The sequence below is a fragment of the Providencia sp. wls1916 genome (genome assembly GCF_009706585.1).
GTDB lineage: Bacteria > Pseudomonadota > Gammaproteobacteria > Enterobacterales > Enterobacteriaceae > Providencia > Providencia lanzhouensis.
This window is the reverse complement of record NZ_WLUL01000002.1, coordinates 1-57,671: the sequence shown is the minus strand read 5'-3', so window position 1 is coordinate 57,671 and position 57,671 is coordinate 1. Positions and strand designations below refer to the sequence as shown.

At 42.5% G+C, this 57,671-nt stretch carries 50 protein-coding genes and 1 other annotated feature (1 of these 51 running past the window's edge); of the genes, 22 read left to right on the top strand and 28 right to left on the bottom strand.

The features are described from left to right. The 5 genes from gndA to GKR61_RS00300 form a co-directional block, all read left to right on the top strand. Window positions 1-1,379: the 3' portion of an NADP-dependent phosphogluconate dehydrogenase gene (gene gndA / locus GKR61_RS00320; protein WP_108478980.1), read on the top strand. It extends 28 nt beyond the left edge of the window; the window shows 1,379 of its 1,407 coding nt (coding positions 29-1,407); its start codon lies beyond the left edge, outside the window; it ends in the stop codon at window positions 1,377-1,379. Window positions 1,380-1,551: 172 nt separating this feature from the next. Next, entirely contained in the window at window positions 1,552-2,928 is a 1,377-nt protein-coding gene (locus tag GKR61_RS00315; protein ID WP_154609427.1) for a DKNYY domain-containing protein, read from the top strand. 87 nt (window positions 2,929-3,015) lie between these two features. Further along, window positions 3,016-4,209: a multidrug effflux MFS transporter gene (locus tag GKR61_RS00310; protein ID WP_036951940.1), complete on the top strand. Its 1,194-nt coding sequence runs from the start codon at window positions 3,016-3,018 to the stop codon at window positions 4,207-4,209. Window positions 4,210-4,337: 128 nt separating this feature from the next. Then, the gene (locus GKR61_RS00305) at window positions 4,338-4,973 is read left to right on the top strand and encodes a CatB-related O-acetyltransferase (RefSeq protein ID WP_154639469.1); all 636 of its coding nucleotides are present in this window, start codon (window positions 4,338-4,340) and stop codon (window positions 4,971-4,973) included. 199 nt (window positions 4,974-5,172) lie between these two features. Next, window positions 5,173-5,595 (top strand): FxLYD domain-containing protein, encoded by a 423-nt coding sequence (locus tag GKR61_RS00300; RefSeq protein ID WP_036951934.1) that lies wholly within the window; start codon window positions 5,173-5,175, stop codon window positions 5,593-5,595. Between the two features lie 55 nt (window positions 5,596-5,650). Here the strand turns inward: GKR61_RS00300 and GKR61_RS00295 are convergent, their stop codons facing one another. From GKR61_RS00295 to hisG, 9 genes are all read right to left on the bottom strand, one after another. Then, on the bottom strand, window positions 5,651-6,079 hold the full coding sequence (locus tag GKR61_RS00295; protein WP_230082515.1) for a YbaK/prolyl-tRNA synthetase associated domain-containing protein: 429 nt from the start codon (window positions 6,077-6,079) through the stop codon (window positions 5,651-5,653). Between the two features lie 188 nt (window positions 6,080-6,267). Then, window positions 6,268-6,879: a bifunctional phosphoribosyl-AMP cyclohydrolase/phosphoribosyl-ATP diphosphatase HisIE gene (gene hisIE / locus GKR61_RS00290; protein WP_154599916.1), complete on the bottom strand. Its 612-nt coding sequence runs from the start codon at window positions 6,877-6,879 to the stop codon at window positions 6,268-6,270. After that, window positions 6,873-7,649, bottom strand: coding sequence for an imidazole glycerol phosphate synthase subunit HisF (hisF, locus tag GKR61_RS00285; protein WP_036951926.1), 777 nt, complete (start codon window positions 7,647-7,649; stop codon window positions 6,873-6,875). Before hisF ends, hisIE begins: the two co-directional genes overlap by 7 nt. Further along, the gene (gene hisA, locus GKR61_RS00280) at window positions 7,631-8,368 is read right to left on the bottom strand and encodes a 1-(5-phosphoribosyl)-5-[(5-phosphoribosylamino)methylideneamino]imidazole-4-carboxamide isomerase (protein WP_036951923.1); all 738 of its coding nucleotides are present in this window, start codon (window positions 8,366-8,368) and stop codon (window positions 7,631-7,633) included. The genes hisF and hisA overlap by 19 nt, the downstream gene beginning before the upstream one ends. 5 nt (window positions 8,369-8,373) lie before the next feature. Next, the gene (gene hisH / locus GKR61_RS00275; RefSeq protein ID WP_036951920.1) at window positions 8,374-8,967 is read right to left on the bottom strand and encodes an imidazole glycerol phosphate synthase subunit HisH; all 594 of its coding nucleotides are present in this window, start codon (window positions 8,965-8,967) and stop codon (window positions 8,374-8,376) included. Further along, entirely contained in the window at window positions 8,967-10,034 is a 1,068-nt protein-coding gene (gene hisB, locus GKR61_RS00270; protein WP_036951917.1) for a bifunctional histidinol-phosphatase/imidazoleglycerol-phosphate dehydratase HisB, read from the bottom strand. The genes hisH and hisB overlap by 1 nt, the downstream gene beginning before the upstream one ends. A gap of 13 nt (window positions 10,035-10,047) precedes the next feature. Then, window positions 10,048-11,118 carry a histidinol-phosphate transaminase gene (gene hisC / locus GKR61_RS00265; protein ID WP_154639468.1) on the bottom strand — a complete coding sequence of 357 codons (1,071 nt, stop codon included), beginning with the start codon at window positions 11,116-11,118 and terminating at the stop codon, window positions 10,048-10,050. A 3-nt stretch (window positions 11,119-11,121) separates the two neighbouring features. Next, window positions 11,122-12,438, bottom strand: a complete 1,317-nt coding sequence (gene hisD / locus GKR61_RS00260; protein ID WP_036951911.1) for a histidinol dehydrogenase — start codon at window positions 12,436-12,438, stop codon at window positions 11,122-11,124. Window positions 12,439-12,444: 6 nt separating this feature from the next. Then, the gene (gene hisG, locus GKR61_RS00255; RefSeq protein WP_036952018.1) at window positions 12,445-13,344 is read right to left on the bottom strand and encodes an ATP phosphoribosyltransferase; all 900 of its coding nucleotides are present in this window, start codon (window positions 13,342-13,344) and stop codon (window positions 12,445-12,447) included. Between the two features lie 40 nt (window positions 13,345-13,384). Next, window positions 13,385-13,512 (bottom strand) — a sequence feature (His leader region). A gap of 252 nt (window positions 13,513-13,764) precedes the next feature. Between hisG and GKR61_RS00250 the strand changes: the two genes are divergently transcribed. Continuing rightward, window positions 13,765-14,589: an SDR family oxidoreductase gene (locus GKR61_RS00250; protein WP_154639467.1), complete on the top strand. Its 825-nt coding sequence runs from the start codon at window positions 13,765-13,767 to the stop codon at window positions 14,587-14,589. A 41-nt stretch (window positions 14,590-14,630) separates the two neighbouring features. Here GKR61_RS00250 and GKR61_RS00245 read toward each other — a convergent pair whose 3' ends face one another. After that, the gene (locus tag GKR61_RS00245) at window positions 14,631-15,254 is read right to left on the bottom strand and encodes a glutathione S-transferase family protein (protein WP_036951905.1); all 624 of its coding nucleotides are present in this window, start codon (window positions 15,252-15,254) and stop codon (window positions 14,631-14,633) included. Between the two features lie 283 nt (window positions 15,255-15,537). Between GKR61_RS00245 and GKR61_RS00240 the strand changes: the two genes are divergently transcribed. Next, window positions 15,538-16,743, top strand: a complete 1,206-nt coding sequence (locus GKR61_RS00240) for a serine hydrolase (RefSeq protein WP_154599918.1) — start codon at window positions 15,538-15,540, stop codon at window positions 16,741-16,743. A 257-nt stretch (window positions 16,744-17,000) separates the two neighbouring features. Next, entirely contained in the window at window positions 17,001-18,599 is a 1,599-nt protein-coding gene (locus tag GKR61_RS00235) for a hypothetical protein (protein ID WP_154639466.1), read from the top strand. Window positions 18,600-18,663: 64 nt separating this feature from the next. Here the strand turns inward: GKR61_RS00235 and GKR61_RS00230 are convergent, their stop codons facing one another. The 4 genes from GKR61_RS00230 to GKR61_RS00215 all read right to left on the bottom strand — a co-directional run bounded on the left by GKR61_RS00230 (window position 18,664) and on the right by GKR61_RS00215 (window position 23,699). Beyond that, on the bottom strand, window positions 18,664-20,031 hold the full coding sequence (locus GKR61_RS00230; RefSeq protein WP_036951897.1) for an L-serine ammonia-lyase: 1,368 nt from the start codon (window positions 20,029-20,031) through the stop codon (window positions 18,664-18,666). Window positions 20,032-20,185: 154 nt separating this feature from the next. After that, entirely contained in the window at window positions 20,186-21,502 is a 1,317-nt protein-coding gene (locus GKR61_RS00225; RefSeq protein ID WP_108478971.1) for a serine/threonine transporter, read from the bottom strand. A gap of 905 nt (window positions 21,503-22,407) precedes the next feature. After that, on the bottom strand, window positions 22,408-23,016 hold the full coding sequence (gene ybjG, locus GKR61_RS00220) for an undecaprenyl-diphosphate phosphatase (protein ID WP_108478970.1): 609 nt from the start codon (window positions 23,014-23,016) through the stop codon (window positions 22,408-22,410). A 419-nt stretch (window positions 23,017-23,435) separates the two neighbouring features. Next, window positions 23,436-23,699: a GrxA family glutaredoxin gene (locus GKR61_RS00215; RefSeq protein ID WP_006657693.1), complete on the bottom strand. Its 264-nt coding sequence runs from the start codon at window positions 23,697-23,699 to the stop codon at window positions 23,436-23,438. Between the two features lie 192 nt (window positions 23,700-23,891). Here GKR61_RS00215 and GKR61_RS00210 point away from each other — a divergent pair, with 192 nt between their 5' ends. From GKR61_RS00210 to rlmC, 3 genes are all read left to right on the top strand, one after another. After that, window positions 23,892-24,248 carry a YbjC family protein gene (locus GKR61_RS00210; RefSeq protein WP_154599921.1) on the top strand — a complete coding sequence of 119 codons (357 nt, stop codon included), beginning with the start codon at window positions 23,892-23,894 and terminating at the stop codon, window positions 24,246-24,248. Between the two features lie 159 nt (window positions 24,249-24,407). After that, window positions 24,408-24,926: a YbjN domain-containing protein gene (locus GKR61_RS00205; RefSeq protein ID WP_036951887.1), complete on the top strand. Its 519-nt coding sequence runs from the start codon at window positions 24,408-24,410 to the stop codon at window positions 24,924-24,926. A gap of 7 nt (window positions 24,927-24,933) precedes the next feature. Then, window positions 24,934-26,061, top strand: coding sequence for a 23S rRNA (uracil(747)-C(5))-methyltransferase RlmC (gene rlmC / locus GKR61_RS00200; protein ID WP_154599922.1), 1,128 nt, complete (start codon window positions 24,934-24,936; stop codon window positions 26,059-26,061). Window positions 26,062-26,085: 24 nt separating this feature from the next. On the opposite strand, the gene GKR61_RS00195 is transcribed toward rlmC, so the two are convergent. The 7 genes from GKR61_RS00195 to GKR61_RS00165 form a co-directional block, all read right to left on the bottom strand. After that, window positions 26,086-27,486: a hypothetical protein gene (locus GKR61_RS00195; protein ID WP_154639465.1), complete on the bottom strand. Its 1,401-nt coding sequence runs from the start codon at window positions 27,484-27,486 to the stop codon at window positions 26,086-26,088. Window positions 27,487-27,662: 176 nt separating this feature from the next. Further along, entirely contained in the window at window positions 27,663-28,331 is a 669-nt protein-coding gene (gene artM, locus GKR61_RS00190) for an arginine ABC transporter permease ArtM (RefSeq protein WP_036951879.1), read from the bottom strand. After that, window positions 28,328-29,068, bottom strand: a complete 741-nt coding sequence (artQ, locus tag GKR61_RS00185) for an arginine ABC transporter permease ArtQ (RefSeq protein WP_036951876.1) — start codon at window positions 29,066-29,068, stop codon at window positions 28,328-28,330. The genes artM and artQ overlap by 4 nt, the downstream gene beginning before the upstream one ends. 12 nt (window positions 29,069-29,080) lie before the next feature. Then, window positions 29,081-29,824, bottom strand: coding sequence for an arginine ABC transporter substrate-binding protein (gene artJ / locus GKR61_RS00180; RefSeq protein ID WP_036951873.1), 744 nt, complete (start codon window positions 29,822-29,824; stop codon window positions 29,081-29,083). Window positions 29,825-29,860: 36 nt separating this feature from the next. Continuing rightward, window positions 29,861-30,589 (bottom strand): arginine ABC transporter ATP-binding protein ArtP, encoded by a 729-nt coding sequence (gene artP / locus GKR61_RS00175; protein ID WP_154639464.1) that lies wholly within the window; start codon window positions 30,587-30,589, stop codon window positions 29,861-29,863. Window positions 30,590-30,688: 99 nt separating this feature from the next. Next, on the bottom strand, window positions 30,689-32,170 hold the full coding sequence (locus GKR61_RS00170; RefSeq protein ID WP_154599925.1) for a DUF2867 domain-containing protein: 1,482 nt from the start codon (window positions 32,168-32,170) through the stop codon (window positions 30,689-30,691). A gap of 51 nt (window positions 32,171-32,221) precedes the next feature. After that, entirely contained in the window at window positions 32,222-33,121 is a 900-nt protein-coding gene (locus GKR61_RS00165; protein WP_154639463.1) for a lysine exporter LysO family protein, read from the bottom strand. A gap of 412 nt (window positions 33,122-33,533) precedes the next feature. Between GKR61_RS00165 and GKR61_RS00160 the strand changes: the two genes are divergently transcribed. The 7 genes from GKR61_RS00160 (at window position 33,534) to GKR61_RS00130 (ending at window position 42,918) form a co-directional block, all read left to right on the top strand. Continuing rightward, window positions 33,534-35,198, top strand: coding sequence for an ATP-dependent nuclease (locus GKR61_RS00160; protein ID WP_036951861.1), 1,665 nt, complete (start codon window positions 33,534-33,536; stop codon window positions 35,196-35,198). Window positions 35,199-35,306: 108 nt separating this feature from the next. Then, a complete protein-coding gene (macA, locus tag GKR61_RS00155; protein WP_036951860.1) occupies window positions 35,307-36,416 on the top strand; it encodes a macrolide transporter subunit MacA in 1,110 nt (369 codons plus the stop codon). 2 nt (window positions 36,417-36,418) lie between these two features. After that, window positions 36,419-38,362: a macrolide ABC transporter ATP-binding protein/permease MacB gene (gene macB, locus GKR61_RS00150; RefSeq protein WP_154639477.1), complete on the top strand. Its 1,944-nt coding sequence runs from the start codon at window positions 36,419-36,421 to the stop codon at window positions 38,360-38,362. Window positions 38,363-38,826: 464 nt separating this feature from the next. Next, window positions 38,827-40,173, top strand: coding sequence for a purine-cytosine permease family protein (locus GKR61_RS00145; RefSeq protein ID WP_154639462.1), 1,347 nt, complete (start codon window positions 38,827-38,829; stop codon window positions 40,171-40,173). A 10-nt stretch (window positions 40,174-40,183) separates the two neighbouring features. After that, window positions 40,184-41,017: a nitrilase-related carbon-nitrogen hydrolase gene (locus GKR61_RS00140; protein WP_132494439.1), complete on the top strand. Its 834-nt coding sequence runs from the start codon at window positions 40,184-40,186 to the stop codon at window positions 41,015-41,017. After that, window positions 41,014-41,760: an IclR family transcriptional regulator gene (locus GKR61_RS00135; protein WP_036983690.1), complete on the top strand. Its 747-nt coding sequence runs from the start codon at window positions 41,014-41,016 to the stop codon at window positions 41,758-41,760. The genes GKR61_RS00140 and GKR61_RS00135 overlap by 4 nt, the downstream gene beginning before the upstream one ends. A gap of 222 nt (window positions 41,761-41,982) precedes the next feature. Continuing rightward, complete coding sequence (locus GKR61_RS00130) at window positions 41,983-42,918, top strand: DUF1177 domain-containing protein (RefSeq protein WP_154599928.1); 936 nt, start codon at window positions 41,983-41,985, stop codon at window positions 42,916-42,918. Window positions 42,919-43,021: 103 nt separating this feature from the next. Here the strand turns inward: GKR61_RS00130 and cspD are convergent, their stop codons facing one another. Continuing rightward, a complete protein-coding gene (gene cspD / locus GKR61_RS00125; protein WP_036951850.1) occupies window positions 43,022-43,255 on the bottom strand; it encodes a cold shock domain-containing protein CspD in 234 nt (77 codons plus the stop codon). Window positions 43,256-43,664: 409 nt separating this feature from the next. Here cspD and clpS point away from each other — a divergent pair, with 409 nt between their 5' ends. Further along, a complete protein-coding gene (clpS, locus tag GKR61_RS00120; RefSeq protein ID WP_036951847.1) occupies window positions 43,665-43,985 on the top strand; it encodes an ATP-dependent Clp protease adapter ClpS in 321 nt (106 codons plus the stop codon). A 31-nt stretch (window positions 43,986-44,016) separates the two neighbouring features. Beyond that, window positions 44,017-46,302, top strand: coding sequence for an ATP-dependent Clp protease ATP-binding subunit ClpA (gene clpA, locus GKR61_RS00115; RefSeq protein ID WP_036951845.1), 2,286 nt, complete (start codon window positions 44,017-44,019; stop codon window positions 46,300-46,302). Between the two features lie 67 nt (window positions 46,303-46,369). On the opposite strand, the gene infA is transcribed toward clpA, so the two are convergent. The 6 genes from infA to trxB form a co-directional block, all read right to left on the bottom strand. After that, window positions 46,370-46,588: a translation initiation factor IF-1 gene (infA, locus tag GKR61_RS00110; RefSeq protein ID WP_004244560.1), complete on the bottom strand. Its 219-nt coding sequence runs from the start codon at window positions 46,586-46,588 to the stop codon at window positions 46,370-46,372. A gap of 138 nt (window positions 46,589-46,726) precedes the next feature. Then, the gene (gene aat / locus GKR61_RS00105) at window positions 46,727-47,449 is read right to left on the bottom strand and encodes a leucyl/phenylalanyl-tRNA--protein transferase (RefSeq protein ID WP_036951842.1); all 723 of its coding nucleotides are present in this window, start codon (window positions 47,447-47,449) and stop codon (window positions 46,727-46,729) included. An 8-nt stretch (window positions 47,450-47,457) separates the two neighbouring features. Then, entirely contained in the window at window positions 47,458-49,200 is a 1,743-nt protein-coding gene (gene cydC / locus GKR61_RS00100) for a heme ABC transporter ATP-binding protein/permease CydC (protein WP_154599929.1), read from the bottom strand. 2 nt (window positions 49,201-49,202) lie between these two features. Beyond that, window positions 49,203-50,969 (bottom strand): heme ABC transporter permease/ATP-binding protein CydD, encoded by a 1,767-nt coding sequence (cydD, locus tag GKR61_RS00095; RefSeq protein ID WP_036951837.1) that lies wholly within the window; start codon window positions 50,967-50,969, stop codon window positions 49,203-49,205. A gap of 320 nt (window positions 50,970-51,289) precedes the next feature. Then, a complete protein-coding gene (locus GKR61_RS00090; protein WP_154639461.1) occupies window positions 51,290-52,978 on the bottom strand; it encodes a DUF7057 domain-containing protein in 1,689 nt (562 codons plus the stop codon). 202 nt (window positions 52,979-53,180) lie between these two features. Then, window positions 53,181-54,143, bottom strand: a complete 963-nt coding sequence (gene trxB, locus GKR61_RS00085) for a thioredoxin-disulfide reductase (protein ID WP_108478922.1) — start codon at window positions 54,141-54,143, stop codon at window positions 53,181-53,183. Window positions 54,144-54,696: 553 nt separating this feature from the next. Between trxB and lrp the strand changes: the two genes are divergently transcribed. Both lrp and GKR61_RS00075 read left to right on the top strand, forming a co-directional pair. Further along, complete coding sequence (gene lrp, locus GKR61_RS00080) at window positions 54,697-55,191, top strand: leucine-responsive transcriptional regulator Lrp (protein WP_154639460.1); 495 nt, start codon at window positions 54,697-54,699, stop codon at window positions 55,189-55,191. Between the two features lie 412 nt (window positions 55,192-55,603). Continuing rightward, on the top strand, window positions 55,604-57,671 hold a 2,068-nt coding region (locus GKR61_RS00075; protein WP_195848368.1), incomplete at its 3' end, for a DNA translocase FtsK 4TM domain-containing protein.

Here is a 57,671-nt window from a genome sequence, read left to right as displayed (position 1 = left end):
GAATGGCGGTCATGGGTCGCAACTTAGCCCTGAACATCGAAAGTCGCGGTTATTCAGTCTCTATTTTTAACCGTTCAAAAGATAAAACTGATGAAGTCATTGCCGAAAATCCAGGGAAAAAATTAGTTCCCAACTACACGATTGAAGAGTTTGTCGACTCTCTGGAAAAACCACGCCGCATCCTGTTGATGGTTAAAGCGGGTGAAGCAACAGACAAAACTATTGCTGCATTAACGCCACATTTAGACAAAGGCGACATTTTAATCGATGGTGGTAACACGCTGTACAAAGACACTATCCGTCGTAATCGCGAATTGTCAGAACAAGGATTCAACTTCATCGGTACAGGTGTTTCCGGTGGTGAAGAAGGCGCACTGAAAGGCCCTTCAATCATGCCTGGTGGGCAAAAAGAAGCGTACGAATTAGTTGCCCCAATCTTAAAAGAGATTGCAGCGAAAGCGGAAGGCGAACCGTGTGTGACTTACATTGGTCCAGACGGAGCCGGTCATTATGTGAAAATGGTTCACAACGGTATTGAATACGGTGACATGCAATTAATCGCTGAAGCTTACTCTTTATTAAAAGGTTCTCTGAACCTGAGCAATGAAGAGCTGGCGGAAACGTTCTCCGAGTGGAACCAAGGCGAACTGAGCAGCTACTTAATTGAAATTACAGCGGATATCTTCAAGAAAAAAGATGAAGAAGGTAAATATCTGGTTGATGTAATTTTAGATGAAGCGGCTAACAAAGGTACAGGTAAATGGACTAGCCAAAGCGCTTTAGATCTTGGCATCCCACTGACGTTGATCACTGAATCTGTCTTTGCGCGTTATATCTCTTTCCTGAAAGACCAACGTGTTGCCGCATCTAAAGTTTTAACTGGCCCAGTACTGAAAACGGTTGAAGGCGATAAAAAAGTCTTTATCGAGAAAGTACGCCGTGCACTTTACTTAGGTAAAATCGTTTCTTACGCTCAAGGCTTCCAGCAATTGAAAGCAGCGTCAGATGAGTACAACTGGGATCTGAACTACGGCGAAATCGCGAAAATCTTCCGTGCTGGCTGTATCATCCGTGCGCAGTTCCTGCAAAAAATCACTGATGCATACAATGATAATGCACAGATCGCAAACCTACTGTTAGCACCTTACTTCAAGCAAATCGCAGATGAGTACCAACAAGCTCTGCGTGATGTTGTCTGCTACGGTGTTCAAAACGGTATCCCAACACCAACATTCTCAGCGGCTATCTCTTACTACGATAGCTACCGATCAGCGGTGCTGCCTGCGAACTTAATTCAAGCGCAGCGTGACTACTTTGGTGCTCATACTTATAAACGTACTGATAAAGAAGGCGTTTTCCATACTGAGTGGATGGAATAAGAATAAACAGCAAGGTTATCTTCCGTAAGTGAAAAAAGGTGCTCAACTGAGCGCCTTTTTTATTTTTAACTTTTTATACACTTTCAGACTTCGAGTATTTCTTTTCTCACGCTTTTCCCGTTGAATACCCAGACAAAAATAGATTAAAAAAACAAAATAGGTATTTCACAGCATGAAATCCAAAACGATAAGTTTAATGGTAGTTGGTGTCACTCTTCTCGTCTCGATAGCGCTTATATCAGGGATGATATTATCAATGAATGACGAGCCATATCATGAAGTTGACAGTAAGGGCGAAAAAGTCGGTTACAGTATTTACGTTATTTATAATGATAAAGTTTATGCGAGTGTGCCGAGCAATGGCTTTTATCTGATGAAGGATGCCGATCCTGCAAGTTTTAAATTATTACCGGAAGGTACTTATTATGAACGTCAGTTTGCGATCGATAAAAACCATGCTTATTGTGGAAATTTGCTAATCCCTGCATTTAATCCGAACAGTGCAAAATCGCTGGGAAATAACTATTTTACCGATGGAAATCAGACCGTATATTGTTCAATGGGCTCAGTAAGGAATTATGAGCTTTCAACAATGGATGAATTATTTCAGTCTTGGTTATATGGTTGGGATTTAGGGGATAAACCACAAACCTATATTTACCCGATGAAACCACTTCCTGCATCATCGACACCATATCAATCATTATTGTCACGTTATTTGGCAACAGATGGACAGCGCGTTTTTTATCAAGGGGAATATATGCCAGATGCTGACCCTGCGACCCTACAAGATATTGGCTCCCTTCAGGATGATGGTTCCGTGAGAGATAGCCTTCATTTTTATCGTGATAATCTGAACGTCTATTATGACCAATATAGATTGCCAATAAAGAGTCATTCAGGTTTATACAGTTTGATACTGGATGGGTTATTTCAAGAGGGTTATTTGATTGATCCACAATCTGGCAATGTGGCAATGAATGACATTTTATTCCCTGAGGAACATGCGCCTTACCTACTAATAAGTCGTAATAGCCAGCATGTGAATCAAGCGTTATTTCTCTCTAAAGATGGCGTATTTTTCTACCATAGAGAAAAAGAAATTATTGTTCGAGCAGGAGCGAATCCATTTATTGATGGCGAATTAAAGGAAATAGCTCCCTTAGTATTCACTCATAATAACCAAACTTATTATCTACAGGATTCTGAGATTTGGGGAACGAATAAAAATCCGGGGTTAATTTCACGGAGTACAAAAATTTATCGTTTCAATGAGACGAATAGCGCACCTTGGGAAAAGGTGGGGGATTTAGATCATCACAGATTTGGTCAGGTATGGAAAAAAGGGAATGAATATTATTATTTTGATAATTTAGGCTCCACTCAACTAATTCGATATACCATTTATCGGATTGACAACCAGCGTACTGTGAATCGTTTGTTGAATGAACCGTTATTACCAAAAGATATTCGCATTTTGATTGATAATGATGATTTGCAACCGATAAGAGGCACTGAAGTGGTTCATGCAATTACCAAGTATCGATAAGATTCGATATCTATGCAGAAATTCTGATATTATCGATAGCCATTTTCAAAATCGCTATCGATAACTCACCTGTTCAGAATCGGTCATATGCATAAATTTCTCGCTTTATTATTACTTTTAGTCCTATTAGGGCCTCTTGGGATAGACCTGTATTTACCGACTATTCCGGCTATCGCTAAAGATTTAGGGAGTAGCGAGTCCATAATCCAATCCACAATTGGATTATTTATTTTAGTCTTAGGGATAGGGCAGCTAATTTCAGGACCTCTAGTCGATAGATTTGGTCGAAAGCCTATCGCTATCATTGGCTTAGCGATTTATTTGGCTGGATCCATTGTTGCGGCATTCTCAACGACGGCAGGGCTATTTATTGCTTCCCGATTGTTGCAAGGGGTGGCTGTGTGCTGCACCTCCGTGGTGGCATTTAGCTGTGTCCGCGACCGTATGAATGGGACTGAAGCCGCACGAGCATTTGGTTTTTTAAACGGAACACTTAATATTGTGCCAGCCTTGGCACCTTTATTAGGGGGATTACTGGCGGAGGCGTGGGGCTGGCGAGCGCCATTTTGGTTCTTAGCGATTTACGCTGTGGCAATTTTCTTGCTGATTCTATTTTTCCTACCAGAAACACGCCCATCCAGTTTACAACAGGTTAAAAAGCTTCAATTTAAGAGCTATTTTCGAATTTTAACCAGCGAGCATTTTTTGATTTTCGCGTTAGTCAATGCTGGCGCAATGGGCATGGCACTGACGTATGTCTCTTTAGCTCCTAGCGTATTAATGGGGGATGCTAAGCTATCGCCTCTCGAATTTTCCATTGTCTTTGGTGTCAATGGCTTCTGGATCATGCTGGCGAGTTATATCGCGAATTACTGCATTCGAAAAATGGGGCGTCCAGCGTGTTTATCTATTGGTAGTGTCATGATGGCACTCGGCTGCATCGGTTTATTATTCGGTTTGATGGTGCTTTCACCTGAAACACAAACCCATTGGTCAGTGTATATGCTGCCAGTAGCCTGCGCCTGTACTGGGCTTGCCTTTATGATGGGTACCGCGACCAGCTATGCATTGGAACCTTTTGGTAACGAAGCGGGAGCGGCTTCTGCATTAGTCGGGTTTGTGCAAATGGCGGGTGGCGCTGTATTAGGGTTATGTGCAATTGCGTTACCAATTGCGCCAAAATTGTCCCTTGCGTTGGTAATGCTAGCGGGATGTGTTTTCGGATTAGTTGCAAGAAAAACCAGTATAAAACGCGCTGCTGTAATAGAAAAAATAGAGTAACCGATATGATGAATAATCCACTGTTAAAGCAGCCGAGGATCGGTTAGTGGTGATGTAGTGTGAACGCAATTACATCACCATAGAATGCGTTCTATGGTAATTAAATACTGATTTGAAGGTTATTTACCATGAAAAATAAACATTGGTCGAAAACGCAGTTATTACATGAAGTTGTTCAAAACCCCAATATCCATATTAAAGGACGTCACAGTTATTATAGTGATTGCTGGGATGATGGTTTTGAACAGTCTGTCGTGCGTTATTTACAAGGCGATGAACAGAGCCGAGATTGGCAATTAGCTTGGGATGTAGACCAACTCTATATTGGTGATTATGTGTGTATTGGGGCTGAAGCCGTTATTTTGATGGGGGGAAATCATACCCATCGATTAGATTGGTTCTGTTTGTATCCTTTTCTTGAGCATATTGAAGAAGCCTATGTTGGTAAAGGCGATACCATTATTAGTGATGGCGTTTGGATTGGGATGCGGGCATTTGTCATGCCGGGCGTTCATATAGGCGAAGGTGCGGTGATTGCGGCGAACAGCGTTGTGGTTAAAGATGTAGCGCCTTACACTATTGTAGGCGGTAACCCTGCAAAGCCCATTAATACGCGCTTTTCCCCTGATGTAATCGAGCAATTATTAGTGCTGAATATTTATGAGTGGCATGAAGATAAATTCGAAGCATTGAAAGCGTTTATTTGCAGCTCAGATTTTCTGGCATTAAAAGAGGCTAGTGAGCAGTATGACCAAACTCATTAATCGGACATAGTACTTAAAATCTCTTTTTTCAACTTGAAGGGTTATCGCGAGATAGCCCTTTTTAGGATTAATTACCCATCATTTTGTGACTATTTCGGTTTTTTTATTATCATAATACGAGTACGTTAATTAAGCAGTTAGGTGTTAGGTTTGCTCATGCAGTATCAAACTCATGCAGTTTTAATTTGAGTCAACGCCTATGAAAAAATTAACTTGTCGTATTTTTCATTTACTGGCTTCTTATCGTTGTATTTTGTTGGTTTCCATTATTAGTAGCTATTTTTCTTCTTTTCTTTATGCATCCTCGGAAAAAGCGGTCGCATATCCCGCACCGATTAATATCAGTCAGATTGAAATTAAATATAATGATCAACTGGATTATCCTGAGATAATTGGCAACATTACGAATGTTTCAAATGTTGTTTTATATCAGACCTATATTCGATTTGAACTACTGAAAGATGGTGTGTTTATTGGGGAAACAAACTATAGAGTGACTAGCTCAATTAAACCAAAACAAACGGTAAATTTCATTGCTACCATTCCAGATTATGATGTTGTACCCAATGAGCAGATTATTGTTGAAACTATCGCTGCCTATTATTTGGATAAACCGCGTTGAGTGTCATTTAGGAGCCAGCTGATGATGGTGGCTCCTTATCAATCAGAGTGATGGGTTATTCATCATTTGTACGAATAAACTCGATTAAAGTGGGTGAAGCGATACGCTGGTAATCTTGGGTATTAAGAATAATTGAGCGCTCTAGGCTTCCCGCATTAAACGCGAGTTCATCAAAGCGGGTAAACAGGTAGGGGTCAGCGATAAGCTTCAGTGATGGATGAAAGCTAAATGGCGGGATAGCGCCGAAGACACAGTGAGTGAGTTCATCGACCTCTTTTGGGCTAGCTAATGAGGCACGAGTACCGCCAATGGCTTTGGCAATTTTACCTAAATCTGCTTGTTGATCAGCAGGTAAGATGGCTAAAACATGCTGGCGAATACCATTTCCTTTCACATGACAGACTAACCCTTTAGCGCCTTGACCTAGCTGTGTTCCGCGGATTTTTGCCACTTCTTCAGATTTTCCCGCCGTTGGGTGTTCCATCACGCGATACTTAGCATTTTTGCTATTCAGTAATTGGGTTAATTGTGTAAAAACGCCATTGTCAGACACAACGAGCTCCTTCTAAAATCCACATTAAATGAGGGGAATGATAACAAGTTCAGAGAGAGAAACAATGACGTGAGAAGAAAGTAAGGGCAGCTATCATAAAATAGTTACCCTTAAGCAAGTTACTGATGGCGCTCTTTCAAACGTTTGATAATGGCAGTTAAATCAAGGTCTTGATCTTGCAGTAAAACCATTAAGTGATACATCAAATCGGCGGCTTCGTTGGTTAGCTCTTCGCGGTCATTAACCGTGGCAGCGAGTGCAGTTTCAACGCCTTCTTCACCCACTTTTTGTGCAATACGCTTGGTGCCGCTAGCATACAGGCGGGCAGTATATGAACTTTCTGGGGAGGCATTTTTGCGCTCTTTCAGTAAGGTTTCTAATTCATATAAAAAGCCCCATTCGCTTTGAGCCGATGCAAAGCAGCTGGTGGTGCCGTTATGGCAGGTGGGACCATCAGGCAGAGCCATGGCAAGTAGCGTATCGTTATCGCAGTCAGCAACAATATCTACCAAATTCAGGAAGTTGTTGGAGGTTTCCCCTTTGGTCCACAAACGTTGTTTGGTGCGAGAGAAAAAGGTGACTTTACGACATTCTAAGGTGACTTGTAGCGCTTCTTGGTTCATATAACCTAACATCAGAACATCGCCAGAAATAGCGTGCTGAACGATGACGGGCATCAGGTTATCGACTTTTTGCCATGCAAGCTGATTACATTGTTCTGTGGTTAACATACTCTAATTTGAACTCCATTTTCTGCTAAGTACTGCTTTAAGTCACCGATGTTAATAATCTGCTTGTGGAACACCGAAGCGGCTAAAGCGCCATCGACACCTGCGTCAGTAAAGGCATCTAGGAAGTGGATTTTTTCCCCTGCGCCGCCGGAGGCGATCAGTGGAACTTGGCACACTTCACGAACTTTTTTCAGTTGTACCAGATCGTAACCTTGACGTACACCGTCTTGGTTCATCATATTGAGAACAATTTCTCCAGCGCCACGCTCCTGAACCTCTTTCACCCAATCAAGGGTTTTCCAGCGGGTTTGGGTTGTGCGTTTTTCATCGCCAGTGAATTGATAAACTAAGTATTCATTGGTCTGCGCATCAAACCAGGTGTCGATACCGACCACAATACACTGAACGCCAAAGCGCTCAGCCAGGCGGCTAATCAGTGTAGGGTCGGACAGCGCAGGGGAGTTGATAGAAATTTTATCCGCACCAAAAGAGAGGATTTGCGCGGCGTCTTCGACACTTTTGATCCCACCCGCAACGCAGAATGGAATATCAATCACTTCGGCCACTTTGGCGACCCAGCTTTTATCGACAACACGCCCGTCAGATGAGGCTGTGATATCATAGAAAACTAACTCGTCAGCACCTTCTTGGGCATAGCGTTGAGCCAGTGGAACGATATCACCGATGATTTCATGGTTGCGAAATTGCACCCCTTTAACCACTTGTCCGTCACGGACATCCAAACAAGGAATTATGCGTTTTGCCAGCATTGGATTGCCTCCGTTACGGTAAATTTACCTTCTAATAATGCGCGACCCACAATCACGCCTGCTGCGCCAGAAGCTGGTAGTGCGGCGATATCGTTTAAATTACCAATTCCGCCAGAGGCTTGCACCTCGATATCAGGGAATTTTTGGCTGATTTCGCGGTATAAATCCACATTGGAACCCGCCAGCGTGCCATCTTTTGAAATATCGGTGCATAGCACATGTTTTAAGCCATAAGGGCGATACATTTCAATAGCTTGTTCAAGGGATAAGTTTGAGTTTTCTTGCCAACCACTAATGGCAATCTCTTTGATGCCTTGGGCATTAATACGAACATCCAGCGCCAGTACGATAGCGTCGCCACCATAACGTTGGAACCACGTTTTGACTAACTCTGGTTGGGTCACTGCCGTCGAGCCAATCACCACGCGAGTCGCACCAGCATCTAACAGCGCTTTGACATCTTCTTCAGTACGAATTCCGCCCCCAACTTGCACCGGAACGGTCACGCCTGCCAATAGTTTTTTCAGCAGAGGAATTTGGCGTTTCTGTGGATCTTTAGCGCCCGTTAAATCCACTAAGTGCAGCAGTTTTGCCCCTTGCTTTTCATAATCTTGTAAGCGAGGGAGTGGATCTGTGCCATAGTCCGTTTGTTTGGCGTAATCCCCTTGATGTAAACGCACTACGGTGCCATCAATTAAGTCTAATGCTGGAATAATCATGGTTTTTACATCTCCAAGAAGTTTTGGATCAAGCGAGCACCCGCAGCACCCGAACGTTCTGGGTGGAACTGCACGCCATAGAAATTATCTTTATTCACGGCACTACTAAACAGGTTGCCGTATTGTGTTTGCGCGATGGTGTTGGCGGAAATAGGCATTGAATAGCTGTGTACGAAATAAAAATAGGCATCGTCGCTTATCCCCTTAAACAGGGGATTGCCCGCGAGTGCTTTCACTTGATTCCAGCCACTGTGAGGGACAGGTAAGCCGTTTGCATCCATTTTGCGAACGGGGCTGTCGATCAATCCTAACAGTGGAATTTCTGTTTGACCTTCTTCGCTGATACTGCCGAGTAATTGCATTCCAAGGCAGATACCCAAAACGGGTTGGGTTAGTGCTTTAATTAACGGAATGAGTTCACGCTCAGCCAGTTTTTCCATGGCTGCGCTGGCGGTGCCAACACCCGGTAGAAAGACTCTGTCTGCTTGTAAAATAGTGTTTGTGTCGCGGCTCACAATTGGGTCATAACCTAGGCGCTTAACGGCATAGGCGACGGACGCTAAGTTTGCACAGCCGGTATCGAGGATCACAACCTTCATTACAGAACTCCTTTCGAACTTGGCAAGGAATCCCCTTCAACGCGAATCGCTTGGCGTAAGGTACGACCAAAAACTTTAAACAGGCTTTCCGCTTTGTGGTGATCGTTTTTCCCTTTCGTTTTCAGGTGTAGCGTGCAGCCCATCGCATAGGATAACGAACTGAAGAAGTGCTCAATCATCTCGGTACTCAGGTCGCCAACTCGCTGATATTTAAATTCTGCTTTGTATTCAAGGTGCGGACGCCCAGAAATATCCAGTGCACAGCGTGCTTGGCATTCGTCCATCGGTAATACGAAACCAAAACGGGCGATGCCACGTTTGTCTCCGAGTGCGACGCGTAGTGCTTCGCCTAACGCCAAGCCGGTATCTTCGACGGTGTGGTGGTCGTCAATAAAGAGATCCCCATTAACTTCAATGCGCAAGCGGAAGCCGCCGTGGGTGGCGATTTGGTCCAACATGTGGTCAAAGAAGCCAACGCCAGTGTTGATTTTGCTACCGCCTTCTTGGTCAAGCCACACTTCCACTTGGATGTTGGTCTCTTTGGTTACGCGCTCAACTAAGGCGTAGCGGTTACGCTTAGTGAGTTGGTTGGTGATGGTATTCCAATTCAGCTCTTTGGCACTGTAACGTAGCCCTTTAATCCCCATATTTTGGGCAAGCTGAATATCTGTCTCGCGGTCGCCAATGACATAGCTGTTTTCGATATCGAGAACACCGTCATTGAGGTAGCTTTCTACCAGCTTAGTTTTTGGTTTACGACAGCTGCAATTGTCTGCAGGCATGTGTGGGCAAATCAGCACATCATCAAAACGGATACCTTGAGATTCAAACACCTGCATCATTAAATTGTGTGGTGGATTGAAATCTTCCGTGGGGAAGCTCTTGGTGCCTAAACCGTCTTGGTTGGTGATCATTACTAAGCGATAATTGGCTTTTTGCAGTGCTAATAGGCTTGGAATGACATCATTTTCAAAGGCGAGCTTACTGAGGCTATCCACTTGATAATCTGTCGGTGGTTCGGTAATTAATGTTCCATCACGGTCGATAAAAAGAATTTTCTGGCTCATGACTATTTCCTAATTAGCAAAGTGCTTTAATTGCTTCAATAACGCGGACGTTTTCAATTTCGGTACCAATGGTGATACGCAGGCAGTTGACCAACCCAGGTTGCTTGCTTTGGTCGCGTAAAATAATGCCTTGATCCCACAGGGCTTTAAACACTTTAGCGCCATTGGTAAAACGCACCAGAATATAGTTGGTTTCACTTGGGTAGACGGTTTCAACGACAGACAATTCACGCAATGCCTCTGAAAGCGCAATGCGATTCTCGCGAATTTCTAACACGCGCTTTTTCATGGTGGCGATGCCATCAGCATTCAGGGCTTTTTCTGCTATCAGCGCCACAGGGGTAGAGAGCGGATAGGGGGCGATGACTTTCAGTAAAACTTCAATTACTTCAGGGGATGCTAAGGTAAATCCACAGCGTAAGCCCGCCAGTGCAAAAGCCTTTGATAAGGTTCTTAAAATTACTAAATTTGGGTATTTGGCAAGCCAGCTAGCGACGCTGAACTCAGGGCAAAACTCAATATAAGCTTCATCGACGACCACCAGCGCACGGTCAGCCGCCATTTCTAATACTTCCAGCAGCGCTTTATTATCGATGATATTGCCTGTCGGGTTATTTGGGCTACAGATGTAAATCAGCTTGGTATTCGATAAGTTTTCGCGGATAGCGGCGACATTCAGTGACCAATCTGGCAACGCCAGAATTTTTTTCTGTTCTACACCAAAGGTTTCCGCGCTGACGCTGTACATACCGTATGTTGGTGGGCAGAACATCACCGCATCTTTACCGGGTTCGCAAAATGCACGGATCAATAGTTCGATAGATTCATCCGCGCCACGGCACACTAATACTTGCTCAGGAGATAACCCTGCATAGGCGGCATAATTGTTAATCACACCAGCAGGTTGTGCCTCTGGGTAACGGTTAAGATTGCGTTCAATAAACTGATAATCTGGCGCCGTTGGGTATTCGTTGGCGTTGAGCCATACATCTCCATTTCCCCCAAGACGACGGGCGGACATATACGGGGTCATTACTTTTACATTTTCGCGTGCAAGGCTGGCTGCGTTAAACGTCTGGCTCATAGTTCACTCCTGATTTTGTTTTTTTAGTTCGGTGACTCGTAAGGTAACGGCGTTTTTGTGGGCAGTCAGCTGTTCCGCTTGTGCCAAAGTTTCTATGGTGTTGGCTAATCCTAGTAACCCTTGAGCCGACAGTTTTTGGACTGTCATTCGCTTCATAAAATCGGCTAAACCAAGGCTTGAATAGGTTGATGTGTAACCATAAGTTGGTAATACGTGGTTGGTGCCGGAAGCGTAATCCCCAGCGGATTCAGGGGACCAATCTCCCACAAATACCGATCCTGCACTGGTGATAGACTCAACCAAATCATCGGCATTGCGAGTTTGCAAAATCAAGTGTTCAGGTCCGTAGCGGTTACTGATTTCAACACATTGGTTGATAGAGTCCGCGATGATCACTCGGCTTGCGCTGAGCGCTTCACGCGCAATAGATGCACGAGATAACGCCGTCAGTTGTTTTTCAGTCTCTTCAATAACGCGCTGTGCAAAATCCGCGTCGTCGGTGAGCAAAATGACTTGAGAATCTGGCCCGTGTTCTGCTTGGGAGAGTAAATCCGATGCCGTAAATGCAGGGTTAGCTTGGCTATCGGCAATCACTAGTACTTCGGATGGCCCCGCTGGCATATCAATAGCCGCACCTTGGTAGCTTTGGCTAACTTGTCGTTTGGCTTCCGTTACATAGGCATTACCCGGTCCAAAAATTTTATCAACGCTCGGAATACTTTGGGTACCAAATGCCATTGCAGCAATAGCTTGGGCGCCACCAACTTGGAAAATATCAGTAATGCCACATAGTTTGGCTGCATATAAAATTTCGTCTGCAATCGGTGGAGGTGAGCAGAGAATAATGTTGCGGCATCCGGCGATATTTGCAGGCGTTCCCAGCATCATGACAGTGGAGAGCAACGGTGCGGAGCCGCCTGGAATATACAGCCCAACAGAATCAATCGGGCGGGTCACTTGTTGGCAAATCACACCTGCTTGAGTTTCAACAGTGATCGGCGCAGGTTTTTGGGCTTCATGGAAGCGGCGAATATTACCAATCGCCGTGTTCATTGCCGCTTTAATGTCATCGCCAAGGCGAGCTTGGGCTTCATCAACGGCTTCTTGTGAAACACGAACAGAGGTAATGTCTGTTTTATCAAAACGTTGGCTCAGGGCGATGAGGGCTGCATCTCCCTCTGTACGCACTTGGTCAATAATTTGACTGACCGCGGCGCTAATGTTGCCAGAGGCGGCAATAGCAGGGCGCATCAGTAAAGCTTCTTGCTGCTCTTCAAGGCAGTCTGACCAGCGAATTGGTTGATTGAATCCCAGTTCCATGGCGAATTACTCCATCATTTTTTCAATTGGTAAAACAAGAATTGAACTTGCGCCCAAGGATTTCAGTTTTTCCATGGTTTCCCAGAATAGGGTTTCTGAGCTGACCATGTGCATTGCAACACGGCTTTGGTCCCCTGCTAATGGCAAAATAGTTGGTCGCTCAGCACCCGGTAACAGTGCGATGATCTCTTCGAGTTTTTCACCCGGAGCATGCAACATAATGTATTTTGATTCGCGTGCTTGGATAACACCTTGAATACGCGTCATCATGCGGTCAATTAACTGTTGCTTATCGGCAGACATTTCACCGTCACGCTGGATTAAGCACGCTTTTGAGCGGTAGATGACTTCCACTTCTTTTAAGCCGTTTGCTTCAAGGGTTGCGCCTGTAGAAACGAGGTCACAAATGGCATCGGCTAAACCAGCGCGTGGTGCGACTTCGACTGAACCGTTCAGTAAGCAAGATTTGAATGTCACGCCTTTTTCATCAAAATAGCGTTTCAGTAGGTACGGGTAAGATGTCGCAACACGAGATCCATTCAAGCATTCTGCCCCGGTATAATTGAAGTCTAATGGCGCGGCTAAAGAGAGGCGGCAGCCACCAAAATCAAGGCGACGTAGAGTGGTAAATTGCGGATTTTCACCGCGAGCTTGGCGGCTTAATACTTCTTCTTCCAGTACGTTTTCGCCAATGATACCGAGGTCAACCACACCGTCCATTACCAGTCCCGGGATATCGTCATCACGTACACGAAGTAAATCAATAGGCATATTTTCTGCATAAGCAATCAGTCGCTGCTGTTGTAAATTGATTTTAATGCCGCAGCGAGCCAGTAGCTCCCTTGACTCTTCGCTTAGACGTCCTGATTTCTGTATTGCGATACGTAAACGTGATTTGTCCAACATAATTTTGCTCCACATCCCAAAAATATCTTTTTGATTAATAATAAAAAAACCCTCGGAAGATAATCTTCCGAGGGTTTTCTCAATTCGCATTTCAGCCACCGGAAGAGTCGTTGATCGTCTTCCAGCACACATCGCCCGAAAGACTAATCAGGATGATGGTGATGATGATGGTTGCGTGAAATACGAGTCATAATAGCTTCCGTTTAGTTATTTGGATAATTGCTTAAACATTCAATACTAATCAAGCTATCCGATTTTACACTATGAATGCAACCCTTTTTTTCAAAATAACTCATAATAATTAGTTCCCGGTTTTTTATAGTGATTAATCCCTTGGAAAATAGCTTCGGAAGTTGAATGATTTTCAGCTAATCTATGAGGCATTGATGCAATCACTTTCTCAGGATGCGGGACAGTCTTATGAAAAAAATCACCATTATTGGTTTAGGTTGGTTAGGGGTTCCTTTAGCGAGTCGCTTGATGGCGCAGGGAATGACGGTCGCAGGAACGAAAACGAGTTTGGATGGTGTTGAAGCTGCCAAAAGGGTTGGTATTGACTGTTATCAACTGCAATTGACGCCAGAATTACAATGCGATACCGAAGATTTATGTGAATTAATGGAGGAGGCGGAGGTGATGGTAATTTTATTACCGCCATCAAAAGTCAGCCTTTCTGAGTATATTGTGGCGATTGAGCAATTAGTTGATAGCGCGATTAGCTATCAAATTCCTCGGGTTATCTTTACATCATCGACTTCTGTCTATGGTGATGTGGATGGAGTCATTAATGAAGATGCGCCGTTACTTGGTGAAACCGCCTCAGCACAAGCGTTAATTGCGGTTGAGCAATGGCTGCATGATTTACCCAATATTCAGGTGGACGTACTACGATTAGCTGGTCTTGTGGGTGAAAAGCGCCATGCAGGTCGCTTCTTAGCAGGGAAACAACAAGTCAAAGGGGCTAATCAGCCTGTAAATATGGTGCATCAAGATAATGTGATCGCCGCAATTTTGTTGTTGATCCAGCAATCCAATGGTGGACATACCTATAATTTATGTGCGCCTGAGCACCCGACGCGTCGGGAGTTTTACACTGAAGCAGCAAAGTCATTAGGCTTAACACCGCCAGAATTTGCGCTTGAAGAGCATGAAGCGACAGGGAAAACAATCGATGGAAATCGAATTTGCCAAGAAATGGGGTTTGAGTATGAGTTTACTCACCCACTTTATATGCCGATGAGTTAAATAAAATCCGTGGCGCTCAATACGAACGCCACGCTAAATGCTTATTTGATAGGTAACATCACAATTTCTTGGAACGCAGGACGCTTGGTCAGTGTTTGATACCAGCGCTCTAAATGAGGAAATTCAGGGCGTTCTGTCACAATTTCATGCCATGGGTAGAACAGTGGCGCTATGGCAATATCTGCAATACCAAATTTATCTCCGCTAAAATAGGCTTGAGTCGCCAGAGCATCATCCGCAATTTTCAGCAGTTTTTCGATATTTTGATAAATGACTTTGGCTTGAGCCGGGTCTCTATCGGCTTCAGGAACGCGAACGATTTTGTTCATCATCTGCTTGATATGGTCAAACAAATTAGCGCTGCTCCAATCCATCCATTTATCAGCAGCCGCTTTTTCTTGCAGATCACGGGCTAACAATAGGTGAGAGTGATCATACTTTTCCGTAAGGTAACGTAAAATTGCATTGGATTCCCACAGGGTAAAGCCTTCATCCTGTAAAGTTGGAATTGTGCTGTTTGGATTCATTTTCTTATATTCAGGTGTATCAACACCACCGAATGGGCCACCAACATCTTTTTGATTATAAGGAATATTCAGCTCTTTCAAGCACCACAGTACTTTTTTCACGTTTGAAGAGTTAGTACGTCCCCAGACAGTTAACATTGGAATCTCCCATGACTATGTTTTAACTTAAAGACGGTATTTTTGACCTAAACAAGATAGATGAAATTAATGAATTGAGAAACTTTATTATTTATTAATTGCGGTGGTCATCATCACTTATTTTGTTTAGGGTATAGGGGGACTTTAATTAGCGTAATATTTTGCAGTATCTCGATGAATTTGACTGCATTTTTGGTTTCTAGTGAATATTTTATTAAACATGGTTTGATTGTGATGAACGCTTTGAATGGTAATAGCAACACTAATAGTAAAGGAGTAACCAATGAATAAAACAACATTGTCCTCAGCAATTAGAGGAACAGGTATCGGGTTCAGTCTATTCGTTGTGATGAGCACAAGTAGTTATGCAGCTCAGACACCAGTTGCTCCACAGGTTGACGCAAAAGCGTTTGTATTAATGGATTATAACAGCGGTAAAATTTTGGCATCGGGTAACCCTGATGAGCGTTTGGATCCTGCAAGTCTAACCAAGATCATGACTAGCTATGTGGTCGGGCAAGCGGTCAAAGCAGGGAAAATTACACCGCAAGATATGGTGACAGTGAGTGAAGCCGCATGGGCGACAGGAAACCCTATTTTAAAAGGTTCTTCCTTGATGTTCTTGAAACCGAAAGACCGTGTTTCGGTATTGGATTTAAATAAAGGCGTGGTAATTCAATCTGGGAATGATGCCAGTATTGCCTTGGCTGAGCACGTTGCGGGGAGCCAAGAATCTTTTGTTGACCTTATGAATGGCTACGTCCAAAAAATTGGCTTAACCAATACCCATTTTAAAACCGTACATGGTTTAGATTCTGAAGGGCAATACAGTACCGCTCGGGATATGGCTGTGTTAGCGCAAGCGCTGATCCGCGATGTACCTGATGAATATGTATTGCATAAAGAGAAAGAGTTTACGTTCAATAATATCCGTCAACCTAACCGTAACCGTTTATTGTGGAGCCAAAATCTCCATGTTGATGGCGTGAAAACAGGACATACCAGCGGGGCGGGTCATAACCTAGTCGCATCAGCAACCGATGGTCCTATGCGTTTGATTTCAGTTGTTTTAGGTGCGCCAAGTGACCGCGTTCGTTTTTCTGAAAGTGAAAAGTTACTCACTTGGGGCTTCCGTTTCTTCGAAACAGTGACGCCGATTAAAGGGGATGCTGTTTTACAGAAACAACGTGTTTGGTTTGGTGACATTTCGGAAGTGCCTTTAGGGGTCGAAAAAGATGTGGCAGTGACTATTCCAAAAGGTCAGTTACAAAACCTAAAAGTGGATATCAAACTGGATAATGACTCCCTTGAAGCGCCTTTAGCATTAAACCAAAAAGTGGGCACGATTAACTTTATTCTTAATGGTGAAGTGATTGAGCAGCACCCACTGGTTGCAAAACAAGCCGTAGAGGAAGCGGGGTTTGTCGGTCGTATTTGGGATTACATCATGAAAACCATTACTGGCTGGTGGAATGCTATTTTTGGATGATTAAAACCTAATTATCAAATTAATATATGGAGACCTCTTTATGAGGTCTCTTTTTTTGTAATGAATAACATTAAATAAATTTACAGATAAACTTCAATTGAAATATTTTCGATTCAATTTAATAATCATTTTAATTGTTTGAGAGCTAACTATTTTACTGTTATTTAAATATCAATGGCTGAAATTATCTCATGCAATTTCATAATATATTTATTAATTTAATTAATTGAAATGGAGAATTATCAATGGGCATTTCCATGGAAGAAAGAATGCATCAGCTGTCCTTGCAAAAAAATACCAAAGGGATTGGGGAAAACAGTGTTAATGGTGGTCGTGCGGATAATCGCGGTGAAAATAGTGGTGTTATGAAATCCGGTGATGCGGTTGATTCCGGTAACGGGGGCGGTTCAGTGAATGGTGGTAATACACTGAACATGAATATCAATAAACACAAAATGCAAGGAGGAATTGCACGTAATGATGGCTTAAATAATGGGGAAGTTGTGGGAGGGAATAGTACCAACCATGGTTTAAATAACAATGAACTTAATGGTGGTTCCGCAACGAATGAATTTGGTTCTGTTAACCATGAAAATTCTTTTATTAAGGGCGGTAATGCTATTCGTGAATTGCAACGTGGTCTTGATGAATATAAAGGAATGCAAAAGCAATTGGCGATGATCGATGAAGAGGTTACTAAAAAAAATAATCAATTATCAGAATTACAAAAGCAGCAGAAAGCGTTAGGAGATCAAGCTGATCAATCGGATGAGACAAAACAGCGTTTTATGCAAATTGAAGGAGATATGAAGTCACTAAAAGATGAGGTGAAACAGACGCAAGCGGAGGCAAAGAAACTTAATGTAAGTATGGATGCTCAACGTGTTGAGATAGCAGAACTCAAAACTCAGTTTGATAAAAACCAAGAACAGGTCAAACAGCTGGGAGAAAAAATGAATGCTGAGAAAGAAGAATTGAAAGTGCGATTTGCAACCCAAGAAGCTCGTAATAAAAAACAAGCAACAGATATTGCTAATATTAATATCAAGATTGACGGCAAGCAAAAAGAAGTTGACGCTTTGAAGCTCAAGTTTGAAAGTGAAGGAAAAGCTAAAGCAGATACGAATCCTAAAATACTGCGTTTAGAAAGGGATGCTCGCAAGTTACGGGTCGATCTAGATAGTAAATCTGATAATCAGTCTAAGAGTCAAGCTAGAATGGATAGCCTGGAGGCGAGAATTAAAGTTTTAGAAGTGAATGAAAAAACGGCAGAATTGGAATTAAGGGAGATAAGTCTGAAGCAACAGGAAATGGCTGAAAAATTTGCTCACTATGAGCAGACTGTTGAGCAAGACAATAAAAAACTTGACGAGATGGCCCAGGTATTCGATGGCATTGGTAAGTTGACAAGTCAAGGTAAAGGTATTTTAGCGGGGTCGTCTAACACTACGACTACGACAACGACGCATACAACCTCCTTGTACTCTCATGAGACAAAAACACCAAGTGGTCATGTATCTGCTGGATTTGCACAAAACTTAGGGGATAATTCAGGTTCTATGCGTGGTGGTGATAGCATTAGTAATTCGTATGAGACAAATATTAATAATGAGACAAATATTAATAATGAGACAAATATTAATAATGAGACAAATATTAATAATGAGATAAATCTTAAGAATGAAATGATGTTTAAGATTGATGCTGACCAAACCGTCAATAAAATAGCGGAAGGGGTGAGTGCTTTAACTAAGCCTGTTGAGGCTACTGCTTTAGATGTAGGAAATTCGGTTAAAGGCGCTGCCGATACTGTTAGTGCATTAGTCTCAACGAAAACACCATATCAAGTTTGGTAATAGTACTTAGCCAGCAATCAAAAGGCCTGCATTTGCAGGCCTTTTATCGTCAAAAAGCAATTAGCTATTCACAGTGCCCTAACTTAATCGCCAAACCGCCTTGGGAAGTTTCACGGTATTTTGCGTTGATATCTTTACCTGTTTCATACATGGTTTCGATGACTTTATCGAGACACACGCTTGGCGCACTCACACGGCGTAATGCCATACGAGCAGCATTCACAGCCTTAACAGATGCAATTGCATTACGTTCGATACAAGGTACTTGGACTTGCCCGCCAACAGGGTCACAGGTTAAGCCTAAGTTATGCTCCATGGCGATTTCCGCCGCGACGCACACTTGCTCTGGGCTGCCTCCCATTAATTCTGCCAAACCAGCAGCTGCCATGGAACAGGCTACGCCGACTTCACCTTGGCAACCGACTTCCGCACCCGAGATAGACGCATTCATTTTGTACAGCGTACCAATCACGCCCGAGACTAAGAAATAACGGGTATAAGAGTTTTCGTTGACTGGGCGAATAAATTTATCGTAGTAAGCCAATACCGCAGGAATAATTCCACACGCACCATTCGTTGGGGCTGTTACAACACGGCCACCCGCAGCGTTCTCTTCATTGACGGCAAGGGCGTACATATTGATCCAGTCAATTACTGCCATTGGGTCAATATTGTTATTGTCAGAGGTCACTAATTGACGGCGTAATGCCGCTGCACGGCGAGGAACGCGCAGTGGACCTGGTAATAAACCTTCGGTGCTCACCCCACGTTCAATACCGGCTTTCATGACATCCCACACCGCAGCCAGATAGTCAGAAATCTCTTCTTTGCTGTGCAGGGCTAATTCGTTTTGCATTACTAATGCAGATAAAGATAATCCCGTTTCTTTACAGTGTTTTTGTAAATCAGCTGCATACTTGTATGGGTAAGGGACTTGAACCGCATTTTTAGTTTCTTGACCGAAATGTTCTTCATCGACGATAAAACCACCGCCAATAGAATAATAATTCTTGGTATACAGAACGTTATCGTCATCAAATGCGGTAATTGTCATTCCGTTTTCGTGTAATGGTAGGTTGGTTGAATGGAAATTCATCCCACCTTCCGTTGGGAAATCGACTTCATGTTGACCATTTGCCAGCAACAGTTTGCCAGTTTGCTCAACATTACGCATAAATGCTGGGATAGCATCAATATCAATCGTATCAGGCAGATTACCCGCCAAACCCATAATAATCGCCATATCGGTGGCGTGCCCTTTACCTGTTAGGGATAAAGAACCATAAACATCGACGGAAATACGTGTGGTTTTAGTGAGAAGATTTTGCTGGATGAGGTCATCGACAAACTGCTTACCGGCTTTCATAGGGCCGACAGTGTGTGAGCTGGATGGTCCGATACCGATTTTAAAAATGTCGAATACGCTAATCATATTCTGTCTTCCTATATTGAAGGATCCCCATCAAACTGGCAATTACAGGGTATTTGTTGTCAGTAAGATGATTATAGAAGATCCCTCAATTAACCAGATTGATATAGGTTAATTGAGGGCTTAGATTTACTTAATTATTTGCTAATTTTTTTAATTAGAAGAATAACTTGTAAGTTGCAGCGGAGATAGCGACCAGACCCATGATGACAACGAAGATATTGCTGAGTTTACCGGAGTATTTACGCATCGCAGGAACTTTGCTGATTGCATACATTGGCATTAAGAACAGCAGGATTGCGATAACTGGGCCACCCAGACTTTCAATGATATCCAGTACACCAGGGTTCAATGTTGCAACAATCCAAGTTGTTACTAACATGAACAGTGCAGTACCACGATTTAATTTTTTAACATCAACTGTTTTGCCTTTTGCGCGATATGCACGCTCAACTAAACCATTGAAACCTTCACGAGCACCTAAGTAGTGGCCTAAGAATGATTTGATGATAGCGATAAAGGCGATGATAGCTGCGGCATACTTGATGAACGGCTGATCAAAATAGCCAGACAGGTAGTCAAGGATACTGATATTTTGCGCTTTAGCTGCAGCAAGGTCAGCTGAAGACAGTGTGAATACACAGCTGATGACGAAGAACATTACAGTCAGAACCATCAGGATGTGTGCAGAAGCTAGAATGCGTGAGCATTTTTTCTCAGCCGCTTCATCATACTCTTCACGTTTTGCAACAGAGAAAGCAGAGATGATTGGTGAATGGTTAAACGCGAAAACCATAACTGGGATTGTTAACCAGATAGTGATCCAAATGCTTTGTCCACCTGATGCTTTAGCCGCTTCAGTCACGTTATCTAAAGATAATGTGCTCAGAGCATCGGTGCTCCAATGTGGAACCATATACAGAGAGAAAGCGACCAGTACGGCGATGAATGGGAACACCAGCATACTCATGACTTTAACAATGTATTTTTCACCGAATGCCACGATTGCCATGACGCCACCGACTAAAATCAGTGCCAGCAACCAACGTGGTGGTGCACCAACGCCTAATAGTTCAGTCAGGAATTTGTTAACGTTGTTAGTGATGGAAACGCCATAAACTAACAAAATAGGATAAATTGCAAAGAAATAGAGCAGGGTGATCCAGTTACCTGCTGTACGACCAAAGTGCTCTTCTACCACTTCGGTAATGTCACCGTCTTTCTTTGAACCGGAAAGGACAAAGCGTGTTAAACCACGGTGAGCAAAAAATGTCATTGGGAAAGCAAGTACTAACATCAGTAATACTGGCAGTAATCCACTCATACCCGCATTGATAGGCAAGAATAAAACACCAGCGCCGATGGCGGTACCATAAAGACCGAGCATCCACACGGTGTCTGTTTTACGCCAAGCGGTAGCATTCCCTGTTTGCGAGGCTGTTTTGTTGATGGAACCAACTTTTGTTGTATCCATAATAGTCTCCAAAAATAAAAGTCAAAAAATAAAAATTGGGTGCCTATTTCACTAGGCTCTTAATCTTTTTGTACGATTAATCGACGGTTTAATTAATGGTTAGTAAATAAACAATCGGTTAATACACTGTCTAGCCATTAATAATGGTTTTATACGTAACAATCTGATTGGAAATAAAACTAAGATGAATATGAAATTCATTTTCAATCAGTTTTGCAATTTTATAAGTAATTTTTAAAAGTGGATTTTGAGTGTGAGAATCTACATTTTAGCAGAACAAAATGCCGTGATCATTATCTCAAAAGAGAAATATCCCCCATGTTTATCAGCTCACAGTGAATTTTGTAAAATTGTTAATGAAATTTAACTTAGTGCTAGCTATTACTGGTTTTCAACCATATTCATAAAATGATTATTCGACAAATTTATTTATATAAAAATACAAAACATTAAAACCGTTATCATGTTAATAAAAAATTTAACGTCAATAAAATGATCAATGACTTGAAAATAAAGATGGAAAAACCACGCTATTCCTTGGATGAGTTTCAACTTCATAATTAACGTAACATAATGATATTTATTGTATTTTTGTGATTGCATTAATTGATTAATAACGTGATTAATTTTTTTGGTTAATTAATGTTCTTGAGGAATATGTTAATTGTTTTAGGGGATTTAAGATTAGAAATAGAATACTTATTTTTCGTCACAAAAAATAATAAGAAAACGTTACAAAATATTTGTTAATTAATTGTTTTAATATTTATTTGATAAATTCAAATAAAGTTATTGATGCTAAAAATAAATGAAAACAAACTTTGATTTAGCTCAATATTTAATGACGGGAAAAATGAAGGGGAAAGTACTGACACTAATAATAGGTCAGTACTTTAAATCACCAATTAAGGTTGCATCCATCCTTTGCGAATGAGAGAACCAAATACGAGGTGGTAAAGACGAGTGATTGGCTGCTGAATAACACTGCCGCCCACAGCCCAAATCAGCTGAGATAAACCGCAAGAAATAGCACCTAAGATAAATGCACCAATCATGTCTAACGGCCAGTGAACGCCAAGATAAATACGAGACCATGCAATAACGATGGCAGGAACCATAAACACGAAGCCAACCCACGTTCTTAGCCAGAATAAGAAAGCAAAAACAAAGGTAAAGACGATAGTTCCATGGTTACTCGGAAAAGAAGGTGTTGCGTCGTGATCTAAGAAATTAGAACCAATTCCCATCACAAAAGGGCGTTCATGTGGCGCAAAAGAACCAATCAACCAAGAAATCACTAAACCAATAACAATGGCGTAAGCCGTTTTACAGGCAAAGGCACGTTGGCGAGTCATATTTGGCTGTGCACCCCAAAACCAGCATGCAACAGTAAATAGCGGAAAAATAAGGATCAAGCGTTTGGCGATCACCGTGGCTAACGCAATAGTACCACTTGCGGACTCAGGCGTTGCGTTGATCAGATTAAAAAGATCCAGATTTAGTTGTTCCAGCACGATCGGAGTACCTCGGACATTAGTTCTCAAGAAGACGGGACATAGCAATGGGAAGGGGGTGAATCAAGACACGCTCTAGACCTTGCTACTCAAGCTGACAAATTTACTTTTTGTTAAACATTAACTCAATCAATATTTGCTCAATAACAGTGATTTATCAGGGCAATGCAAAAGTTCTAGACACAAAAAACCCGATAGCATGAAAGAATCAAATGGCTATCGGGCTCCTCAATATGGGGACATCAAAGAAAAGCAGTGGCACTAATTAAGACTACGGCAAAGGAGGAAAGTTCTCTCGGTGATCAGAAAAAGTGCAATTTTTGATGAAAATATTTTTGCATAGCACAAAAAGAAAAAATAAAGCCCCAAATGATAGGCTCATCTGGGGCTTTATAAAAGAAAATGTCTTGTAAGATTGATTACTTATACAGGCTCAGATTTTCTTTAGCGTATGCTTCAAAATCAGTGCAACCACCGATGTGTTTCTCATCGATAAAGATTTGAGGAACGGTTTCTACAGTTTTACCAACGGTTTTAGATAAGTCTTCTTTAGAGATACCTTCCGCTTGGATATCAACATAGCGATAATCGAAGTCGTCACGTTCATTTTTCAGTTTTTCTGCAAGTTCTTTAGCACGAACACAGTATGGGCAACCAGGGCGGCCAAAAATAACAGTGTACATAATATCTCCTTAAATTTAGAACTCAGATTTTAATGACTATTCAGATACGAAATAATAATGCCCAATACTATGCCAACATCAGCTTCTAAATAAAAGTTGAATTTTCCTTTCATAGCTATAGGCAGTATATATAATTTGCTAGAGGTGGTGACGATACTGTCAGTATAAGGCAATAAAACGAAGGAAAACATCATGGAACAACAGCAAAAAACCACAAAAGAGACTAAAGGGACGATGCGCTCATTAGCGGATATGCCAAAACCCGTTCTTTTTCTTGAGGGTATCGGAATATTATTACTAATCACCGTATTACTTGCTACTAATGACTATATTACGCTGCCGGAATGGCTAGCCAGCTCTGGCGCGATTGTTTCTATGGTGCTGGTCGGGATGGGCTGCTTAATTCCGGCGATGATTAATATTATTTGGCGAGCCGTGCATGGTCTTACCTTTTTGGGAATTGATAATAAATCGGGTGGCGCGAGTCGTGACCGTCGTAATCAACCAAAAGAGACGACGCGAGATGATGATAAACCAGACGAAAAGTAGAGCAGGGCATGGTTTTACTGGTGTTTAGATTGGCTATGTGTGAAAATTGTCCGCTTTCTATTTGTTAGACTGAATGATTTGTTAGTATGAGTGCTTGGTTGGCATGAATATGGTTATTTTTGGTATATCGCTATTTTGAGTTGAAGAAGGTTATTGCTCATGGATTCTATTTGTTACCCAGATATCTCACAGCTGCGAGAGTGGCTAGACCAACTCAAAACGTCTTATTTCGAGTGTGATTCTTGTGCTGCTTTGCATCTCCCTCATATGCAAAATATTGATGGGATCTTTGATGCTAAATTAGACATTATTAATAATGTGTTAGTACTCTCAGCATTGGCAGAACTTAAACCTACCGCGATTATTACGCTGGTGGCAAATATTAGCCAAATTAACGCCAGTTCATTAACGGCAAAAGTTTTTCTCGAAATTAATAATGAAAATCTACCTAAGTTGGTGGTTAGCCAATCATTTTCGTTAGAAGCCGGAATTACTTATCGCCAATTTAGCCATTTCTTACAGCAGGCCGAAGAGCAAATTTCCGGTATTGTGTTTGAAATTTTCAGTAATAATCTACTGTATGCAAACCAAGATGAGTATGAAGAGTTAGAGTCGGATGATAATGATGACGACACTGAATCCGACCTTGATGATAAACCTTCTGTAATTATTCACTAAATACCCTATGCATTGTGAAAAATATTTGGCAGGAGAATGTCGCTCCTGTCAGTGGCTAGAATTATCGCCAGAACAGCAAATTGCCCGTAAACAAGATAATCTGCAATCGTTATTGCCTTCTTTGGCATCATCTATATTTTTGGCACCCGTGATGGGACCATTTGAAGGATTTCGAAATAAAGCCAAAATGGTTGTCAGTGGTAGCGTTGAAAAGCCAATTTTGGGTATTGTTAACCGTGAAGGTGACGCCGTCAGTTTAACGGAGTGCCCGTTATATCCCTCTGAATTTTCGCAAATCTTCGCGCAGCTTATTCCTTTTATCGCGAGAGCTGGGTTAACCCCCTATAACATTGAGCGTAAGCGTGGAGAGCTAAAATATATTTTGCTGACACAAAGCTGGCATACCAAACAATTTATGTTGCGCTTTGTCTTGCGTTCCGATAAAAAAATCGAGCAATTACAGAAAGCATTACCTTGGTTACAAGAAAAATTGCCGCAATTAGCCGTGATCACCGCCAATATTCAGCCCGTACATATGGCTATTTTAGAAGGTGAACAAGAAGTTATGTTCACTGAGCAACATGTGTTGCGGGATGAATTTAACCAAGTTCCTCTGTTTATTCGTCCGCAAAGTTTTTTCCAAACTAATCCTATCGTGGCATCTCAGTTATATCAAACTGCACGAGAGTGGGTAAAAGAATTGAATATCACTAGTTTATGGGATCTATTTTGTGGCGTGGGTGGCTTTGGTTTGCATTGCGCGGATAAGACGATCAAACTAACGGGGATTGAGATTAGTGCGCCAGCTATTGAGTGTGCTCGTCAGTCTGCCCAAGAGCTAGGTTTGCAGCACGTTGAGTTCCAAGCGTTAGATTCAACAAATTTTGCCACCAGCCGCCAAGATATTCCCGATTTAGTGCTGGTGAATCCACCTCGCCGTGGTATCGGTAAGAATTTATGCAATTATTTATCTGATATGCATCCTGAGTATATTCTCTATTCTAGCTGTAATGCCCAAACTATGGCGCAAGACTTTAAATTATTATCAGGATACGAAGTTTGCAAAATTCAACTGTTTGATATGTTTCCGCATACTGCACACTATGAAGTATTGAGTTTATTGAAGCGAAAATAGTGATTAAAATAGATAGGTTTACGCCTATCTATTATGAATTTCCCCATATTTATCAATAGACAAATTACCTTTTGTGTTCTTTATTAATGGGAGATTTTCAGTAATAGTTGAAATCATTTTTTTAACGTCAGTTTCATTTGAATCGAGATTCCATTTTTTTAGTCCCTTATAAATGGTGATTTTGGTTATATTACTTATTAAGTCATGGCTTTTCAGTTTTATTTTGAAATTATTGGGTAATACTATATTTGCTTTATTTTTTATGAGTGCATTTTTTATATTAGTTTGAATATCTTCATCAGAAAATTCAGGTAAGCTAAGTTTGTTTTGACTGTTGGCTCTTTTATCAATTATGCGGACATTAAGTAATGCATGACCAGCATAAGAATGCTCAGTTTGAGCATTGGTACTAAATTCATTAAAAAATTGAGATAATTGTTTGAAAAACCTGTAGCTATCTTCATCAAATAAAATGCCATTGTTTGGATCAAAAAATGTATATACTACTTTCTTGTTATTACTTTTGGCAGAAATAGCCATACAGTGGCCGATTGTTTCTACAAGAGAATAATAATAACCTTTGCTTTTTATTGATTCATCGATATCCATTTCTATATCAGCTAGTGTTTTTAACTCGCCATAATGATTGATATTTTGTCTATTTTCCAGTGGTTGTGTATTATCGTCGATTAATCCTGCGCGAATTTGTCTATCAACGGAGATTAGCCCCATTCTGTCTAACTCAAATTTTAAAAAGGCAATCAAAATTAAATGGGCATCATCTGTTGTTAACGGCATTCTATAGGATAATTTTTCTCTTATTGGTGCTATTTCTTCCTGGGATAAATGCAAGCAACTGGAGCCGTTTCTATCCAGTATTTTTTTTATAAAAAATACTAAATTGGCAAGGGAATCATAGCCAATGATAAATTTATCGGGGTCACTCAATATTTTAGTGATCTCAGGTAGTTGAAGTAAGTTAGCCAAATACACAATATTTTCTTCCTGAGCACTTATCTCTCTAAGTGTGAGGTTCTTTATATCGAATAATAGATTATCCAATGCAATAGTATTTGAATAATCTATTTGTTCATTGACGGCTTGGTGCATTAAAACATTAAATTCTGAGAGTTTGACATTTTTAATGAAATTTAAAAGATACTCATCGAGTGTATTTTGAGGCTCTTCATAATGGGCTAAAGTGTCAAAGGACTCATTTATCTTTTCTATATATTGCGTGCCACGGTTATTGTTCTCATGCAGCAGAAAACAAGTGGAAAGACCACGGCAAATACCTGCTTGAATAGGGCTAATATTTGATACTTTGACAAGCTTATTCTGAAATAGATCGGGGATATTCGTTGCTATGTAATTAACAATAGGTTCTTGTTGAAAAGGAACGGAAAAATTAATTTGTGTAATCATCTCGATAGCCTTATTTAATCGGTATAATTTTGCAATGATTCATGCTACCAATACAAAAAAGGTCTATCTTTCAAAAAGCAATATAATATATAGAAATGATTTGCCATGTATGTTTTTCATACAAAAAAGCTTGGCATAAGACCAAGCTTTTTCATTTAAAAACAATCTGTTAACTTTTAGCTGCGATGTTCAAAAGCCAGTGCTTTACGCTCAATCAGACGCATAATTAACGTCAGAATCGCATTCACCACAAGATAGATAATCCCTGCCGCGACAAACGCCATGACATCCCATGTCTGCCCAAATACTTGGCTACTGTAGCCCATAATATCCAGCATCGTAATGGTACTGGCGAGAGAGGTACTTTTGAAAATCAGTACGACTTCGTTGGAATAGGATGAAAGTGAACGTTTAAACGCATAAGGAAGAATAATCCGCATAGTTTGCAGCTTATTCATACCCAGCGCTTGGCAAGACTGCCACTGACCTGACGGAATGGCTTTTACCGCGCCATGGAATAACAGTGTGGAATAGGCTGCACTGTTTAATGCTAATGCCACCATCGCACAAACCCAAGGCGTCGAAATAAACTCCCACAGCATAGGGTAATCTTGCAGTGACTTAAATTGGCTCGGGCCATTATAAATCAAGAAGAATTGCACTAATAACGGCGTACCCGTGAATAGGGTGATATACACCTTAACCGCTTGTGAAATGACGGGAGTTTTGAGGGATAAGATCAGCGTAAAGAAGATGGCTAAGATAAAAGCCACCAATAATGCACTGAAGGTCAGTGACAAGCTGGTCGGTAATCCCGGTAATATTTGTAGAATTAAATCGATCATTTCGCATCACTCCGTTCAAAACGCGTGGTGCGCAGTTCAATACGTTTTAGCACCAATTGGCTTAATAGGGTGATAGCGAGGTAAATCAGTCCCACAATAGCGTACCAAGTAAATGGTTCATGGGTACGATTCACAATGGTTTTAGTTTGTAGCATTAAGTCATTGACGCTAATTAAGGAGACTAACGCGGTATCTTTGAGTAACACTAACCATTGGTTACCTAAGCCGGGCAGGGCATGGCGCCACATTTGCGGCATGATATAGCGAAAGAAAATGGTGCGTTTGCTTAATCCAAGTGCTAATCCCGCTTCCCATTGACCATAAGGTACGGCTTTCAAGGCACCACGCAAGGTCTGGGAGGCGTAAGATGCATATAACAGCGCGAGCGCAACTACACCACAGAAGAATGGTGTGTAGTCAAATTCGCCGCTATCAGCAAAGAAAATGCTCGGGTCAATTTGGAAAGTACCTTGCCAGAAGCCTAAGTTAATGGCGATACCATCACCTAACAGGTTAATAAGCTGGAGGGTTCCAAAATAGACAAACAGCACCACCAGTAGTTCAGGTAAACCACGGATCAGCGTGACCCAGCAGGTTCCTAAAAAGGCGAGAGGTTTGAACCGAACAGATTCCCACGCGGTAAATAGCATCGCGAGAACCAATCCAAGGACTAGTGCTAAAACGGCAAGGCCGACGGTAATACCGGCGGCACTTGCTAAAAAGAATAAATCATTCATTAATTATATCGACTACTGTTGAAACCATTTTTTATGGATAGCATCGTAGGTGCCATCGGCTTTAACTTCAGATAAGGCTTTGTTCATTTTATCCAGCAACTCTTTGTTGCCTTTACGAACCGCGATACCTAAACCAATGCCAAAGTATTGTGGATCGGTCACTTTGTCGCCCACAGCCGCTAAGTTTTCATTACCTTTCGCTTTTAACCATTCATCAGCAACGGCTGTGTCACCGAATACCGCATTAATACGACCGTTTTGCAGATCTAAAATGGCAGATTGGTAGTTATCATAAGGGACAACCGTCATATCTTTATGTTGTTCCAGAATGTATTTCTGGTGTGTGGTACCGTTTTGTACCCCGATTTTTTTACCTTTTAACTGGTCAACGGCAGTAATCTTATCTTTTACTGCAATAAACTCAGCGGAGTTCGGATAGTAAGTTTCGGTGAAATCCACTTGTTGTTGACGCTCAGGGGTAATATCGATACCCGCCATTAACGCTTCAAAGCGACGGAATTTCAGGCTTGGAATTAAGCTATCAAAAGATTGGTGTGTGAATGTGCAGGTTGCATTCATTTTTTCACACATTGCATTTGCCAGATCTACGTCAAAACCTACGATTTGGTTGTTTTTATCAAACATTTCAAACGGGGCGTAAGTTGCTTCAGTTGCAAAACGGATGGTCTCTTTTTCCGCCGCCGCCGCAGATAGGGTTACAGCGCCTAATAATGTAGCTAATAATAATTTTTTCATTGCTTAATCCTATATCTATTAGTGGGACAGAATCTATTAATGGGATAGATAATTTGCAAATGCTTCGGTTTGAGGTGCAGCGAAGTGGCTAGCATCTCCTTGCTCTACAATATGACCGTTTTCCATATAGACCACACGGCTTGCGGTTTTACGGGCAATTTCAACTTCATGGGTCACGATAACTTGGGTGATCCCTGTTGCTGAAAGTTCACGAATAATGTCTACCACTTGCGCTGTAATTTCAGGGTCAAGTGCGGCTGTTGGTTCATCAAATAATAGAACTTGAGGTTCCATCATCAAGGCGCGAGCAATCGCGACACGTTGTTGCTGTCCACCGGATAAATGCAGGGGATAACGGTCAGTAAATTGCGATAAACGTAAGCGCTCTAACAGCTTAGCGGCTTTTTCTTGTGCTTGCTGTTTGGATAGCTTCAAAACGCGGCATGGCGCTTCAATCAGGTTATCCATCACACTTAAATGAGGCCAGAGATTATATTGTTGGAAAACCATACCTACATTTTGGCGCAGATCGCGAATGGCTTTCGCATCTGGTGTTTTGGCAAAATCAAAAGTATGGTTGGCAACATTGAGTTGACCTGAACGTGGCATTTCTAGCAGGTTCAGTACGCGCAGTAAGGAGCTTTTACCTGCGCCACTTGGCCCGAGTAATACCATGGTTTCACCAGCAGAGCACTCTAAGTTGATATCAAAGAGTGCCTGATGGTTACCGTAGAAACAGTTTATGTTTTTTAATTGAATGCTCATGCTTACCAATAATATCTAAATTAACTACCCGCGATATTAATCCTGTAAGCATATTTATGCAATGTTTTATGCATAAAAATTTGGTTTTTCACGCTAAATTTATTCTGGCTTATTGGAGCTATCTTCCGCTATCGGTGCTGTCACAAGCTTTTTGTCCCGTTGAATAGCCAATTCACTAATACGCTTAGCCATGCCTTTAAAGATGAACAGATGAGCTGGCATCATCGCAAACCAATAGAGTAATCCGCTGAAACCCGCAGGATGCCACCATGCACGAACATCAATGGAGCGTAGGTTTCCACTATCATGAATAGTGAAAGTTAATCGACCTAAACCTGGTGCTTTCATACCAAAAAGTAAGCTAAGTTGTTTATTTGGTTCCAGATTAATGACTCGCCAACCATCAACTTCATCACCAACCTGTAAGGTGTCACGATCAGGTCTGCCATATTTGACTTTATTCAACATCATATCGTCCATAATGGCGCGTGTTTTCCAAAGGATATTGGCGTAAAAATAGCCTTCCTTTCCACCAATTTGCTGGACGGTATGCCAGAGCGATTCTGTGGTTGCTGTGGTGCTAAAAGTAAAACCCGCTTGTTTAGGGTAGTAGCCGTAACCCGGTCGCCAGCGTTTTCTCACCTCAGGATCATAACCCCAATCAGAGTTATCAATAGCACTGGCTTCTTCCGCTAATGTGGTTCTGACTGCATCATCAAATGAAATCAGCGTTTGCGGGATAAGCTCGCGAATGAGTTTATCGTCTGCAGGCAGATCGTGTTGTAAGCCTTGGATCAACTCTTTGGCAATAGTCGGCGGCACTGAAGTTATCAAGCTAATAAAGTGCACGGAGATCATGCTGACAGGGATTGGAATTGGAATTAACAAGCGACGCTTTCCAGAGACTTTAATAAAGCGCTTGAAGAGCTCTTGGTAGCTTATATATTCAGGACCACCCGCATCTAACACTCGACTTTCTGTCACGGGAAGTTGGGCTAACTGGGTGAGGTAATACAGGATATTTTCAAGGGCAATTGGGGATGATTTTGAACGTACCCAACGAGGCGGCGTCAAGATGGCAAGGTTATACACCATATCTCGCATAATTTCGAAGGCCGCAGAACCTGAACCAACAATTATGGATGCGCGAATTTCAGTCACAGGAATACCACTTTCGCGCAGAATCTCCCCTGTTAAGCGTCTGGCAATTAAATGCGGGGAATAAGTATGCCCATGTTGCAGTGCGCTGAGATAAATCACCTGCTTGACGTTAGAGCCTTGCAGCGCATTTTGTACATTGCGTGCCGCTTCACGTTCACGTTCAATAAGATTGGCTTGATCCGCCATGCTATGAACGAGGAAGTAAACAATATCCACCTCGTCCATGATATTTTTCAGGGTTTCAGGCTGGTGTAAATCCACATAGATACAGCGAGTATCCGACCAACCTTGGGATAGCATCCAGTCTACACGTCGGGCGGCAGCAGTGACTTCATGACCTTCTTCCAATAATTTAGGAATTAAATTTTGCCCAATATAGCCACTTGCACCTAGTACTAAAACTCGTTGTTTACCCGTCATGTTAATTTCCTGTGATACCTAAATTAACGGCTATTGTGACTGAAATTCTACTTATGTAAAGAAGGCCATAAGGATTGGCGTAATTAGACTTAAAACGAAGCCGTGAACGATAGCCGCGGGGACAATCGACACGCCACCACTACGCTGCAATACCGGTAAAGTAAAGTCCATAGACGTAGAGCCACAAATTCCCAATGCAGTAGAACGATAGCGATTAATGATTAATGGAATCAACATGATGGCAGTCAATTCTCGCAATAGGTCATTAAAAAATGCGGCGCTACCCATCACGGGACCATAGGCATCGGTAATTAAGATACCAGTGAGTGAATACCAACCAAATCCAGAGGCGATAGCTAACCCAATTTTGATAGGAAGCCCAAGGAAAAAGGCTGCGGCTGCCCCACCGATAAGGGCGCTAACCCCCATGACTAAGGCAATAGTCGTACCTCGGCGGTTAATTAAAATCTGTCGAATATGCATGCCACTATTACGCAGTTGTACCCCAACCAGTAACAGCAGCAACATTAGCGCCACTTGGCTGCCTTTATCCGCATAATGTAAGAATTTAAACCCCGTTAATCCTACTAAAAAGCCAATGAGCAAGACACCACACAGCTGCAAGGATTCAAATACCATTTTGATACGTGAAGGGGGCTTTTCTTGCTTGTGCTGCGGTACTTTCCACGGATCAAGTTTATCCAGGAGAATTAAAGAAAGCGCATTGAGGCCAAAAATGCAGGCGAAGAAGGTCAGGGCATAAATTAAGATGGACACTAAATGTGCGCTGAGGTTTTCAAGCAAAGCAAGGGTAATACCCATTAAAAATAAAATAACGTACACCATCGAATTTAAAGACTGATGAACTCGATGAAGAACATTTTTATTTTTTATAGGTATCAAGTAACCAAGAAACAGAGGTAAAAGAATAATCAGCAAGCCTGAATACATGTTAGTGCCCTTTTATTTCATTTCGTTTTACTGCATTAACTACACTAATTTATGCCAATATAAACAACAGATTATATTTAAAAATTCATGAACATAGCTATCGAAACATGAATAAATTTAACCTGTGATGCTAAATATCACGTGAGTGATAAATATTTTTCAATGGCTGATTAACTAAAAATAGGAGAAAAATGCTGGAAAATAAAGCATAAACATCCTATATCACCAACTAAATAAGCTCAATACAGGGACATGTATCGCAACGTGTTTTTTTTGTACTGTGTTGACTCGTATAGTAATTAATTGGCTTAATGAGTAAGCTTTTATTTGAGATAGTTCAGGTTGTTTCACGGATCCTTGAGTGGTCAAGATGTTACAATCAAACTCAGTTTTCGATAGCAAGGAGAGAGATATGTATCTGGAACGTGTGGAAATATACGGATTTAGAGGGATCAACCGACTTTCTTTAGAACTTAATAATAATACCGTTCTCATCGGGGAAAACTCATGGGGGAAATCAAGTTTACTCGATGCCTTAGATATTTTGCTCTCTCCCGAACATCGCGAATACCAATTCACAGCTAATGATTTTCACCATCCTACAGGGGATGATGAAACACGTTTTCGTACTTTGCAGATTGTCTTAAAGTTCTGTGAGAGTCGTCCTGGTCGCCATCATTCTTATCGTTTCCAAAATCTAGCTTCTGTTTGGGTCGATAATGGGGATGACTTAAAACATATTTTATTCCGAGTAAGTGCGGAGCTAAAAGATGATAACAGCGTTACGGTAGATAAGTGCTTCTTAAATTCTGGGGGTAATAAATTATCCCTTGATAATGTGGGTAAGTATATTAAAGAAATTGTCCGTTTATATCCCGTAATTCGCTTACGAGATGCGCGTTTCTTAAATAGTATAAACCCCGAGACGATAGTCAGCGGAAGCAACAATTTCCGTGAAAACTTTAATCATCAGATTAAAGAATTGACGATGGCGCTGGTGAATAATCCTGAACGCTTAAGTGATAATGACCTTGAAGATGGGGTGGACGCGATGCAGCAATTGCTGAGCCACTATTTTTCAGGGAAAAGCGGTCATATGGTGAAAACGGATAATCCAATGATTAGTATCGAGCCTCGTAAGCGGGGGTGGCAGGCATTGGATAATATTAACCGATTAATAGCGAAGCCGAATCAACGTAATATTCGCCTGATTATCTTAGGGATGTTTTCATCGTTACTGCAATCTAAAGGGAATATTGAGCTGGATAAACATGCTCGCCCAATTATTATTGTGGAAGACCCTGAAACACGGTTACACCCTATTATGTTGTCTATTGCGTGGGGGCTGTTTAGTTTATTCTCCTTGCAGCGGATCACCACAACCAATTCTGGTGACTTACTTTCCCAAGCGCCAATTGACAGCTTATGCCGTCTTGTCCGTGATACTAATAAAGTGTCTGCATATCGTTTGAACCCGCAGGATTTAAGTGCTGAAGAGTTACGTAAAATCTCTTTCCATATCCGCTTTAATCGACCTTCCGCATTATTTGCCCGTTGTTGGCTACTGGTTGAAGGTGAAACGGAAATTTGGCTAATGAGTGAATTTGCAAGGCAGTGTAATTATTTCTTCGAAACAGAAGGCATTAAGGTAATTGCTTTTGCACAAAGTGGCTTAAAACCTTTATTAAAATTTGCCAATAAAATGGGCATTGAATGGCATGTATTAACTGATGGGGATGAAGCAGGGCGAAAATATGCCGCAACGGCGACGCATTACGCCAACAAAATTAATTCGCCAGATAGAGACCGGTTAACCATGTTGCCTGCACCGGATATGGAACATTTTCTGTATCGCGAAGGGTTTCAAGGTTTGTACCATGAAATTGCAGAAATTCCTGAAAATGCTCGAGTATCCACTCGCCGCGTGATTTTAAAAGCGATTGCACGGACGTCAAAACCTGACTTAGCGCTGGCGACAGTAAACCGTGCCGCTGAATTAGGCCCTGAAGCTGTACCATTAGCTCTGAGAAATATGTTCTCAAGAGTCGCATGGTTGGCACGCGGTAAGGCGTATTAATATAAATTGCAGTTAATCTTAAATCTGTTTAGTGAAGAGTGATAATTATTCAGCTATCTTATTTTCAAGAGAGGGGCGGCCCTCTGATTGAAAATAGGAACAGAGTTAATGAAGGCAGCATCAAGAAAAAAATGGATTTATGGCATATTTGTCCTACTCGCGGCGCTGGTTACCGCATGGTTTTTTCTTGGTAACCAGCAACCAGAGAGCTACCAAACGGTTGATGTGACTCGTGGCGATCTCGATAAGCGGGTTATGGCGACGGGTAAATTAGATGCTGTACGTAAAGTGGATGTGGGGGCGCAGGTTAGCGGTCAACTGCAAACACTGTACGTTAAAGAAGGTGATACCGTTAAAAAAGGCGATCTGCTTGCCGTTATTGACCCGCAAAAAGCGCAAAACGAAGTCACTGAATCTCAAGAAACTATCCATGAATTAGAATCCAACTTGGCATTGGCTCAGGCTGAATTAAAGCTTGCACAAGTGACTTACCAACGCCATTTAAGCCTCTCAAAAGTACAAGCGGTGGCTCAGCAAGAGCTGGATAAAGCCAGAACCGATGTGGAAGTGAATAAAGCGAAGGTGGCCACGTATCAGTCGCAGATTAAACGTAATCGCGCCTCTTTAGATACCGCAAAAACGAATCTGAAATACACCCAAATTACAGCGCCAATGGATGGTATTGTGACGTTTATCAAAACATTACAAGGGCAAACGGTAATTGCCGCCCAAGAGGCACCAACGATTTTAACGCTCGCTGATTTGGATACGATGTTGGTCAAAGCAGAAGTTTCCGAAGCAGATGTTATCTACCTTGAGCCAGGGCAAAGTGCGTCTTTTACCGTGTTAGGCGCTCCGGATAAAAAATTCGCAGGAAAATTGAAAGATATCCTACCGACCCCTGAAAAAATTAACGATGCGATTTTCTACTATGCCCGTTTTGAAGTGCCAAACCCTCAACATCTTTTAAAGCTACAAATGACCGCACAAGTGGTGATTGAGCTTGAGTCCCATAAAAATGTGCTGCTCCTTCCCTTGCTCGCTTTAGGAAACGAAGTCACTCCGCAAGTTTATGAAGTGGAAGTTTTGAATGATGGGATACCGCAAAAGAGAAACATTGAAATTGGCAGTCGTAACGATGTTTCAGTGGAAGTGATTAAAGGGTTGCAAGAAGGGGATAAGGTCATCGTCGGTCGCAGCAGCGATACGGAATTGTAATGATGACGACTTTACTGGAGCTGCATAATATTACGCGGCGCTATCCTGCGGGTGAGCAGGAGATCACCGTACTCAAAGATGTTTCGTTGAAAATAAATGCCGGTGAAATGGTGGCGATTATCGGTGCGTCAGGGTCGGGAAAATCGACGTTGATGAATATTTTGGGATGCTTGGATAAACCCACATCAGGGGAATATTTCGTTGCAGGTCAAAATATTGCGACATTGGATAATGACCAATTGGCACAATTACGACGTGAACATTTTGGCTTTATCTTCCAGCGTTACCATTTACTGAGCCATTTGAGTGCTGAGCAAAATGTTGAAATCCCCGCTATTTATGCCGGAGCAGGCAAGTCTCAGCGACAGGAACGGGCGGTGCAATTACTTCAACGTTTAGGCTTAGGTGAACGAGTTCATTATCGCCCAAGCCAATTGTCGGGGGGGCAGCAACAAAGGGTTAGTATTGCTCGCGCTCTGATGAATGGCGGACAGGTTATTTTGGCGGATGAGCCGACGGGGGCGCTGGATAGCCATTCGGGGGAAGAGGTTATGAAGATCTTAAAAGATCTTTGTGCCCAAGGGCATACGGTGATCATCGTTACCCATGACCCGAAAGTCGCGCAACAAGCAGAGCGGATCGTTGAAATCAAAGATGGCGAAATCATCAATGATTCAGGTATGTTAGCAACGAAGAAAGCTGAGTTTCCGGCAAAAATCGCGATGAAGAAAAATCCATTAGGGCAATGGGTTAGCCGATTTAGTGAAGCTTTATTGATGGCGTGGCGCGCGATGGTAGTGAATAAAATGCGCACCTTGCTGACGATGCTGGGAATTGTGATTGGTATTGCCTCAGTGGTATCCATCATGGTAATTGGCGATGCGGCCAAAGGGATGGTATTGAATGATATTAAATCGATTGGTACCAATACAATTTCGGTGTATCCCGGAAAAGATTTTGGCAGCGATGACCCAGAAAACCGGCAAGCGTTGAAAGCCTCTGATATTTCTGCCATTGCTCAGCAGCCTTATGTTCAGTCGGTGACTGGCTCCATTGATACCTCAGCTCGATTACGTAAAGGAAATTTAGACGCTGTGGCTCGAGTCGCAGGAGTGGAGGTAGGTTATTTCCAAGTTTATGGTAATAAATTCGCTGAAGGGATGGGATTTACTCAGGATATGCTTGATCGGCGTGCGCCTGTGGTGGTGATTGACGGTAATACGAAACGACGATTTTTTCCGAACAAACAGAATGTCGTGGGTGAGACATTGCTCATCGGAAATATGCCCGCCACTGTCATTGGTGTATTAGGAGAACAAAAGTCAATTTTTGGTTCCAGTAAAAGCCTAGAAGTGTTTTTACCCGACACGACAATTAACAGTAAGCTGATTAACCGTTCTTACTATGACAGCATTGTGGTTAGAGTGAAGGATGGCATTGATGCGAAAGTGGCTGAGCAGCAACTGACCCGTTTGCTGACTTTGCGTCACGGTAAGAAGGATATTTTTACCTATAATATTGATACATTGGTCAAAACAGCGGAAAAAACCACCCAAACTATGCAGCTCTTTTTGACTTTGGTCGCTGTCATTTCCCTTGTGGTTGGGGGGATTGGTGTGATGAATATTATGTTGGTGTCTGTCACAGAAAGAACCCGTGAAATCGGTATTCGTATGGCGGTTGGTGCTCGAACGATGGATGTGATGCAGCAATTTCTTATTGAGGCGGTGTTAGTGTGTCTTATCGGTGGCTTAATGGGAATTGGCTTATCTTATGGCGTCAGTCTGATTGCTCAAATGGCGCTGCCAGGCTGGACATTTGCATTTGATCCAATTGCACTTGTCAGTGCATTTGCCTGTTCAACGGCGATTGGGATTATTTTTGGTTTCCTACCCGCGAGAAATGCGGCGAGATTAAATCCGATTGATGCATTAGCAAGAGAGTAATTTATCCATCAGTGATTATTTGAAAAGTTGTAGAGGGGGGATCTCTACAACTTTTTTCTCACGAATAAGGCAATTTATTAGATAAAATAATTAGTGAATAGCTGTTTAGGTCGAATATTTTGTGAGATTAACGGCAATGAAAAGATAATTTACTCTATATTTGCGTGTCTAAATTAGAATTATCTATCGATGAACACTCATTTTGTGAAATTTCTCTAATCAAATGTGGTTTTTTTAACCTATTAATTTACAGCTTATTTTGTTTTTACCCCCTCCTATTTCTCCTACCATTTAAATAACCGATAATAAAAAAGCTATCAAAAAGGTAAATTCTACTTGCGATTTAGTACCGATCGTGGATATTATTCGTCTTGTAGAATAAATGAAACCTAGTTCCGTTAAATGGAACTTTAGCGAAAAGCCAAAAAATCACAAGTAAAGACTCATACACAGCAGGATAAAAAATGGCAAATAAAGCAGGTGAAGATTATTCTCTGGCGCGGGTACCGCAAAGTGCTCGTCGACCGTTTTATGAAGTGTTGATCCTCCGTATCGGTTCACTCGCTTGCGTTTCGCAAGTGATGCTAGGTGCAGCGCTTGGTTATGGATTAACGTTTTGGCAGGCGTTTTGGGCAACAATGCTCGGTTCTGTAATTTTACAGGTCGTCAGTTGGGGTCTCGGAGCGGCAGCTTGCCGTGAAGGAATGTCAATCAGTCTACTGTCTCGGTGGTCTGGTTTTGGAAAACTAGGATCGGCATTAATTGGAGGTGCCATTGCTATCTCCTTAATGGGTTGGTTCGGTGTCCAAAATGGTTTCTTCGCGGATGGTATGTATAAAGCGACTAACGTGCTAACACCAGGGACCTGGTCGCTTATTACAGGCATTGCGGTGACAATTATTACGGTATATGGGTATCGCTTTTTATCTATTACCGCGAATATTTCAACACCGCTATTTTTATTCGCACTAGGTTGGGCAACTTATAATTTATTATCGGGACAGGACATTAGTTTATTAATTAATGCCACTGAACCTGCCGGGCCTTTAATGACAATGCCAGCTGCAATTACGATGGTTGCGGGTGGTTTTATCATCTCTGCTGTAACAACACCAGACATCAGTCGCTTTATGCATAAGCCGAAAGATGTGTTCTGGATGACGTTGATTGGTACATTCTGTGGCGAGCTTTTCGTCAACATGATAGCGGTATTAATGGCTTTAGCATTACGCACAAGCCAAGTTTTTGATTTGATGATGGCGTTAACTGGGTTGCTAGGTGCATCGATTGTTATCTTCTCAACAATTAAAATGAATGATATCAATCTCTACTCTTCATCACTCGGCTTCTCCACACTGTTGAACGCTATTTTTAATAAGCGTTTTGACCTCCGTTATTTAACATGGATTATTGGTATTTTTGGTACTGTGGCTTCCATGTTAGGCATTTTAGATAACTTTATTAGTTTCTTAATTTATCTTGGTATTTCGATTCCGCCTGTCGCGGGTATTATGGTTGTTGATTATTACTTGTTAAAACGTGACAGAAAAGAGCTGGATATCACCCGAGAACAAGGCATTTTACCAACGCGTTGTGAAGCGTATAACCCAGTAACTTTAGTGGCATGGTGCTGTGCGGTCGTTGTTGGTTGGGGAACTTCTGCTCTAGGACCTTTGGGTGCAGATATTGGTGTCCCAGCGTTGAACTCTTTGCTGGTTGGTGCGGTGGCTTATTGGATTGGTATGCGCTTATTAGCGGCATTCCGAGGCGAAAAAGGCATTCACTTCCGCCAAGTTTCTCATTTAGATTGAGGGCAAATGGATGACTGATAACCGAGTTAAAGTTGCGCTAGCTCAGTTCGATTCTGAGCTAGGGAATAAGACGGGTAATTTGCAACGCATGGCGCAATTATGCGAACAAGCGGCATCGCAAGGGGCAAAACTTATCTGTTTCCCTGAGTTAGCCACAACCGGTTATCGTGGTGATCTATTATCTACTCAATTATGGGATCTCAGCGATTTTGACGGCAGCGAAACATATCGCATGTTTAGTCAATTGGCTTCCCGCTTAGATATCACGATTGTAGCGGGATTTGCCGAACGCGGTAGCCGTCTAGGTGAAGTGTATAACTCAGTGGGTGTATGGAATCCCGGCTGTGAAAATATCAGCGGTGTATTTCGTAAGGTTCATGCGTTTGGTATTGAAAAACAGTGGTTCAAAAACGGGGATACTTTCCCCGTGTTTGATACGCCAATCGGTAAAATTGGTGTGATGATTTGCTACGACATGGGCTTCCCTGAAGTAGCGCGGATCCTCACTTTACAAGGCGCTGAGTTACTGATTGCGCCTTCTGCCTGGTGTATTCAAGACCGCGATATGTGGGACATTAATACAGCGTGTCGTGCTTTAGAAAATGGCACGCATCTTCTAGCGGTCAATCGCTGGGGGCATGAAGAAGATTTACACCTATTTGGTGGCAGTAAAATTATGGGCCCGCGTGGGCAAGTTTTGTGTGAGGCATCTTGCGAACAAGAACAGTTGTTAGTTGGTGAGATTGATTTTCGTCTTCAGGCACATACGCGTTTAAATGTGCCTTATCTAAGAGATAGAAAGCCTCTGGATTATGGCTTGCTAGTGCAGGAAACTCAGGTATGAGTATTTTAACAAGTGTTGTCGACGTGTATCGCCTATTTTTACGCTCAGGTAATGAGCTAACGGTCACCACGTTGGTCAATGAATTATCGATGCCGAAAAGCTCCGCGTCACGTCTGTTAAAGCAGATGGCAGAACTTGGGTTACTCGAAAAGAAAAATAACGCGCCGATTTATCGTCCAGGTTTGTTGATTATGGAGATTGCCCACCGAGCTCGTGGCATGAACCATTTAATTGATATGGCGTTAGAAGCATTAGACAGTTTGACGAAAGATACGGGGTTTACCAGTTATGTATCTGCGTTAGATGAAGATAAAGTCCGTGTTGTTCATGCACGAATTGGTAATAGCATGCTGCAAGTGGTTACGCAGCCGGGAACGCGTTTACCTATTGGTGGCACATCAACGGGGCGCGCATTATTAGCACGTTTGCCGATAAATGAGCGCATAAACTTAATTAATTTAGAGCCTGAAGAGTCTCGAGCTAGTTTAAATGAGCGCATTAGCGTGATCACTGAACGAGGTTGGGAGTTTTCAGTCAATGAGTCAGTTGCCGGTGTCGCTTCTGTATCCAGTACAGTATATGACCCTTCACAAAATACGTTGTATGCGTTGTGTTTGAGTCTCCCTGCGTCGCAAATGACCGATGAGATTATCGTGCAGTTGTCCCAAGATCTTTACCGTAAGGCTTCTTACCTAGGATGTATGGTTGGGGATCCTTATTGGTTAGAGCGTAGTACCAAGTAGTCAAAAAACCTTGTGATATACAGCAGTATCAGTAGTAAAAGTTCAGTAATGAGTAGTTGCAGTAAATAATAATTAAATACCATTCAAAGTGCGTGAATACGCCTTCATCAGGAAATATACCCTTTGTCTTTAGTTAAGGGGTATTCAGAGTAAGCGGGTGCTCCTTTGGTGCCCGTTTACTCTAAAACTCTAAAAAAAATAATTAGAATTAAAGGAAGTACAATGACTCTAAAGCAAACTTTGTGCGTTTATGAGCTGCTCGATTGTGCGAATGTTAGTGGGCATGATGTTGTTCAGTTGTTCCAGGATTTCCCCTCAGTTCAAGTCATTTCAACGACGGTTGTCGATCAAAAAGGCCAAAGCGATTTCGTCAGAATCACCATTCCGGGTATACAAGGCAAGTCCCAAGGTAAGAATGCACCAACGTTAGGGATCATCGGGCGTTTAGGTGGATTGGGAGCCAGGCCTTCGCGCATTGGGGTTGTTTCTGATGCGGATGGCGCAATTGCTGCCATCACAACGGGATTAAAATTGGCTGAAATGCAGCAAAGAGGAGATGCATTACAGGGGGATGTGATCATTACAACGCATATCTGTCCAAATGCACCAACTCGTCCGCATACACCCGTCGATTTTATGGATTCCCCCCTTGAAGACGCAACGATGAATCTTCATGAAGGGATCCCTGAAGCTGATGCAATTTTATCGGTGGATACCACCAAAGGAAATCGCTTAATTAACCATAAGGGTTATGCGCTATCACCGACGGTTAAATCGGGGTATATCCTACCTGTTTCTGAGGATCTATTGCGTTTAATGGAGTGGAGTAGCGGACAAAATGCAGTGACTTTCCCGCTATCTATCCAAGATATCACGCCTTATGGCAACGGGCTTCATCACCTCAATAGTATTATGCAACCAGCAGTTTCAACGACGGTTCCGGTTGTTGGTGTCGCCATTTGCACTGAAACTGTTGTACCGGGTTGTTCAACGGGAGCCAGCCATGAAGTAGACATTGCTGCGACTGTGAAATTTATGATTGAAGTCGCAAAAGCTTTCGGTGAAGGGCAATGCGCGTTCTATGATGAAGAGCAATATCAGTTATTAACTGAATTGTATGGTGATATGCATCATTTGCAGGCAACGGATGAACAATAATATTTGTTGCAGACTGTCTTAATTTAGAACGTCGTTAATTTGGAATAGCCACAGTTAATTATTTACCCCTTAAAAATAATTAACTGTGCTCTATTACCCTAGCTTATTCTGTTTTCGCTTCACCACTTTCGATAATTGGGATAATGGCGGTAGCATGCGCGCCTTTAGGTCCGTCAATCATAAGCGTGTAGCTGACCTTTTGACCCGCTTTGAGTGTCCGGTAACCATCCATCTGGATTGTGGAATAATGTGCAAATACATCATCTCCGCCATCTTCTGGGCAAATAAAACCAAAACCTTTGGCATTATTGAACCACTTAACCGTACCTGTATTCATATTTCTGTCCTTCAAGTTTGCTACTGACTGTTTATATACATGCATAAAATACACATGCAAACTAGGTATAAATACGAAGTTAATCGCTCGCATTTCATACTGTATTGAATAGGGATATTTGGTCAAGAGTCGGATTTTGGCTTTTTGAATAAACTGAAAATAATCCGATGAGCGTTTTTCGTGAAATTTTAAATTTTTTGACGTATATCACAAAATTTAGATGCTATAAGTTAGTTATCAGCCCATGGTACACTGGGATAAATTGAGAATTCAGTACCAAAATGAAGACAAAGTATTTTTAATGGCTTAGCTTTATTGAATTGCTATTTAGTGAATAGATATCATTGATAATAAAGGCTATGCTTAAATTGAATTTCCACACTGAGCAACACGACTGAGCACGAAAGTAATGAGTGATTTTCTGGGCACATTTAAAACTGACACAATTTTTAAAGATGAAGTTGAAAAGACGCTGCAACCACCATCGATGTATAAAGTATTGTTAAATAATGATGATTATACTCCGATGGATTTTGTTGTTGAGGTGTTACAAAAATACTTTTCTTTTGATGAAGAACGCGCTACACAGATAATGTTAGATGTACATTTTCAAGGTAAAGGTATTTGCGGTGTCTATACTGCTGAAGTTGCAGAAACAAAAGCCGCTCAAGTCAATGCTTTTGCAAGGGAACATGAATATCCTTTATTGTGTACTATAGAGAAAGTCTGAAGAGTCTTAATATCAATTTTGGGAGGTGCTTATGCTCAATCAAGAATTGGAGCTTAGTCTAAATGTTGCTTTTACCAGAGCGAAAGACAATCGCCATGAATTTATGACTGTGGAGCACCTATTGCTGGCATTATTGAGCAATATCTCTGCGCGTGAAGCTTTAGAGGCTTGTAAGGTCGACTTGGTTGCCCTGAGACAAGAACTCGAACATTTTATTGCCCAAACTACGCCGCTATTACCTGAGAATGATACACGAGACACTCAACCGACTTTGAGTTTCCAGCGCGTACTGCAACGTGCTGTTTTTCATGTTCAATCATCAGGACGCAGCGAAGTGACTGGTGCGAATGTGCTAGTGGCAATTTTTAGCGAACAAGAATCCCAGGCGGCTTATTTATTACGTAAGCATGATGTTAGCCGCCTTGATGTCGTTAATTATATTTCCCACGGTACCATTAAAGGTGAAGATTCTTCTTCATCGGAGGATGATGCCGCAAACAATACACCGCCAAGTGAAGAGCAACCGGTCTCAGAAGACCATATGGATAACTTCACCACCAATCTAAATCAACAGGCTAAGAAAGGGAATATCGACCCGCTGGTAGGACGTCAGGCTGAATTAGAGCGTACCATTCAAGTGTTGTGCCGTCGCCGTAAAAATAATCCATTATTGGTTGGGGAATCCGGCGTAGGTAAAACGGCGATCGCCGAGGGCTTAGCATGGCGTATTGAGCAAAATGATGTGCCTGAAGTGATGAAAGATTGCACAATCTACTCACTGGATATCGGCTCATTGTTGGCAGGTACTAAATATCGCGGTGATTTTGAAAAACGTTTTAAAGCGCTGCTGAAAATGTTGGAAAAAGACCCGAAAAGCATTCTGTTTATCGATGAAATTCATACGATTATCGGTGCTGGTGCGGCATCGGGTGGACAGGTAGACGCTGCAAACTTGATTAAGCCGCTGTTATCAAGTGGGCGTATCCGGGTGATTGGCTCTACTACCTATCAAGAATTCAGCAATATCTTTGAGAAAGATAGAGCGCTGGCTCGACGTTTCCAAAAAATTGATATTGTGGAACCTACCCCTGAAGAAACCGTGCGTATCATTAATGGATTGAAACCGAAATATGAGTCTCACCATGATGTGCGCTACACCGCGAAAGCTATTCAGGCGGCGGTGGATTTATCGGTGAAATACATTACCGATCGCCATCTGCCGGATAAAGCGATTGATGTTATCGATGAAGCGGGAGCTAGAACCCGTTTAGTGGCGCCAAGCAAGCGCAAGAAAACCATCGGTGTACCTGAAATCGAAACTGTGGTGGCGCGTATTGCGCGTATTCCAGAAAAAACGGTTTCCTCTAGCGATAAAGATCGTTTGAGAACCTTAGACTCACGCCTGAAGATGTTAGTCTTTGGACAAGATAAAGCGATTGAGGCGCTGTCTGAGGCGATTAAAATGAATCGCGCAGGCTTAGGGTTAGAACATAAACCTGTTGGCTCATTCTTGTTTGCAGGACCAACTGGCGTGGGTAAAACGGAAGTCACCGTGCAGCTGGCAAAAGCATTGGATGTGAAACTGCTGCGCTTTGATATGTCCGAATATATGGAACGCCATACAGTTAGCCGACTGATTGGTGCTCCTCCGGGATATGTTGGTTTTGACCAAGGTGGTTTACTGACCGATGCCGTCATTAAGCATCCGCATTCCGTCGTGTTATTGGACGAAATTGAAAAAGCGCACCCTGATGTGTTTAACATTCTTCTGCAAGTGATGGATCACGGTACGCTGACGGATAATAACGGACGTAAAGCGGATTTCCGTAATGTTATTGTGGTAATGACTACCAACGCAGGGGTACAAGAAACTCAGCGCCGTTCGATAGGCTTTGCAGAGCAAGATAATAGTACGGATGCGATGTCTGAAATTAAAAAGGCATTTTCACCGGAATTCCGTAACCGTCTTGATGGCATTATTTGGTTTAATGCGCTGTCGATGGATATCATCACGCAAGTGGTTGATAAATTCATTGTTGAGCTGCAAGCCCAGTTGGATGAGAAGGGTGTCTCGATTGAGGTCAGCCAAGCAGCTCGTCGTTGGTTGTGCGAGAAAGGGTATGACAAAGCAATGGGTGCCCGACCTATGGCGCGTGTCATTCAGGACAACCTGAAGAAACCATTGGCAAATGAACTGTTATTTGGTTCGTTAACAAATGGCGGCTCGGTGAGTATCGGGCTTGATGAAAAGAGTCACACACTGACATACAGCTTCAGTAGCGTACACAAGGCCTCTCCAGAGGATGCTGTAATCTGACAATAACTAGTACCACAGGTGTCTTAGGCACCTGTGGTCTTGTCAGGCCTTGCCTGAAAATCGAAAATCAGCGGCTACGGAAAATGATGCGGCCTTTGCTCAGGTCGTAAGGAGTTAACTCTACAGTTACCTTGTCGCCTGTCAGAATGCGGATGTAGTTTTTACGCATTTTACCAGAGATGTGCGCAGTCACGACGTGACCGTTTTCCAGTTCAACGCGGAACATTGTATTTGGCAGGGTATCCAAAACGGTTCCCTGCATTTCAATATTATCTTCTTTGGCCATCTAATCCTCTAAGTCTAATAACCGTGATTTTTTACGGCAAGATAATGCCCAAAAACCCACACTAAGTAAAGAAGTGTCGCATTTTAAAGCGATCTTTCTTTAAAATAGTTGGGGATAAAATTACTGTGTTGCCACTTTTTATCGCTTAAAAAGTGGTGATTTTTCAAATGATTGAGGTAAATCAATTGACTGTGGTAACCAGCATGCTGGGTCAATCCGCAGGTCACGCCACCGATAAAGAATATGCAGAAAATCCCTGCGGGAGATCTCCGTCGCGCCAAGTGAAGCGGTGTGGTGGTTAAGTACCTGACAATCAAAAAGTTGCCCATTATAGCGCAAAAAATGAAAATAGAATGTAATAAAAGCACATTTGGATGCATCATTCATTCTACTGAACATTGACTCCCCACAAAACAGGTGCCCCATGTTCACGCCATACAAGCCCCCCACCAGCTGATCACCATGCCACGCCTCAATAGAGTGGGCGTGTCCCTCTTGGTGTAGTGCGAGATAGCCCGCTTGCACAGAGGGTAGGATCCACGTGCCTTCCTTGCGTACAGCACAAGCCGCTATCACCTCTTTGAACGCATGATTTATGGTAATGCGATAAAGGGATTTTTTTAATGTCTTGACCATGGAACGGCTGATATGCAGGTCGCCCACTTTCAAGACTGCTCGCGGATCTGGAGACCACCACAATGGGACTTCACCTGGGTTAAACCACGGAAAAATGCCATCATAGTAAGCCGCTTGTAAGCGTCGAGATGATAAATCACCGCCGATCGCCAGTAACCCATTAGGTTCCCGCATCGCTTCAGACACGGGCGGGAACAGGTATGAATCATCGTCCAATTGGTACATGGTGCACCTCAGCGAGTTTGCTGAACCAAATGACGTTGACGGAACTGATAATAACGACCTTGCTCAGCTAACAATGCCGGGTGTGAGCCTTGCTCAATAATTTCGCCATTATCCATCACACAAATGGTATCCATTTGTTCTAACCCTTGCATACGATGGGTGATCACCAGTAGCGTTTTGTCAGCACATTTTTGTTTGAGCAAGCTAAGAATTTGCTGTTCAGTATGCGCATCTAACCCTTCGGTTGGCTCATCCATTAAGATAAGTGGCGCATTGTGCAGAAGGGCACGAGCGATACCTAAGCGGCGTTGCTCACCTCCTGATAATTGACGACCGCCTTCACCCATCCATGCGTTTAATTTTAGTTGATTATCCAATAAATTATCTAAGCCCACTTGGGTGAGTACATCGCAAAGTTGCTCATCTGAGGCTTGTTCGTTGGCTAATAGTAAATTGTTGCGCAGGGTATCACTGAACACATGAACGCGCTGAGGAACCACAGACATTACGCTACGTAGCGCTTCTTCGCTATAAGCTTGAATTGGTTGACCATTAATCGATATCACGCCATTGTCTACATCCCAAGCGCGGGTGAGCAATTGAAGCAGAGTGGATTTGCCACAGCCCGTTTTCCCTAATAACGCAATGTGTTGGCCTTGTTTAATCGACAAGGAGACATTTTTCAATACGGCGAAAGGCTGTTCTGGATAAGTGAATGTGATGTTATCGATGGTCAGGCTCTCAAGAGAATCGAGCGTAGTGCCTTGGCTGACAAAGCTAACTTCCGGTTTTGCATGCATTAACTGAGAAACGCGAGTGGCTGAGGCAATCACTTGCCCCATATGTTGGAATGCGACGGCAACAGGCCCTAAGGCTTCAAACGAGGCTAATGCACAGAAAACAAATAAGGCAATCAGCGCACCGGGTTGTGTATTTCCGCCAACATGTTCAGCTGCCATCCATAAAAGCAAGGTCGCGGTTAGTCCTGATGCACACAGAATGATGGCTTGAGATAAACCTGTCAGTGCCGCTTGTTGCTGCTGGCGACCTTGCCATGAATTTTCGATGTTTGATAAATTTTGACGAAAACGCGCAGTCGCGCCAAACAAGGCTAATTCGGCTTGACCTTGCAATGCTGAAGTTAATACTGTGCGGTAATTTCCGCGCAGTTCAGTCAGTTCGCGTCCAATCGGTTTACCTGCACGATAAAATACAAATGGCATCGTAAACAGCAGGAACAGCATAACGCCACCTAATGTCCATGCAAGGCGAGGATCAAGGAAACTTAAACCAATGATCAGGATAAACGTGACAAAGAAAGCACTGACAATCGGCGAGAGAACACGCAAGTATAGGTGGTCTAGGGTTTCGACATCCGCAACTAGTCGGTTTAATAGATCTCCTTGGCGGAAACGGCTGATCCCACCCGGAGAGAGCGGTAATACCTTACTGAAGGCGAACACGCGCAGATGTGCTAAAACTTTAAATGTCGCATCGTGGCTGACTAAGCGCTCGGCGTAGCGTCCTGCGGTACGGAAAATAGCCGCACCACGAACCCCAGCCGCAGGCAACATATAGTTAAAGAAAAATATCCCCGGTGCACCGACTATAGCCGCACCAGCTAAGAACCATCCCGATAACGTGAGAAGACCAATACTGGAAAGCAGCGTGACAATCGCCAGAATGATCCCTAAGGAAATCAAAAACCAATGACGGCGATAGAGGGCTAAGAAGGGGAGTAACACTTTCATTTTCAAAGCTCCTCTTGGCGATGAGCGAGTAACTGGGCAAAAGCACCTTCAGACTGGCTCAGTTGTTGGTAATCACCACGCTGGATAATTTTTCCGTTAGACATGACCCAAATTTGGTCGTAATCCATGGTTTCTTCCAGTAAATGGGTCACTAATAACGTGGTTTGCTGCTCAGATAATTGATTCAATGTTTCCATCACGCGCTGTTCGCTGTGAGCATCTAAGCTGGCAGCTGGCTCATCTAATAGCAACAAGCGAGAGGGTTTTAAGAGTACACGAGCGACAGCGACACGCTGGGCTTGCCCAACAGAAAGACGTGCTGCGAAATCACCTAAGCGAGTATTTAACCCATCCGGTAAGTTTGGCAAAAATTCCGCGACATAGGCTTTTTCGATCGCAGACTGAATTTCTGATTCAGTTGCATTGGGTTTTCCTAGGCAAATATTTTCCTGCAACGTTTGTTCAGGTAAATGTGGGTTTTGCCCAACCCAGCCGACCAAAGCACGCCACTGTTCAGGGCATAATTGATCGAGCTCATTGCCATTAATAGTGATGGAACCACGGTAAGGCAAGAAGCCAAGTAATAAGTTTAATAGGGAGCTTTTACCCGCACCACTTTGACCTACTAAGGCGATGCGTTGTTGCGGCTCAATGGTGAAATCGAGAGGACCCGCCAGGATAGTGCCATCATGGGAGAGAACTTCCAGATGCTTGGCTTCAATGCGAATAGGTTGTTCATCAATTACCTTATCGCCTTGTGGTAATTGTTCGTCACCTTGACTTTCGAGTAAGGTCACCAGAGATTCCGCGGCGCCTACTGCTTGGGCTTTTGCATGATAGTAAGTGCCTAGGTCGCGCAGCGGCTGGAAAAATTCTGGGGATAAAATCAGCGCAAGGAAACCTGCAAATAATGTGACTGGCAGACCATAACTACCGAAACTTAACTCTCCAAGATAAGAGAATCCGAAATAAACGGCGACAACTGCAATGGAGATTGATGCGAAAAACTCTAAGACTCCCGACGATAAAAATGCCATACGCAGCACTTCCATGGTGCGAGAACGGAAGTCTTCGGTGGATTCACGAATCTGGGAGACTTCAGCTTTGCCACGGAAAAATAAGCGTAGGGTGTCTAATCCTCGTAAACGGTCGAGGAAACTACCACTCAAACGGCTTAAGGCAAGGAAGTTACGGCGGTTAGCATCGGCAGCACCGAGTCCTACCAGCGCCATGAAAATCGGAATTAACGGTGCGGTTGCAAATAAAATCAGCGCAGCTGCCCAGTTAAATGGGAAGATGGCAATCAAGATCATGATTGGGATGATGGTGGCTAAATACATTTGCGGAAGATAGCGAGAATAGTAATCCTGCATGTCTTCAATCTGCTCAAGAATAATCGTTGCCCAGCTTCCTGCTGGCTTACCCTTGACCCAGACAGGGCCTAACTCTTGCAGTTTATCTAATACCATACCGCGGACTTGCTGCCTGACAACTTGTCCACATCGGTAGCCCGCGCGTTCACGAAGATAGTGAACAACACCGCGTAAAATAAAGACACTAATTAATAATGCAAAGTCAGTGAGGAGTTGCTCTCGTGGAATGTGGTCCATCATGAGGGCTTGAAGGATCACAGCGAGGAACCAAGCCTGCGCAATAATTAATAAACCGCTGACTATGCCTAATAGCATAGAAATTCGGAGCCAACGCTTAGCAGGAGCGCTGTGTTGCTTTAACCAACGCACCAATTCAGTCTGTCTTGATTTATCCATAATGATTTAGTTAGCAGGTGTAGTTTTCATGTTATTGAGTGCAGTTAAGATAGTTGACTTTGTCATCAAATCTAACCGAATTTTTGCCTATCATAACAGCTTCCATCAGATATGTTACATAATAAAAGCCAGTTATTTGAATAGAACAATTTTTGTTATCGATATGTTTTATAAAGGTAAATTATATGGGCGTAATATAATTAAATTTGAACTAACAGAGGATGTTACCGTTATTACAAAGAAAAAATAAGGTGGCTTAATTTATAATTGTTAAGCCACCTACATTTTAGGTTGAAATAATTTTGGGGGATTTTTGTGTGTTATTCAGGAACAATTTGCAACCAGGTTTTTGGTTTCAACATAAACTGGTTGTTGAGTAGCTTATCCCATGCTGTTTTTTTGAATTGCATATCATCGAATACCTCTCTTTGCGTATCCACTAATTTCCATGTGTTATCCGCGGACTGCCAAATAGTACATTCATAATCAAGGGACTCGGGTATGGAGTAGCACATCACCACGTCGTCAGTTCCATCGTTGTTTGCATCGGTCATAAATCCAAGGCATTCATAATTACTGTAATAATTGGTGCAATTCCATGCGTCGCGGATCCCGTCTTCCATATCAAACCAGCTTTGTGGCAATGGTTGGCTGCCTTTGGCGATGATAAGAACGTCTTTAAGTGGTTTAGGGACATCAGAGTAAGCGCCAACTTTGAGCTGTGCTTTCGTATCAGGGTCTTGCTCCAATTTTGCTAACGCCTCTTTTCCTTGCACTCCTAATTTCTCTAAGTCATAAGATAAATCGTAGTTAATTTTAATTTTGCCTTTTTCAACAGCCGCCATAATGCTGTTGACCGCAATGCGTTGGAAATCACCAATAGGGCTATTAATGACTAAGATTGTGGCGATTAAACCTAGAATAGCGACCTTATTTATCCTACCGAGGGAGAATGCCCAGCGGCGTTGTTTTACTATGATTGTGATGCTGTAAGCTAAAATAATCAGGGCTAAAAATAGTGCAATAGTAAATGCATATAGCCTGCTCACACTCCAGCTATATTGGCTAACACGAACGAAAATACCGTACAGAGAAAGTGCAGAAAATGCATTTAGTAGAACGATGCTGATCAGTACAAAGCCATTGATAATAGGTTTAAATTGGAATTGGGTTGTGCCATCGCCATAAAGGGCATTAATAAATATAATATTTAAAATCACAAAGCAAAGCATGGTGCCAGAACCTAGCTCTGAAGCTGTGTAATGCACACCAGTTAATATGGATACAACCAAGCCAGCTAAGAAAATTACGGCGATTAAACTGAGTAAGGGTAGGAAAAATTGCGAGAAATATTTGGCGATGTTGTTCAGTTGCATCACCAATTTGGAACGTAAAAAGAGCAAGCTAGTATTAAAACCAACTAAAAATGCTATCCAAAGGACAATATAGTGACCAAGAAATTGGCTGAGTGTTGATAGATTGACAATGCCGAATAAAAAGCTGGCTTGCTTGACAATCAGCGCTAGTAAGCCCCCAATGGCACAGGCGAAAAGACCAAATAAGGTGTTACGGAAATAGTGTCCGACTAAGCAGCTGTAATCAGCTTTCCAGGTTCCTGTGGCTTGGCGGTTTTGCATCCAAGGCAATATGAAAAAAATCAGGACAGTGAGCGTCGTAATAGAGAGGAATGGGTCATTGTTATCAGAAGTACCAATATCAAGGCTTTGCCAAGTATTGATCCAAAAAACAAGCACAATCGTTAGGATAATATTGAAATAAAACACCGCTTGCTTGGCATTGGTAATAAGAAAGCTGATAACCGAAGGAACAAAAATAGCCAACATCATGGGTAAATAAGCCCATGTAGGGCTTAATGGAATTTCTATGGAATAATCAAAAGTGGCGGTGATGACAATTCCTTGAATAACCGATAGCAAGATAACAATGAAATACGCCAGCTTATTAAGTGAACCCATAAAGTTGGGCTCTTTTTGCGTTTGAGGCTCCATGTCACTTCCTTATTTGAATGAACAAGATAATTAAATTGAGTATAGGCATGGGGTAAAAAGAGGAATATAAACTTGCTCCTAATTCAGAATGGAATAGCGCTTTATTTTTAAAATAGGAATAAATAAAAAGCCCCATTCTATTTCGCTGCGAACTTAATGAACGACAACGCAAAAATGGGGCTTCTATTTTTAGATTAAAAAATTATTTCTTGTCTGCTAACCCGTCTAGGTAACGTTCCGCATCTAATGCTGCCATGCAGCCAGTACCGGCTGAAGTAATTGCTTGGCGGTAGATGTGATCCATAACATCACCGGCCGCAAAGATCCCTTCAACGGAAGTTTGAGTTGCGTTACCGTTGGTGCCGGATTGCACTTTAATATAGCCATTATTTAAGGCTAATTGACCGTCAAAAATTGCGGTGTTAGGGCTATGACCGATAGCAATAAAGGCGCCCATGACAGCAACATCTTCCGTTTTATTGGTTTTGGTGCAACGTAAACGAACGCCTGTAACGCCCATATCATCGCCCAGAACTTCGTCTAATGTATTGTCGGTATGCAGAACGATGTTCCCATTTTCAACTTTATCCATCAGGCGATTAACTAGAATTTTTTCCGCTCTAAAGCTATCGCGGCGGTGAATCAAATGTACTTCAGACGCGATATTAGAAAGATACAGCGCTTCTTCAACGGCAGTATTACCACCACCGACAACCGCAACTTTTTGGTTACGATAGAAGAAACCGTCACAAGTTGCACAAGCAGAAACACCGCGACCTTTAAATGCTTCTTCTGATGGTAGACCGATGTAACGAGCAGACGCGCCTGTCGCAATGATCAATGCGTCACACGTATATTCTGTATCATCACCAAACAGGCGGAAAGGGCGCTGCTGGAAATCCACTTTTGTAATGTGGTCGTTGATGATTTCAGTTTCGAATTTTTCCGCATGAGCATGCATGCGTTCCATGAGTCCTGGACCTGTTAAACCTTCAGGATCACCCGGCCAGTTTTCAACTTCCGTGGTTGTGGTTAATTGGCCGCCTTTTTCCACCCCAGTAATCAGTGCAGGGTGTAAATTTGCGCGAGCTGCGTAAACGGCTGCGGTATAACCTGCAGGGCCTGAACCTAAAATGATTAACTTACGATGTGTGGTTGTGCTCATGAATTCCTCTTTTTAGTCTCAAAAAAGCATAAGGACGATTGTAGGAGAAATAGGGGGGTAACAAAAGTGATTTAACCATTCATTGATGTGGAGGGGACAAATTTTTCTGATAGGTAATACCAATTAAGAGTTAAAAAATGAGAGGGAAAGTGCTTTAATCACGAAACGGTAATTTTAGGAATTATCTTGAATTGCGTCTGCGAAACGTTTTACTGAAAAAAAAACCGAAATCTTGTACTGATTTTTATTCATTTACTTTGACAATCGGCTGCGCATTTGCGAAAACATCTATCTAAGAGTTAATTATCTAGCAGGTCAATGGAAATGGCGTATTTTTGTTCTTACTGGAAAATTAACTTTACGTCACACATTCAAGCAATGTCGCGACGATTGTAAGCCGCTCCAAAAGTAAATATGTTTCGGTTTACGAGAACTTCAGTTATGACGAATAGAATAGGTTCCACGCCCGCTAGTCCGCTTAGGAAGACTGACGTATAGATGGTGCCGTTTTATAAGATGTAGAAAATAACAATTAAAGAAAGAGAGATAAGAGATGATTGACAATAAAAAGCGTCCTGGCAAAGACCTTGACCGTATTGACAGGAATATACTGAACGAATTGCAAAAAGACGGGCGTATCTCTAACGTTGAACTATCTAAGCGTGTTGGTTTATCTCCAACGCCATGTTTAGAGCGTGTTCGTCGTCTTGAAAGACAGGGTTTCATTTCTGGTTATACCGCACTGTTGAATCCACATTATTTAGATGCATCGCTGCTGGTTTTCGTTGAAATCACTTTAAACCGTGGCGCGCCAGATGTGTTCGAACAATTCAACACAGCAGTTCAAAAACTTGAAGAAATTCAAGGGTGTCACCTCGTTCCCGGTGACTTTGACTATCTGTTGAAAACGCGTGTGCCAGATATGTCCGCATATCGTAAACTGCTAGGTGAAACGTTATTACGCCTTCCGGGTGTAAATGACACTCGTACCTACGTAGTTATGGAAGAAGTGAAACAAAGCAACCGCTTAGTGATTAAAACTCGCTAATTGCGCTTTGTGTGCATCATTCCTGCACAGCAATCTGCATTGTTGTCGCACTGCTGTTTCAACGCTGGGTTTACTCAGCGTTGTTCCGTTTTTAAGCACCATGATTTTTTTCTTTAATTCTCCCAATGGTTCTTTTTCGAACATTCTCTCGTCACTGTCTGCGATAGACTCAAAATTAGTCAGAAATTTTCATTTCAATTTATTGATTTTAAAGCTATAAACAATTAAGAATTTTGACCTTAAATAGAGTTTGAAACCCTATTCGTAAGATGAAATACTGAGTCTTATGGTCTCTATGGTGTGATAATTTGTCTTAATCGTCTTAATGCAGGCGCGTTTAGGGGATTAGTGTTAGAATAATCATAGGATAATCACGTATTAAGCAAGAACATCAGTCAGTAAAGAAACAATAATGAGCCAAGAATATACCGAAGATAAGTACATCAAATTTAAAAAGCTCAGTAGCGGCAGACGGCTATTAGAGGTGATTTTGTTGGCAATCTGCCTCTGTGCGATTTTTCTTATGGTCGCGCTATGGAGTTTTAATCCTTCTGACCCGAGTTGGTCGCAAACTAACTGGGATGCCCCCGTTAAAAATTTAGGGGGAAGTATTGGCTCATGGAGTGCGGATATCCTGTTTTCTGCATTTGGTATTCTCGCGTTTGCGATCCCGCCATTATTGTTACTCGGGTGTTGGGCAATTTATCACTATGAAAGCCAACGCCGCTATATTGACTTTTTCTCGCTCTCTTTACGCCTCATTGGCGGGTTAGCGCTGATCCTTTCATCTTGTGGTTTAGCCGCGCTCAACTTTGATGATTTACCCAACTTCGCCTCTGGCGGGGTCATTGGTAGTGTATTCAGTAATGCAATTATGCCGTGGTTTAACTCATTGGGCGCTACCTTGGCGCTGTTATTCCTCTGGGCAATCAGTTTCACCCTATTCACGGGTTGGTCTTGGCTGACGATCGCAGAAAAAATAGGGGCAGGGATATTACTTCCTATCACATTGCTAACAAACCGTGCCCGTGGTGATGAACTTGATGACTACGATTATGATGTTGAAGAGACGGAAGAGGCGCTACAGCGTGCTCAAATCGCTGAACATCAAGCAAATGATGAAAACCAACAATTTGATGCGGATGATGTTCTGTTTTCCGCCCCAACAGTCTCTGAGCTCGTTTCTGAGGATGTGCAGCTTGCGACTGAGCCACAGGTTATGGCTGATCCTCTATTAACGGCTGCGCCGCAATCCATTATTGAGCAAGCCCAGCCAAGCGCTTCTTTGGCAGAGCAGCCTACCTTTATTGCTCAACCAGCAGAAAATACAGCTTTACCGACATTTTCCGCGACAGAAGAGCCTTCAGCGACCAAAGAGCCGCAAACTTACCATTTTGAAGTGCCTGATGATTATCAGCCTCAAGTGGCACCGACTCAGGCATCTTCTCCTGCGCCTGTTATGCCTCAAGAACCAACATTTACGCCTGAGCCCGTTTTTGCTCCGGAACCTGTTTTTGAGTCTAAGCCTACAGCCCCAGTATTTACATCGCCACAGTTTACGCCTTTAGAGCCAACCATTGATATGGGAAGCCCTGACGTGAGTGAATCCTCGGTAACTAGCCGTGTTGCCGATCCTGCGGCGTTAGCAGCTGCGGGTATTTCGATTGCAGCGATGGAACGCCACGCGCAAGTGAAAAAGAATCTGGAACCAGAATTACCTCGTCCAAATCCAGTTCGTTTACCGACTCGCCGTGAGCTGTATGGTATTCGTATTCCATCTCAGCGTGATGCAGAGCTTCAACGTCGTCAAGAAGAGGCCTCTCAGCGTGAGCAGGTATATCAGCAATGGTCTGCGACTGAAGAACCTGAAAATGAAGTGAAAACTAATGATGAGCTAGAGCAAGAAAGGTTGTTGCGCGTTCAATTCTTAGAGCAGCAACGTCAACGCTACGGCGAGCCAGATACGGATATGCAGGAGTTTGACGCTGCATTCCAGGTTAACCAGCCTGCGGTTGATTCTGTTGCCGCTTCAGATATTGCGCCAGAGCCAGAAACTCATCAAGATTATATGCCTGCGAGTACGTTTACTCAGCCAGAAATTGAACATCGTTGGGCTTCTGCTCCAGCATTTACGCCAGCTTTTGAGCCTACAAAGCAAATAGAGCCAACTTCCCCTTCAGATATCCATCGCTTTACTGCCCATGCTGATGATGAGCATGAGCAGGATAATGATCTGGATGATTTTGAACCTAAAATTGATTTAAGTACGCCATTATCGGCATTTGAGCGTTTCTCGCCGGTGGATGATTTAGTCGATGGTGAACCTGCAGCGCCGCTGTTTATGCCGTCATTTACCGAACCGCCAGTGCAAGCACATTCGATAACGCAAGAACAGCCAATAACACCGGCAAATAATGGAAATGAATTTGTTGCTCATCCTGCGGGGCAGCCTCAAACTGCAGCACAGCAGCCACAGCAGC

Coding starts and splice junctions, on each gene's coding strand:
- GKR61_RS00315 (WP_154609427.1), top strand. CDS start 1,552: ATGAAATCCAAAACGATAAGTTTAATGGTAGTTGGTGTCACTCTTCTC.
- GKR61_RS00310 (WP_036951940.1), top strand. CDS start 3,016: ATGCATAAATTTCTCGCTTTATTATTACTTTTAGTCCTATTAGGGCCT.
- GKR61_RS00305 (WP_154639469.1), top strand. CDS start 4,338: ATGAAAAATAAACATTGGTCGAAAACGCAGTTATTACATGAAGTTGTT.
- GKR61_RS00300 (WP_036951934.1), top strand. CDS start 5,173: ATGAAAAAATTAACTTGTCGTATTTTTCATTTACTGGCTTCTTATCGT.
- GKR61_RS00295 (WP_230082515.1), bottom strand. CDS start 6,079: ATGGAACACCCAACGGCGGGAAAATCTGAAGAAGTGGCAAAAATCCGC.
- hisIE (WP_154599916.1), bottom strand. CDS start 6,879: ATGTTAACCACAGAACAATGTAATCAGCTTGCATGGCAAAAAGTCGAT.
- hisF (WP_036951926.1), bottom strand. CDS start 7,649: ATGCTGGCAAAACGCATAATTCCTTGTTTGGATGTCCGTGACGGACAA.
- hisA (WP_036951923.1), bottom strand. CDS start 8,368: ATGATTATTCCAGCATTAGACTTAATTGATGGCACCGTAGTGCGTTTA.
- hisH (WP_036951920.1), bottom strand. CDS start 8,967: ATGAAGGTTGTGATCCTCGATACCGGCTGTGCAAACTTAGCGTCCGTC.
- hisB (WP_036951917.1), bottom strand. CDS start 10,034: ATGAGCCAGAAAATTCTTTTTATCGACCGTGATGGAACATTAATTACC.
- hisC (WP_154639468.1), bottom strand. CDS start 11,118: ATGAGCCAGACGTTTAACGCAGCCAGCCTTGCACGCGAAAATGTAAAA.
- hisD (WP_036951911.1), bottom strand. CDS start 12,438: ATGGAACTGGGATTCAATCAACCAATTCGCTGGTCAGACTGCCTTGAA.
- hisG (WP_036952018.1), bottom strand. CDS start 13,344: ATGTTGGACAAATCACGTTTACGTATCGCAATACAGAAATCAGGACGT.
- GKR61_RS00250 (WP_154639467.1), top strand. CDS start 13,765: ATGAAAAAAATCACCATTATTGGTTTAGGTTGGTTAGGGGTTCCTTTA.
- GKR61_RS00245 (WP_036951905.1), bottom strand. CDS start 15,254: ATGTTAACTGTCTGGGGACGTACTAACTCTTCAAACGTGAAAAAAGTA.
- GKR61_RS00240 (WP_154599918.1), top strand. CDS start 15,538: ATGAATAAAACAACATTGTCCTCAGCAATTAGAGGAACAGGTATCGGG.
- GKR61_RS00235 (WP_154639466.1), top strand. CDS start 17,001: ATGGAAGAAAGAATGCATCAGCTGTCCTTGCAAAAAAATACCAAAGGG.
- GKR61_RS00230 (WP_036951897.1), bottom strand. CDS start 20,031: ATGATTAGCGTATTCGACATTTTTAAAATCGGTATCGGACCATCCAGC.
- GKR61_RS00225 (WP_108478971.1), bottom strand. CDS start 21,502: ATGGATACAACAAAAGTTGGTTCCATCAACAAAACAGCCTCGCAAACA.
- GKR61_RS00215 (WP_006657693.1), bottom strand. CDS start 23,699: ATGTACACTGTTATTTTTGGCCGCCCTGGTTGCCCATACTGTGTTCGT.
- GKR61_RS00210 (WP_154599921.1), top strand. CDS start 23,892: ATGGAACAACAGCAAAAAACCACAAAAGAGACTAAAGGGACGATGCGC.
- GKR61_RS00205 (WP_036951887.1), top strand. CDS start 24,408: ATGGATTCTATTTGTTACCCAGATATCTCACAGCTGCGAGAGTGGCTA.
- rlmC (WP_154599922.1), top strand. CDS start 24,934: ATGCATTGTGAAAAATATTTGGCAGGAGAATGTCGCTCCTGTCAGTGG.
- GKR61_RS00195 (WP_154639465.1), bottom strand. CDS start 27,486: ATGATTACACAAATTAATTTTTCCGTTCCTTTTCAACAAGAACCTATT.
- artM (WP_036951879.1), bottom strand. CDS start 28,331: ATGATCGATTTAATTCTACAAATATTACCGGGATTACCGACCAGCTTG.
- artQ (WP_036951876.1), bottom strand. CDS start 29,068: ATGAATGATTTATTCTTTTTAGCAAGTGCCGCCGGTATTACCGTCGGC.
- artJ (WP_036951873.1), bottom strand. CDS start 29,824: ATGAAAAAATTATTATTAGCTACATTATTAGGCGCTGTAACCCTATCT.
- artP (WP_154639464.1), bottom strand. CDS start 30,589: ATGAGCATTCAATTAAAAAACATAAACTGTTTCTACGGTAACCATCAG.
- GKR61_RS00170 (WP_154599925.1), bottom strand. CDS start 32,170: ATGACGGGTAAACAACGAGTTTTAGTACTAGGTGCAAGTGGCTATATT.
- GKR61_RS00165 (WP_154639463.1), bottom strand. CDS start 33,121: ATGTATTCAGGCTTGCTGATTATTCTTTTACCTCTGTTTCTTGGTTAC.
- GKR61_RS00160 (WP_036951861.1), top strand. CDS start 33,534: ATGTATCTGGAACGTGTGGAAATATACGGATTTAGAGGGATCAACCGA.
- macA (WP_036951860.1), top strand. CDS start 35,307: ATGAAGGCAGCATCAAGAAAAAAATGGATTTATGGCATATTTGTCCTA.
- macB (WP_154639477.1), top strand. CDS start 36,419: ATGACGACTTTACTGGAGCTGCATAATATTACGCGGCGCTATCCTGCG.
- GKR61_RS00145 (WP_154639462.1), top strand. CDS start 38,827: ATGGCAAATAAAGCAGGTGAAGATTATTCTCTGGCGCGGGTACCGCAA.
- GKR61_RS00140 (WP_132494439.1), top strand. CDS start 40,184: ATGACTGATAACCGAGTTAAAGTTGCGCTAGCTCAGTTCGATTCTGAG.
- GKR61_RS00135 (WP_036983690.1), top strand. CDS start 41,014: ATGAGTATTTTAACAAGTGTTGTCGACGTGTATCGCCTATTTTTACGC.
- GKR61_RS00130 (WP_154599928.1), top strand. CDS start 41,983: ATGACTCTAAAGCAAACTTTGTGCGTTTATGAGCTGCTCGATTGTGCG.
- cspD (WP_036951850.1), bottom strand. CDS start 43,255: ATGAATACAGGTACGGTTAAGTGGTTCAATAATGCCAAAGGTTTTGGT.
- clpS (WP_036951847.1), top strand. CDS start 43,665: ATGAGTGATTTTCTGGGCACATTTAAAACTGACACAATTTTTAAAGAT.
- clpA (WP_036951845.1), top strand. CDS start 44,017: ATGCTCAATCAAGAATTGGAGCTTAGTCTAAATGTTGCTTTTACCAGA.
- infA (WP_004244560.1), bottom strand. CDS start 46,588: ATGGCCAAAGAAGATAATATTGAAATGCAGGGAACCGTTTTGGATACC.
- aat (WP_036951842.1), bottom strand. CDS start 47,449: ATGTACCAATTGGACGATGATTCATACCTGTTCCCGCCCGTGTCTGAA.
- cydC (WP_154599929.1), bottom strand. CDS start 49,200: ATGAAAGTGTTACTCCCCTTCTTAGCCCTCTATCGCCGTCATTGGTTT.
- cydD (WP_036951837.1), bottom strand. CDS start 50,969: ATGGATAAATCAAGACAGACTGAATTGGTGCGTTGGTTAAAGCAACAC.
- GKR61_RS00090 (WP_154639461.1), bottom strand. CDS start 52,978: ATGGAGCCTCAAACGCAAAAAGAGCCCAACTTTATGGGTTCACTTAAT.
- trxB (WP_108478922.1), bottom strand. CDS start 54,143: ATGAGCACAACCACACATCGTAAGTTAATCATTTTAGGTTCAGGCCCT.
- lrp (WP_154639460.1), top strand. CDS start 54,697: ATGATTGACAATAAAAAGCGTCCTGGCAAAGACCTTGACCGTATTGAC.